Raw genomic sequence first — 55,767 nt, 5'->3', positions numbered from 1 at the left:
AAATGTTCTGTCAAAACTTTTGCTCCATTTAGACAATTAATTTTTTAATATTTACGCTTTTCTATATATTATCAAGCCCTCATATTTATTAATCAGAAAAGGCAACCACCCAATTCAGGCGAGCCTGAGTTGCTGATGATTGCCTTCATCATATTGGGTTTCATTTCTAAACCACAATATATTTACTATTCCAGATTTTTTTCATTAGAAAGTCGGTTCAATTAGACCATAATTACCGTCTTTTCTCATGTATACAACATTAACATCATCAGTATCGCCATTTAGAAAAACAAAGAAATCATGTCCCAACAATTCCATCTGAAGTGTTGCTTCGTCAACAGTCATAGGCTTTACAGCAAATTTCTTGGATCTGACCACTTTGGGCTCAAACGGCTCTTCGACATCTTCGACAATACTTTCCAGGTTGAACTTAATCGATTCTTCCTGATTTCTTTTTTGTAACTTAGTTTTGTGCTTTCTTAATTGTCCTTCAAGTTTATTGACAACTTCTTCGATGGCTGTAACCATATCTTCAGACTTTTCTTCTGCTCTTAAGATGGTTTTTCCGACTGGAATGGTGACTTCTAGCATCTGAAAGTTCTTTTCTTTACTAAAGGTCGCATATACCTCTGTGTCCTGATTAAAATAACGATCAAACTTGGTGAACTTTTTCTTCAGGGTTTCCTTTAACCCTTCAGACACGTGCATATTTTTCCCGTAAATTGTAAATTTCATAATGACAACTCCTTTCAACAGGCAAGCCTTATACGATTACAGCTAAGCAACGAGTGTTTAGCTTATATTCATTATACCCATCATAACCTTATTTAGTCAAAATATTTTGTGTCAAATTATTGTCACAAATTGTCAACAAAAACTGTCTCAGTTGACCTGGTCTTTTCCCCCACACTCGCCAGCTGGAAGTTTAGCTCAGTTTCTGCTTCACAACTCCTTCTCTCGGATAAACCGGCTGGACTTACTTCTAAGACGCACCATGATCAACAATTCGCTTTTGAATTGTCTTACGTGGATCGCTTCGCCTGCATCTGGCATCGACTTTCAACCACAAACCTGAGACATAATATTATAATTTTATTTCCTCATTTTTGTCAAGTTTATTTTTCAATCACTCTCCTATACTGATTTATGATATAATCAAGAGATTAAAAATTACCAGGAGGTTTACCATGCTATTTGGGGTTCCCGCCGTTATCTCAACACTATTTTTCATTATTAATACAATCTTAACTTTTACCATCATTTTTTTGGAACGAAAAAACCCTCAAAGTACTTACGCCTGGCTTCTGTTTCTTTGGATCATTCCTATATTGGGCTTTATTTTTTACCTTTTCTTTTCTCAGAATTTGACCAAACAAAAAATCTATAAATATAACACCCCGGAAATGATTCGCTATCATGAAGTTTTAAAGAAGCAACGCCGCTCGATCCTTAAGATGCCGGTTATTGATCCCGACAGCCCTGTCGAACGCTATCGTGAAACCATTCAATTTCATCTTAATGTCAGTGAAGCCCTCTATACAAAAAACAACTCGGTCGATATTTATATTGATGGTTATAAAAAATTTGATGCGCTATTTCATGCCATGGAATCTGCTAAAGAACATATTCATGTTGAATATTACATTATTAAAAACGATTCTCTGGCTTTGAAAATGATGGACATTCTAACCCGTAAAGCCTTAGAAGGCGTTGAGGTCCGATTATTATTTGATGCCATGGGCGGCCGATATCTATCACGTCAGGTACTCAACCGCTTTATCTCAGCCGGAGGAAAAGTTGGCGAGTTCTTTCCGTCGCGTTTTCGTATTCTCAATTTCCGAGTAAATTATCGCAACCATCGAAAAATTGTTGTCATTGACGGAACAATTGGTTTTGTTGGTGGTTTTAATGTTGGTACAGAATATCTGGGTGAAAATAAAAATATGGGATACTGGCGAGATACGCATCTTAAAATCACGGGTTCTGCCACTCACGAACTTCAACTTCGATTTTTAATGGACTGGAGAGCTTCTTCAAGTGAAGAACTTATTATTGATGACGCAAACCTAAGTCGCTATCTCCCTGCTACCACTCCCAAAAATGGATGTGGTATTCAGATTGTCTCAAGTGGGCCGGATAAAATCAATCAGCAAATCAAACAGGGTTTTGTCCGCCTGATCACAAATGCCCAAAGCTATGTTCTGATTCAAACGCCCTACTTCGTCCCTGATGAAAGTATTATGGAAGCTTTGCGTATTGCCCTTTTATCAAATATTGATGTCAGAATAATGATTCCTAACAAACCTGATCATATTTTTATCTATTGGGCAACACTGGCTTACGTTGGGGAGCTGATCAGCTATGGCGCCAAAATCTATATCTATGATAAGGGCTTCTTACACGCTAAAACCATTGTTGTCGATGATTCCGTTTGCTCAGTTGGCTCGTGCAACTTCGACATTCGGAGTTTTGGTCTAAATTTTGAAACCAACGCTTTTGTCTATGATCGTAATGTTGCTACCCAGTTAAAAAAACACTTTGTTGAAGATCTCAGGTATTGCACCTATTACGATCGCGAGAAATATAACCACCGCGGAAAGATCATCAAAATTAAGGAATCTATTTCCCGACTTTTTTCTCCCCTATTATAAATAAAAAATGCCCCTTACGGGGCATTTTTTATGAAAGTTTATGGATAAACAATCCACTTCGCAATTTAGGTTCAAACCAGGTGGATTTTGGAGGCATTATCAGATTCGCATCCGCGATATTCATCAATTCCTCAATTGAGGTTGGATACATGGAAATAGCCAGCTCCATGTCTTCACTTACCCGGCGTTCCAATTCTTTAAGACCTCTAATACCACCGACAAAGTCGATTCGCTTATCAGTGCGAATATCTCCGATCCCCAGAATAGGTACTAAAATATTATCCTGCAGAATTGCTACGTCTAATGATTTAACCGGATCTTCAGGATCATAAGCACCATCTTTTACTTTTAACAGATACCACTTATTATCAACAAATAAACCAAAAGTACCTTTACTAGGCGGTGATACTGGTTCATCTTTCATCTCAACATCAAATTTTTCAGAGAGTCTATCTAAAAGGTCTGCAACTGTCATCCCGTTCAAATCTTTAACAACTCGATTATAGTCCATAATGTACAATTGTTCATCAGGGAACAGAACAGATAGAAAATAGTTAAACTCTTCTTCTCCTGTATAGCCTGGATTAGCTTCACGACGCATCATACCCACTTTTGCAGCCGAAGCTGTACGATGATGTCCATCTGCAATATAAAGGCTGTCAACCGTTTTAAAAGCCTCTTGAAGATTTTTGATTACCGCTTCATCTTCAATAACCCAGCAACGATGGGTAACACCGTCATCGGCAACAAAATCATAAACAGGCTCCTTTTCGGCCCGCCACTGATCAATCGTTTCATTAATCTTCTGTTTTGCCCGATAAGTTAAAAAGATCGGTCCGGTATTTGCATCACAGGCGTCTACGTGGTTGATTCGATCTTTTTCTTTATCAGCTCGAGTCAGTTCGTGTTTTTTAATAGTATTATCCAGATATTCGTCTATAGATGTACAAACCACCAAACCGACCTGACTTCGGCCATTCATGATCAGTTCGTAAATATAGAGACAATCTGTTGTATCCTGAGTCAAGGCGTTACGATGAAACAGTTTTTCAAGGTTTTTTCTTGCTGTTTCATAGACAAAAGGATCATCTATTTTCATACGCTCATCTAATGTAGATTCCGGTCGATCCACTCGCAGAAATGAATCATACTTCCCACGAACCACTTCAGCTGCCTCTTTCCGGTTATATACATCGTATGGTAATGCAGCAACATCCGCTGCCTTCTCCGGAAATGGTCTGACTGCTTTAAAAGGTTTTATAGTTGCCATTTTTTCCTCCAAAATTTATCTTCTTATTTGAAAAAAGAAGTGACCAATTTCCATTAGCCACTTCGCCGAATTCTGCTATTTAATGATGCGAACGCGAGCAACGCCTTCAATGGCTTCCAGCGCTGTTTTAACATTTTCACCCAGATTGCTGTCGACATCAATCATGGTGTAAGCCCAGCTATTTCGGTGTTTATTAGTCATTACCGCAATGTTGATATTATGGTCAGCTAAAACTTTAGTAATCTGACCAATCATATTAGGAACATTTGCGTGATTAATCGTTAAGCGATTTTCAGTTTCACAAATTCCCAGATCACAGTCTGGATAATTGACTGAGTTAATAATATTGCCGTTTTCCAGATATTCCTTCATGGAATTAATTGCCATCTCAGCACAGTTTTCTTCACTTTCAGGAGTTGAGGCTCCTAGATGTGGAATATTGATAACATTTTTCATTTTCAATGTTCGTTCATCTGGGAAATCAGTAACATATTGTCCAACAATCCCATCTTCAATCGCTTTTTCCAGTGCATCTGAATTGACCAGCCCACCTCGAGCAAAGTTTAACAGGCGTAATCCCTCTTTAGTATCCTGCAATAAAGCTGTATCTACAAAATCTTTAGTTTGCTCCATAAAAGGAATATGTAAAGAAATATAATCACAGTTTTTGAATACTTCTTCCTTGCTGTTGGCACGTTTGACTTTTCGACTTAAACCCCATGCGTTATCGATAGAAATAAAAGGATCGTAACCTACAACTTTCATTCCAAAATCAACCGCCATATTGGCAACTAGAACTCCAATTGCACCCAATCCAATGATACCCATTTTTTTACCATATAACTCTGGACCAACATAGTTGCTTTTGCCCTTTTCTACCAAAGCACCAACTTCCGTCCCTTTATCTTCAAGGGTTTTAGCCCATTCGATACCATCAACTACTTTTCTTGAAGAAATGAGCATTCCAGTTGCTACCAGCTCTTTGACAGCATTTGCATTTGCTCCGGGAGAGTTGCAGACGACAATCCCCTGTTCGGCACATTTATCAAGAGGAATATTATTTACGCCAGCTCCAGCCCGACCAACAAATTTAACACTACTAGGAATTTCCATATCGTGCATTTTAAAACTTCTGACCAAAATTGCATCCGGATTTTCCGGCTGATCTGCTACTGTATAATTTTCGCCTAATAACTTTAGGCCCTTTTTAGAAATGTTATTAAGTGTTTGTACTTTATATATCACAGTGATTTCCTTTCCTGAATGCTATGCATTTTCCTGCTCGAACTTTTTCATAAATTCTATTAACGTATCAATGCCTGCCATTGGCATAGCATTGTAGATGCTGGCACGCATACCACCAACACTACGATGACCTTTAAGATTTTCCATTCCTGCTTTTTTACTCTCTTTAACAAAAAGCGCATCCAATTCATCAGAACCGGTAATAAATGGTACATTCATCAAAGAACGATCTTCTGGTACAACAGTCCCTTTGAACAATTGACTATTATCGATGAAATCATATAATTTCTGTGATTTTTCTTTATTGATCGCTTCCATTGCTGCAATCCCACCAAGGTTTTTCACCCATTCATAAACAAGCTTACAAATATAAATGCTGTAGCATGGCGGTGTATTATAGCAGGAGTTATTGTCTGCATGAACAGAATATTTTAGCATTGTTGGCGTAAAATCTTTTTCTTTGCCAATTAGATCCTTTCTAACAACAACAACGGTCACTCCGGATGGCCCCATATTCTTTTGCGCACCTGCATAGATAATACCAAATTTACTCACGTCGTAAGCTTCTGACAGAATGTTTGATGACATATCACCAACTAGTGGCACATTACCTGTTTCCGGTAAGCTGTCGGGTTTGAAACGAGTACCATAAATTGTATTATTAACACAAATATGGAAATAATCCGCATCTGCTGTAAAGTCTTTTTTGTCAACTTTGGGGATATATGAAAAAGTTTTGTCTTCAGACGAAGCAATCACCTTTGCTTCACCATAACGCTTTGCTTCAGAATAGGCTTTTTTAGCCCAGCTTCCTGTTAGAATAAAATCAGCTTTATTGGAATTGTTCAAAAGATTCAAGGGGATCATAGAAAACTGTGTCGATGCCCCTCCCTGTAAAAACAGAATCTCATAGTTGTCAGGGATATTCATCAATTCTTTAAATAAAGATTTTGCTTCCTCTAAAATATCTGTAAAGAAGGACGAACGATGGCTCATCTCCATAACGGACATTCCCGAATCTCCATATGATACCATTTCTTCCGAAGCTTTTTGTAAAACCTCGATTGGCAAGGCAGACGGCCCAGCAGAAAAATTATAAACTCTTTTCACGTAAAATTTCCTCCTTAAACTTTTGGTGTGTGCGTAATAAAAATTACTTCCTGCTATTATATGTTAAAATATTATCAAAAGCAAGAAGCAGAATAGAAATTTTCAGGAAATTTTTTACTGCCAGGAAAATGTTTCCTATTCAATCGTCACTGTTGTCGTTTCTGGTGTAATTGACTTTACAATTGCCTCTGATAGATTCGTTTGAACAGGCAGTTCATAAGTACCCGCAGCTAAACCACTGCAATCGACATATACTTCGACCTGAGAAGCAAGGATACTATTGATAACATTGTCATCTCCTTCAAGCTTAACCACTGCGTTTGTATCTCTGACTTTTGACACAATTAAGCCTGCTCCCAAATTTCTGGTCTCAATATTTTCGATGGTCAATGATTTTTCAACCGGTGTTTCAATATTGACGGTTACCCGAACCTTTCCATTACCATCCAAAAAATAGGCTCCTTCGGGTAATTCAAGATCAACCTCCTGGGTAAAAGTCTGACTCTGTCCACTTAAATCAATGGAACTAATTGAAATATTCTCAATACTATCAAGTAAATCCTGTTTTGCTCCGATCGATATTCGTGATGGTTCGACGGTTATATCTGTTGCAATATAGCCGTCAGCCGGGCTTCCTGAAGTTGCCGGAATTACGCCAACTGTTTTAGACTGGCCTAAAACGATGTCAGCCGTTACAACATCTGGAACTACCTCCACATCCTGTATGACATTGCCATCTGTGTCATACGCAGACACTTGAACATAACGGACCGCATCCTCTTCCAGACCATTTACGTTAACCGTTCCCTGTATTCTATCGATTCTAGCCAATTCTTCTTCTGGCCCTTCAACCTCGACAGTCTCTTCCACCGTTGTCGCAATCACTGAACGTTCGTTGGCCGGCTTTCCTTCAGTTTTGATAACCACTTCATGGTTCTCTTTGATAATACTGTCCACTTCAATTAAAAGTGTTGTTGGATTCATACTGCTTATAATCACCGTGTTAGGTAGCCCTTTGACCGCTATTTCCAGTTCATAGGTGCCTTTTTCAGTAATATCACTTAGATCTACCTCTGCCCGCACTTCACCGATGTCAATATTTCTTAAGTTTCGGTCTGTTCCTCTAATCTTTAAATTAAGATAGTAACTCTTATCCTCAGCCAGCACAAGATTTTTGGCAGATAGAGTATCCTGATTTGCAAGGGTAATTGGAATACTGTTGTAATCCTGAGTGATAAGCATATCAGAGTCTCCATTGACCGTAAACCATAAGGTCATTGCCAACACAATTGAAAGTATCAGTCTAACAATTCGATCATGAATCGGAATTCTTTTCTTTTCCATCAAATTTCCCCCAGATTTTACTGATTCGCCCAGTCGTTGTCTCTTCTTCACTGATCGCAAAGTTTTCTAGAATAATCTGTTCCATTACTTCCAGAATTACATCATGAAATAAAGTTCCTCTGGATGTGTACGAGATTTTTCCTGTCTCCTCAGATACGATAATAACAATAGCATCTGATTTCTCCGAAATTCCCAAACCTGCTCGATGCCGTGTTCCCAATTCACTGCCTAAATTTCGGTTCTCTGATAAAGGTAAAAGACAACCTGCAGCTCTGATTCGACGGGATGGTAAATTGATAATTACTGCGCCATCATGAAGCGGTCGATTGGGTGTGAAAATATTTTCCAGTAGCTGATCACTGATACTGGCATCAAGTTCTATACCAGTATTAATAATATTATTCAGGCCGGTATTTTTCTCCAGCACGATCAAAGCCCCAACCCTTTCCTTTGAGAGATTGTCAACTGCCTTCATTATTTTCGATACATCTTTTTCTAAATGGTCTTCAGTCGGTTTTTTAAGCACGTTCTTAAAAAAACGATTATTACCTAAATGTTCAAGCGCAGTTCGAAACTCTGACTGAAATACCACGACAACAAAAATAAATGCCCATGTAAAGGCACTTGTTATTACCAGATTCAATGTTGTAAATCCCAGCAAGGAACTGATTGGTGCCAAAATAAGTAGAATAACCAGACCTTTAAAAATCTGCTCGGCTTGTGTTCCACGTATATAGATCAACAACTGAAAAATCATAAAGGAAATAATGATAACTTCGATGATACTTGAAATTGTAATCCTTGATTGTAAATTAATTAAAAGTGCTTCCATTTCCATCACTCCGATTTGTAATAATATAATTATACACCAACATTCTTTCACAGTGAAATAGAAATGCCGATTTTTTCCAAAGATTAACAAAGATAATATAACGATTAATTTTCCATTAAGGTTTTTCGTTTACATCCATGTTAAAATTCAGTTAAATCCCGATATAAGGAGTCCCTATGAAAAATCACCTCTTTCACTTACTACCTAAAAGTAATACCGTCTTTTTAAACAGTACTGATTCCTATCAACAGGCCTATAATATGTTTGTACTGACGAATTACACTGCCTTACCAGTCATTAATAAAAAAGGACAGTATGTGGGAACCATCTGTGAAGGCGATCTTCTGCGAGTGCTTTCTCTAAGTATCACACACCCGGAAATCAACTTGGATACCTTTGAAATTAAGGATATTGAATTTAAGACTAAAACCGAAGTAGCACGAATTAATGAAAATTTTGACAGACTAGTTGCCCTTGCAGTCAGTCAAAATTTTATTCCGGTCATCGATGATCAAGGCGTATTCATCGGCATCTTAAGACGACAGGAATTGATCAAGGAGTTAATTAATGTCGTCTCCGATCAGCTCCCCGATGCAATTAACAGTTAATCCTAAATATCTTTTCTTTCCTCCGCCTTCCACTTCAAACCCAATATCAAATGTTATTAAAAAGAGCATCTTACAGCGCCTCAAAGTTTTTTGAACAGCCTACAAAATGCTCTTTTATTTTATTTTTTATTTCGCTTTATCAGATAAGAAGCTGTTTTCGGCCAAATAAAATAATGATTTTCTTCCCAGTATTTCATGACTACGTAGAAATCATCCTCTGATAATCCAAGCAAATTACTTTTGATTGCCTCTTCAAAAGTAGGTTTACCATTAACAGCCAAAAGGCATAATTCTCTAAAAAAAACTTCACCGACCTGATTTTCCTCTTCAACCCACGGTATCAACCGCTGCGTCAAGGCCAAATCAATACAATCTGCTTCAGAAAATAATTCTTCGATTCCACTGTTAATTCCAAAAGCAAGCACTTCGTTTTTCTGACGATAGCCCATTCCAGTGCGATAATCCAGTAGCAGATCTTGAATCGTTGTGAGTGAGACCATCAGCTTTTCAATAATTTCAGGCAACCTTGGAATTGGACTGTTCATTTTAAACTGCTGATTACTCCAGATCCTGTCATCTCTTATTTCACCGCCAGTGGGAAACGCGTTAATGGCCACTTCCGGCATTTCAAGCAGATTACCGCTATCTAATAGTGCTGCACTGCAACGCTGAGGATCTCTGAGTGAACCAATAATATATAAGTTATCGGGAAATATCAGGCCACCAAACTCCCGATATGCTCCGTTATCAGATAAAAAGTCATCACGCTCAAGAAGCGCTTCATCACGACCGTTTATACCTTCCAACAGTAGTCGATAACAAGTCATATCTTTGGCCTGATCCATTTCATCCAGCATTAAAAAATGTGGCATACCTGGATCATCCATGGCCTTCTTTATCATTCTTACAATTGGTGACGCAATAAAACTGCCTCGCTGGTCAAAGCTTCGGAGAATCTGCTTTTCATCCTCCCAATCTTTCGAAACAAGAACGCGCTCATATCTGCCATTGTCATAACTGGCCCCAATCGCTTCAGCAAATAATCGGGGAAAACTAGTTTTTCCTGTTCCAGCTCTGCCTCTGATAATCAAAAAAGGTTTTGCCTTTAAAGACAAATAGTAGTCCACTATAAACCGATCGGGAAAATAGAAACCACGGCCACCCATTTTATCCATCACAGTCTGGAGAAGAACCGGCATTTTAAAATTATTTTCACTTTTAGCTGAAAGTTGCAGATGGCGTACCAAATCAATTGGATCAGAAGGGATTTTCCTTTCCATCATAGGCTCCCTTCGTTTAGAAGTATTTTGATTAAACGCTGCAGGTCTTTCTTGAACGAATTTTTTTTCAGATTCTAAACCTTTATTTGAAGATAAGCCCTCTACATCTTCATTCTTGTCTTCATTGAAATTGTCTTTTTGTATCTCAGCATTTGCTTTTTCTATCTGAGCTTCTTCCATCACCAACTCTACAGGTTCTTGCACCTGGTCAGAACTATCATTTTCAGTCGAAACTTTCTTTTCCTTCCCAGAATCCAGCCTCACATCGAAATCAATATTAATACCCTTACCAACATCACTTTCTTCGCTCTCATTACGATCGTTGCTTTCATCTAAAAAGTCATTCTTATCCTCAGGTGTTTTTCCATCTGACAAATCTGATTCAAGCTCTGAGCTAATGTTTTTATCTTCATCCGGCGCATCAACCGGCAACTCAACTGGAGAGCTGTGAACCGGCTGATCCTTTCGCTCAAGGATTTCTTCATAAATCGCCAGCATATCTCGAAAATCTTTAACCAGAGCTGCGTCATCAGGTACATCATTTTCATAATCTTTATAATAGACAAAACCAGAAACAAGCAAAGGATCAGCCAAATATATTTCATTTCTCTGGCTTTTAACTCCATTTTTGGGTACTTTTTCACGTAATTCTGAAACACGTTCAGACAAACTCCCAACGCCTGCTCCATCTTCCTTGTAAAGAATAGCCAGATAAAGAATCTGACTGTCTTTTGCCAGGCAATAAACCAGACTTAAACCACTATCCAGATCACTTTCTTTTTTAACTGCGATCCATGGAATTTCAGCCCATTCACTATCACCGGCAAAACCGTGAACCTGAAAACCACCATTATAAAATTCGGGTATCGTAGTAATAATTTCTGGGATTTCTTCACTTATAACTTCTTTAAAAGAAAACCGAAAATCGCGCGGATAAAAGTTAGGATATTCATCAATCCATTCTTTCAATTTTCGACTTAAACCATTCCCCGCTGGACCAGCCGGAATATCATCACCAAGCTGATCATTGAAGTGGTCAACTTTCAGTTTTTCCTCATCTTTTACTAGTGATAAAAATATTTTATCGTCATTTTTTGCAAACAACAGTTTAGGCACATTATTATTTTCTTTCACAAAAAACGTTTCATACTCTGGAAAATCCTCAGCAAGTTTTCGAACCATAACTTTACTCAGTTTTAGCTCCATTCTCGAAGATTCTTTGCGTATATAGATTGGAAATTCTCTGCCATTAAATGAAAATTCTAAGCGATCGCCATTACCTGAAAAAAATGATTCTACATTTTCAGGGACTATCATTTCCAAATTCGTAAAATCAGTATATTCACATTTTTTTATGATCTTCGTCTCATCCAGCCATTCCCAACTCATTATTTATCCTTTCTGAATTCAAATTTAAAACTGCTCTATATGCTCTGATTCAATTTAATTCAGGATGACTTTCCCGCCATTCCCGACGCATTTCTTCGATTATTCTAGCTTCTTCCTCTTTTTTATCCTGATAAATCTGAAACTGTTCTTCAAGCATTTCTGGAACCTGGGCAACTTCATTCTCCATGAGTTCATTTCCCATACTATTTATAAAAAAGCTCCTTTTTCCCGGACCTTGAAATTCCACAAAATAGACACTCTGAACAGAATCAAGTATGAGGGTTCCATTCTCGACCATTAATGTTTCATTGACACTAAACATTGAGGATTTTACGCTCGCGGTCGTCCAGCCAGTAAATCTCATTCCATCATATTTGGGAATCAGATGATTCATTTTTTCAAAAAATTCCCGCTCCAAACGTAATTCATCATTAATAAATATCATAACCGCCGACGATTTGCCTGGTACAGTAATATGCACCAAACCTTTTTTAAGCCGTTTCTCTTCAATATATTCTTTCACCATTGGTGTAATATCCACTAGTTTTTCACTGCCATCTATCTCTAATTCATATTTCTTCATCTATGTTTTAAAACCTCCACATCCATATTTTTATATTATAGCTGATTTTATTTAAAAAAACAAAACCTGCCTATTTAAAAATAAGATTTCTATTCTTTATTTTACATATATGGTAAAATAAACATTAGAATCTATGAGCTAAACTCAAAAAACAAATCTTAACATGATCAATGAAAGGATTTTTTATGTATTATTCGTTAGCTTTATTATTTCTTTACTTTATAATTTATGCCATTATCGGCTGGATCTGTGAAGAAGTTTACTGTTCTATACTGGAAGGCCATATCGTCAATCGTGGCTTTCTAAATGGGCCTTATTGCCCAATTTATGGGGTTGGCGCAATGGTTATAATATATGTTCTTGCTCCTTATGCCAATAGTCCATTGAATATTTTTATTCTGGGCGTTTTTTTAACCAGTCTACTTGAATACATTACCAGTTGGGGGATGGAGAAAATGTTTCATGCGAAATGGTGGGATTACTCAGATCATCGTTTCAACATAAATGGCAGGGTCTGTTTGCTTAACTCTACCCTCTTTGGCTTGATGTGTCTGATTCTGATATATCTGGTTCACCCCGTCGTTGAAAACACCCTGAACTATTTTTCAAGTAATCAAGCAGTTTTAATTGCTCTCGTTCTATCGATTCTTTTTCTGATCGATCTAATCGAATCTGTACGACAAGTTGTTTCCTTCAATAAGAAATTGGATGCAATTTATGACTCAACGCGTGACTTCGCTGAGAATTTCAAGGAAAAGGGACTTAATACTGCAAATGCCATGAGTAAACGACTAATCGATTTTGCTGATAATAAGCTGGAGGATGCATCTGAACAGCTGGATGATGTCAGAAATCAGGCGCATCTTTCATTTGATACTTTTCTGATTAGACTGCGCGAAAAGCGCTTTATTGATCGTTATGCGAATAAACGTATCGTAAAAGCTTTTCCAGATATGGTCCACCTTCGACGACAAAATTCTCTAAATCTATACAAATCTATCCTTGATAAAAGAAATCAATCGCATAAAAAATGAAGCTATCATTCGATAGCCTCATTTTTTTTAGAAGATTCTTCCTGTTTTATTCTTTCAATTCGTTCGTTTGTCACTTTTCTGAAGACAGAGTAAAATACTGCAAAGCTTGGTATTCCCAGAATAATTCCCAGGAAGCCAAATAAACTACCGCCAATCAACATTCCCATCACTACCCAAATACCCGATAATCCAATTGACCCCCCCACTACTCGTGGATAAATCAAATTACTTTCTACCTGTTGTAGAACAATGATATATACAACAAAGATCAAACAATAAATGGGATCAACAATCAGGAGAATAAATCCGCTGGGAACGGCTCCCAAAAAAGCTCCAAACACTGGTATGACGCTTGTTGCTCCAACTAATACGCCGATCAGCAAGGCGTATGGAACTTGCAGTATGGCTAGTCCCAACGCACAAAGCGTTCCCAGAATAAATGCCTCTGTGATCTGACCAGCAATAAAACCATGAAAAACCTGATTTGCTGTATGGCTGACATCGTCAATAAATTCAGCCCGATCTCTTCTCACATAAGCATAGAGCAGCTTATCCTTTAATGCCAGAAGCCTCTCTTTATCTGCCAGCATATAGACTGAGAGAATTACTCCCATCAGAGCATTAAAAACTGTTACCGTTACACTTACTGTCGCATCATATATTTCTGGTAGCAGATTGAGCATATCTGTACCAAATTCCTTGACGAATTCATCCCAACGTTCTATCACCTGACTTAAAATATCATTGGGCAGATTAAAAAAAGATATCATATCATTCACCCATTGATTAAATGAGGCATAATAAGAAGGAAATTTTTCAATTAAGGTATTGGTACTGGTCACCAGCTGTGGTACAACAAAGGTGATAATGCCGCTGATCAAGCTAAACAAGATAAAAAAGGTCGTGAATATTGATAAAAAGCGTTTAAGTTTACTTCTCTCCATTTTTCTTACTTCTGGGGTTTCAGCATTTCTGTTTTTCTTGCGAAGATGAAAAGAACGTAAGTGATCTATAAACTTAAATACGTGCGTTTCTAAAAAATTCATTGGAATATTGAGGATAAACGCAAAGCCTAATCCAATTAGGATTGGTGTAATAATCCCGAAAAACACGCCTAGATACTCCAGGACGACGCTTAGGTTCATCAAGCCAACCAGCAAAACAGTCCCAAATGCGATGAGAATCAAATAACCTTTAAAACGCCGATTTTCAATTCCATACTGGTTTTCATTTTTGTTTCTTTGCATTTTACCCTCACGATCCATAGTTTATTTTATTGTAACATTTTCTTCGTGAAATTTGCCAAACATTTAAAAATTCTGAAACTATCGATTGCTACGTTTTCTATCCAGTTCAGAAAGAATTTTCTTTCGAATTCTAATATCCGTCGGTGTAATTTCAACTAACTCATCATCATTAATAAATTCAAGTGCCTGTTCTAAAGTCATTTCCCGTGGTTCAATAAGTTTTAATGCTTCATCAGAACCTGATGCCCGAACATTAGTCAGTTTTTTATTTTTTGTCGGATTAACAGTCATATCATCATTACGGCTGTTAATTCCAATAATCATGCCTTCATAAACCTTCGTGCCTGCACGGACCAATAATTCTCCTCGTTCACTGAGGTTAAACAGCGAATATGCCATAGTTTCCCCATTGAATTGTGAAATCAATACTCCGTTCTGGCGTTGCGGGATTTCTCCCTTATGATCTTCAAAGTCGTAGAAGCGGCGAACAAGGGTTCCTTCTCCGTGAGTATCATTGATAAACTCATTCTGGTATCCCAGTAAACCTCTGGTAGGTACTACGAACTCAAGTTTTGTCCACCCTTCTTCGCTGTACATCCCCTCCATTCGGCCTTTTCTCAGATTTAATTTCGATATTACTGTCCCTGAATAAGTATCGGGAACTGATACCAGAACACTTTCGACGGGCTCTAAAAGGTGACCGTTCTCATCACGATGCATAATAACCTCTGGCTTAGAAACAGCAATCTCATAACCTTCACGTCGCATATTTTCCAAAAGGATTGACAGATGTAGTTCGCCTCTTCCGGAAACTTTAAAACCATCTGTTGTATCTTCTAATTCTTCAACAGTCATCCCTACATTAACTTCCAGCTCTTTCTCAAGTCGTGCTCTTAAATGTCTGGTTGTCACAAACTTACCGACTTCACCAGCAAACGGAGATTTGTTTACCAGGAAGTTCATTGATAAAGTAGGTTCTTCTATTTCAATCAGCTCCATCGGCTGAACCTGGTTAATTTCACCAATTGTCTCACCAATAGAAATATCAGGCATTCCAGATACAACTACAATATCTCCGGCTTTAGCTTCTTTGACTTCAACCCTCGATAAACCACGATAAACAAATACCTGATTAACTTTAGCTTTTTGAAAACTGCCATCTCTTTTGCAAATTTCAATTTGTTCACCAGTATGAATTGTTCCTGAATAGATTTTACCAATCCCCAGACGACCAATATAGTCATCGTAGGCAAGTGACGATACCTGCATCTGTAAAGGTTCAAGACTTTTATCTTCCTGCAGACCGACATGTTCAACGATTGTCTCAAATAAAGGCTTAAGATCAATTTTTTCATCTTCCATATCTTTAATGGCAATTCCTTCCTTAGCAATTCCATAAAGAATCGGGAAATCGAGCTGCTCATCATTTGCTTTCAGCTCAACAAAGAGATCAAAAACCATATCAACAACTTCTTCCGCCCGCTGATCCTTCTTGTCAATTTTATTGATTAAAAGAATCGGTTTTAGTCCCTGCTCTAAAGATTTATTAAGGACAAATCGAGTCTGAGGCATCGGCCCTTCGCTGGAGTCAACCAGTAACACAACTGTATCAACTGTTTTTAGAATTCGCTCAACTTCTGAAGAAAAATCCGCATGGCCTGGTGTGTCAACGATATTAATCTTTATATCCTGATACATAATTGAACAGTTTTTGGAATAGATAGTAATCCCTCGCTCACGTTCAAGATCATTGCTGTCCATAATACAATCAACAACCTCTTGATTCTCACGGAAAACACCACTTTGGCTGAGTAATGCATCGACAAGTGTTGATTTACCGGCATCAACATGGGCTATAACAGCAATGTTAATAATGGGCTGTTTGTTATTCATAAATTCCTTCTTTCTTAATGTTTCCATTTAAAATCCTGTAACAGATAAAAATCCTGCAACAGATCTGTCGCAGGACTTGATGTAAAAGTAAATTAACGTTTTGAAAATTGAGGTGCGCGTCTCGCTTTTTTAAGACCGTATTTTTTACGTTCAACCATTCTTGAATCTCGGGTCAGGTAACCGGCACGTTTGAGTTCTGGTCTCAGGTTTATATCTGCTTCCAGTAGTGCTCGTGCAATCCCATGACGAATTGCACCAGATTGTCCTGTAAAACCACCACCATGAACATTGACAATCACATCAAATGTGTTGATTGTGTCTGTTAACGCTAATGGTTGTCTAGCCACAACTTTTAAAGTTTCTAAACCAAAATACTCGTCAATATCACGACCATTAATGGTGAACTTACCACTACCTGGTAATAATCGAACCCGGGCTACCGAGGTTTTTCTTCTGCCAGTTCCAAAATATTGTACTTTTGCCATTCTCTAATTCCTCCTTCTTAGCTCTAAAATTCGTATACTTCAGGCATCTGTGCTGCATGTGGATGTTCACTGCCAGCATAAACCTTTAATTTTGTAGCAATTTTATTTCCCAATTTGTTGTGAGGGATCATGCCTTTAACTGCTTTATAAACCAATTTTTCAGGTTTTTCAGCTAAAAATTTTCGATATGTCATCTCTTTTAATCCACCAGGATATCCAGAAAATGTTTTGTACAATTTTTGATCAAGTTTTTTACCGGTTAGTACTACCTTGTCGGCATTGATAATAACTACAAAATCGCCACAATCCATATGTGGAGAAAAAAACGGTTTGTTTTTACCTCTCAGAACATTAGCAACTTCTGTTGCCAGACGACCTAATACTTTACCTTCAGCATCAATCACATACCATTTGCGATCTATCTCATGAGATTTTGCCATAATAGTGGCGTTTGAATTCATCTCAAATTCCTCCTAATTAATTGTTTTATAGTGTTTTCTGATAAGTGGGAGCTATCAGAAAATACGTATATTATATGTATCGGGGCTAGTGATACATTAACGTCCACAGTGAATTATATAAAATTTGTCCATCTATGTCAAGTGTTTTTTAATACTTTACTTCTTTTAGATATAATCCACATGCTGGTGCTGTTGGACCTGCCTGTTTCCGTTCTCCACTTGCAAGAATTGCTGACATTTCAGCTGTCGTTTTTTTTCGATATGCTCCGTCAAGCAGCGTCCCCACCATGATGCGGACCATATTGTAGAGAAAACCATTTCCCGTAAAACTGATTTCATTAATTAAATCCTTCTCATAGAATTTAATTTCTTTAATTTCCCTGATAGTGGTCTTAACAGCACTGCCTGATGCCATGAAACCGATAAAATCATGCTTGCCAATAAATACTTCCGACAATTTCTTAACCAGATCCCAGTCAATCTGGTATGGAACCTGATAAACAAGATCATAAAGAAATGGATCTGCAATTTTTCCCTGTCGAATTTTATATGTGTAGGTTTTTTCAGTCGCTGAATAGCGACTATGAAAATCATGCGGACGTTCCAAGGCCTGTAAGACCCGTATATCATCAGGTAGTTTAGCGTTAATTGCCAGAGGGAATCGTTTCACCGGTACTTGAGAATTTGTGAAAAAGTGGGCTGATTGGCCTAAAGCATGAACTCCTGCATCTGTTCGGCCAGATGCCGTCAAATTTATCTTTTCACCTGTAATTGCGCTTATTCCCTTTTGGAGGACTTCCTGGACACCTAGGCCATTCGGCTGAGTTTGCCAGCCATTATATTTACTTCCACGATAAGCTATTATTAATTGAACATTCTTCATCATTTATCTCATACAGGAAAAACTAAAGGGATAGTTATAAATCTCGTCAAAACAAGTCCTGCAATCATCACGAACATCGTAACAAAGGCAAAATAATCGATCTTTAAAAAAATTAACTGTTTCATCCTGGTCCGATTTTCTCCCCCTCTGTAACAACGTGCTTCCATTGCCGTTGCCAATTCATCTGCCCGCCTAAATGCAGAAATAAAAAGTGGTACAAGAATCGGAATCAGATTTTTGGCCCGTGACAAAAGACTTCCTGTTTCAAAATTTGCTCCTCGCGCTTTTTGTGCTTTCATTATCCGATCGGTTTCTTCCATCAAGGTTGGAATAAAGCGCAGAGCTATCGACATCATCATCGATAATTCATGAGCATAAGTTCTGACAAGGGGAATAAAGCGAATGCACCATTCCATTCCATCTGTCAAATCAATAGGCGAAGTCGTTAAGGTCATAATACTCGTTCCTACAACTAAGAGAATTAATCTGGTAGCCATAAATGTTGCTGTTTTCAAGCCTTCCATAGTTATCGATAGGGGACCTAATGTATAAATAACTTCACCCGGTGTCATGAATAAATTAAGTATTACTGTTAACAGAATAATTAAAACAAGTCCTTTAATTCCTCTAATTATATAACCAACAGGAATCTTTGAAATAATCGTAATAGTGGAGATTAAAAGAAACGCTGCCAGGTATCCCCATAAATTGTTGATTAAAAATAGCATTACAATAAAAGCAGTAGTAAATAAAATTTTTGTTCGAGGATCCAGTTTGTGTATCAGCGAGCCTGTCGGATAATATTGTCCAATTGTCACATCTTTTAGCATCTTATGATCCTCTTATAATTCTTAGAATTTCGTCTTTGGCTGCTTCCACTGTAAAAATATCTTCTCTGATTGAGGGAAAGCAATGTTTTAAACTTTTCATCAGATAGGTTACTTCGGGAACTGCCAGCCCGATTTGTTCCAATGTCTCGATCTCAGTAAACACGTTCTTAGGAACATCATAATAAACAACCTGGCCAGCGTTCATAACTATAATACGGTTAACCAGTCTGCCAATATCTTCCATACTGTGGGAAACCAATAATACAGTAATCCCCTTTTCCTGATGCAGTTTTTTGATCTGGGCAAGAATCTCATCTCGTCCCCGGGGATCAAGTCCGGCTGTTGGTTCATCAAGAATCAAAACCGACGGTTCCATTGCCAATACTCCGGCGATTGCGACTCTTCTCATTTGTCCACCGGACAGTTCAAAGGGAGATTTACTTTTTATGAGCTCAAAATCCAAACCGACCATTTCAATCGCATTTTTAATCCGAGTATCTATTTCCTTCTCATCCAAACCCTGATTTTTAGGGCCAAATGCCACATCCTGATAAACAGTTTCCTCAAACAGTTGATGTTCCGGATATTGAAAAACAAGTCCAACGCGTTGACGCAAGCTGATCATATTTTGTTTGCTTTGCGAAAATATATCTGTGCCGTCAATAACAACAGTTCCTGATGTCGGATTAAGAATCCCATTTAGATGCTGAATAAGCGTCGATTTACCCGAGCCAGTATGACCTATAATGCCAACGAAATCACCATTTTCAATTTTCAAATCAATGTTTTTAAGGGCCTGAAATTCGAATGGTGACCCCTGCGAATAAATGTGATTTAGATTTTTTATTTCAACTGACATAAGGCTTCCACCATTTCTTCAATGTTTAATATGTTACCATCCAGTTTTATTCCAGCTTCATTTAGTTCAAAAGCAAGCTCTGTCATTTGCGGGACATCAAGGCCTATTTTTTTTAAAGCCTCCACCTGTTTAAAAATATCAGCTGGCTGACCTTCCATGACAATCTTTCCCTGGTCCATAACAATAATCCGATTTGCATCGATTATCTCACTCATATAATGGGTAACATGGATAACTGTCATCTGCTTTTCACGGTTCAACTTCTTAATAGTTTCCATTACTTCACAGCGTCCTGATGGATCTAGCATAGCTGTTGGTTCATCAAAAATAATACACTCAGGTTCCATCGCAAGAATTCCAGCAATTGCAACACGTTGCTTCTGTCCCCCTGAAAGCTGGTGGGGTTTTTGTCGAGCATAACTGTTCATCTCAACAACTGCTAAAGCCTGGTCCACCCGTTCTCTAATTTCTTTAGGTGCAATACCTAAGTTTTCAGGCCCAAATGCCACATCCTCTTCGACAATAGTTGCTACCAGCTGATTGTCTGGATTCTGGAAAACCATCCCAGCAGATTGACGAATCAACCAGACATTATTTTCTTCTTTAGTATTCATCCCATTAATTAAAACTTCGCCTTTGCCTGGGAGTATGATAGCGTTTAAGAGCTTTGAAAGTGTTGATTTTCCAGAACCGTTGTGTCCAATGATTCCGATAAATTCGCCTTTCTTTACTTCAAAGCTTACATCTTCCAGAGCATTAACAGCCTCTTCACCATTTTGAACAGGATAAGCATACGAGACATTATTTACTTTAATCATAACTTCATTACTAATGTTCATCACTTTGGCTTCCAATCGTTTTGAACTACAAGAAAGGGGATTAAGGTTTCACCTCTTAATCCCCCTGCATTTCCCGATTAAACTAATTCAATAATCGCCATTTCGGCGCCGTCACCGCGACGAGGTCCAACACGATAAATTCGTGTGTAACCACCGTTACGCTCTGTATATTTTGGTGCAATTTCATCAAAAAGCTGTTTAACAACTGCATCCTGGGTTAAATAAGCAATTGCCTGTCTTCTAGCGTGCAGATCGCCTCTTTTTCCAAGTGTTACCATTTTATCTGCTAGTCTTTTGACTTCTTTTGCTCGTGTAACTGTCGTTTCGATCCGACCATGCTCTAACAGCGCTGTTGTCAGATTTCTTAATAATGCTCTACGCTGATCAGAGGGACGACCTAGTTTACGATATCCCGCCATGTTCTCCTACTCCTTTGCCTTTTCTTCATCCTGACTTAACGATAAGCCGATTTCTGCCAGCTTATGCTTAATTTCATTCAGGGATTTTCGTCCGAGATTTCGAACTTTTATCATATCTTCTTCTGATTTCTGAGTCAGTTTTTCGACTGTATCAATATTTGCCCTTCTTAGGCAGTTGCTTGAACGAACCGATAATTCCAACTCTTCAATAGACATTTCGCGAATGCGTTCTTTTTCATTTTCTTCTTTTTCGACCATAATTTCAACGGTTGTTGCATGTTCCGTCAGGTCAATAAAAAGATTTAGATGTTCACTGAGAACTTTAGCTGCAAGCGATAGCGCCTCTTCTGGTGACGTTGTTCCATCAGTCCAGATATCAATAGTCAATTTATCGAAATCTGTAATCTGTCCTACACGCGTATTTTCGACAAGAAAATTGACTTTTTTTATTGGCGAAAAAATCGAATCCATAGGAAGCATACCTATTGGCATACCTGGAAATTTATTCTTGTCTGCAGAAACATATCCCCGCCCCTTTTCAATACGCATCTCCATATTTAGAGTTGATCCGCTCGACAAGGTCGCAATATGCATTTCTGGGTTTAGAATTTCAACATCAGCATCAGCAATTATATCACCTGCTGTAACACTTCCTTCTTCTGAAGCTTCAATATGAATTGTTTTAGGTTCATCAGAATATATTTCAGCCGCCAGTCCTTTCAGGTTCAGAAGAATTTCAATTACATCTTCTTTGACCCCTGGAATGGTTGAGAATTCGTGCAGGACGCCTTCAATTTTTACTGAAGTAACAGCTACACCTGGTAATGAAGACAACATAATTCTTCTTAAACTGTTACCTAGTGTTGTCCCATACCCTCTCTCGAGCGGCTCAATCACGAAACGGCCATACTTATCATCATCATTTTTATCAACTATCTCGATTACTGGTTTCTCGAATTCAATCATTTATCAAGACCCTCCATCTTCTTAAAAATCCAAACAATACCATGAGGGTTAACTGGTTACGAATCAGCTGATTACTTAGAGTATAACTCAACGATAAGATGTTCAGCAATTTCAACGTCCAGATCTTCTACTGCTGGTCGTCCAGTCACTTTTCCGGATAAATTTTCCAGATCACTTGACAACCATTGAGCCACCATTCGATTTTCTGTCGTTTCTACTATGTCTTTAAACTTTTGTGATTTTTTACTTTTTGGTCGCACTTCGATAATATCACCTTCTTTTACAATATAAGAAGGAATATTAACTTTTTTTCCATTAATCAGAAAATGTTCATGATCAACTAACTGTCTTGCTTCTTTACGTGACGTAGCCATTCCCAGTCGATAAACAACATTATCCAGTCTTGACTCCAAGTGAATTAACAGATTGTGACCTGTGATCCCCTTCTGTTTAGCCGCAATTTCGAAATAATCTCTAAACTGCTTTTCGAGAACACCATAAATACGTTTAGCTTTCTGTTTTTCTCGTAGCTGTAATCCATACTCAGACAATTTTGTTCGTCTTTTACCATGTTGACCTGGAGGTGTTGGACGTCTTTCGAATGCGCATTTATTAGTCGAGTAACATCGTTCACCTTTTAAATACAGTTTTGCTCCTTCACGTCGACATTGTCTGCATGACGCTTCAATATTTCTTGACATACTTTCCCCTCCTACTATACTCTTCGTCGTTTCGGTGGTCGACAACCATTATGAGGGATTGGTGTTACATCTCTGATCAATGTAATTTCTAATCCAGCCACCTGTAATGCACGAATTGCGGCTTCACGTCCTGAACCAGGACCTTTAACCATTACTTCTACACTTTTTAAACCATGTTCCATTGCTGCTTTTGCAGCTTCTTCTGCAGCCATCTGAGAAGCGTACGGTGTGCTTTTTCTTGACCCTTTAAAGCCCAATCCACCTGAACTTGCCCATGAAAGTGCGTTTCCTGCCATATCAGTAATGGTTACAATTGTATTATTAAAAGAAGATTGGATATGAGCTTGGCCACGTTCAATATTCTTTTTGACTTTTTTTACTTTTCTTCTGGTTTTTTTAACTGCCATTAATAAGCCCTCCTACTTCTTCTTGCTAACAATACGTTTTGGACCTTTTCTGGTTCTGGCATTTGTTTTGGTTTTTTGTCCACGAACCGGTAAGCCTTTTCGATGACGAAGGCCTCTATATGATCCAATTTCAATCAATCGTTTAATATTCAGATTTACTTCTCGACGCAAATCACCTTCTACTGTGTATTTTTCATCGAGAATTGTTCTCAATTCATTGACTTCTGTTTCTGTCAGATCTTTAACGCGGGTATCAGGACTAATATTTAGTGCTTTCAAAATTTGATTTGATCGCGAACGTCCAATCCCATAAATATAAGTTAATCCAATCTCTACCCGTTTATCTCTGGGTAAATCGACTCCGGCAATTCTTGCCATAGGGTGTGTACCTCCTAAAATTTTTTATGCATTCTTCAGCAATCGGTGAGATCTTGCCTGTGCTATACTTTTATATTATGAACATGACAAAATCGCCGCGGTCATGTTCGAGTTTTCTTAATGACGGTTTAACCTTGTTTCTGTTTATGTTTGGGATTTTCACAAATCACCATTACACGACCATTTCTTTTAATAATTTTACACTTTTCACAAATTGGTTTTACTGATGGTCTTACTTTCATTGGTTTTACCTCCTTTATGATTTCCCTTTTCCACGCCATACGATACGCCCACGGGTCAAATCATATGGGGATAACTCAACAACGACTTTATCTCCAGGTAGGATTCGAATATAATTCATTCGCAACTTACCTGATATATGAGCTGTAATCTGATGACCATTTTCTAATTCTACTAAAAATATTGTATTGGGTTGTGACTCAATCACTGTGCCTTCAACTTCAATTACATCCTTTTTTGCCATTGATCAAACCTCCTCACGATTCTCATCCCCCAAGCCTGCAGGCTTTTGAAAGGATTCGATTATTTTAATAATACAAGCATTCGTAATTTCCTGGTCACTAGCCATTTTATCACGAATTTCCATGGTAATGTGATTCGTTTTTGATAAGTGTTTGATCTTTTTTTTCTTAGGTTTACTAACTTTTCTAAGCTTCCCGTTGCTCACGTAAACATAATTATCATCTATGATACTTAAAACAACCATAAACTGACCCTTATCGCGCCCGGATATCGAGCGAACCACCTGACCAACCATTAAATCATTCATTGATTCACCATCTCAAATGACCGTTAAAAGTTCCGGTTCACCGGTCCCTGTAATCAGTACCGAGTGTTCAAAATGTGATGACAGTTTTCCATCTAGGGTAACAACAGTCCATTCATCATCACAGATCCGGACTTCAAAAGTGCCAGCGTTAACCATCGGTTCGATTGCCAGTGTCATACCGGCTCTTAATCGCGGTCCGTGACCCTTAGATCCATAATTAGGAATCGGTGGATCTTCATGCATCTTACTGCCAACACCATGACCGACAAAATCTCGCACAATTGAAAAACCGTTTGACTCTACATAAAGCTGAATTGCATTAGAGATATCAGACAAACGATAACCTTCACGTGCAAACTCTATACCTTTGAAGAACGATTCTCGTGTCACGTTTATCAGCTTTTTTGCCTCATCCGATATTTTTCCGACTGGATGAGTTCTTGCTGCATCTCCTACATACCCTTCGTAGGTAGCACCAATATCAACGCTGACAATATCGCCTTCAATTAGTTTTCTTGATGACGGAATCCCGTGTACAACTTCTTCATTAACGGATGTACAAATTGACTTCGGATAACCACTATAGCCTTTAAATGTTGGTATTGCTCCAGAATCACGTATCAATGTTTCAACAGCTTGATCAAGTTCTAAGGTTGTAACCCCTGGCTTAATCATTTCTTCAATAAGACGATGGGCTTTAGCAACAATGCTGCCAGCCCGCCTCATTAAAACAATTTCTTTCTGGGACTTTATGGTAATCATCCTTAATTGACTCCATCCAGAGTTTTCTTAATATCCATGAATACATCATCCATATGTTGCAGTCCATTTACATTTGCAATAACTCCAGAATTTGTATAGTAGCCAATTAAAGGTTCCGTCTCAGTTTGATAAACCTTTATTCGATTCTTCACTGTTTCTTCCTGATCATCTTCACGTTGAAACAGTTCCGCTCCATCATTGTCGCAAATTCCTTCAACTTTAGGTTTGTTGTTTTTAATATGATAAGTAGCCTGACAGACCGGACAGATTCTTCGTCCTGTTATTCTGTCAATGAGAATGTCAAAGGGTACTTCCAGATTAATCACGAAATTAAGCGCTCCACCGTTGTCATTGTTTATAGCGTCCAGCGCTTCAGCTTGTGCCACAGTTCTCGGAAAGCCATCTAGTAGATAACCATATCCGGCATTTTTAACATCATCCTGTTGGAGTCTGTCTCTGACCATATCAATAACCAGGCTATCCGGAACAAGTTGTCCATTGTTCATGTATTCTTTCGCTTTAAGTCCTAACGGCGTTTCATTTTTCATGTTTGCTCTGAATATATCACCTGTTGAAATGTGCGGAATGTTGTATGTTTCACTGATGCGTGAAGCTTGTGTACCTTTTCCTGCACCAGGAGGTCCTAATAATACTATTCTCATTTTTAACTATCTCCTGTTCGTCTAAGATTTTAAAAAACCCTGATGGTGTCTCATCATCATTTCTGCTTCAATCTGTTTTACTGACTCCATAGCAACACCAACTACAATTAATAGGCTGGTTCCGCCAAATTGTAGACTAACACCCATTATATTTCCAACAAAGATTGGAATAATGGCAATGGCAGCCAGAAAAATTCCGCCAAATAAAGTTAATCGGTTCATGATTCGAGTCAGATACTCTACAGTAGGCTTTCCCGGTCTGATACCTGGAATATAACCGCCCTGCTTTTTAATATTATCCGCAATATCAAAAGGATTAAAAGTTACTGCTGTATAGAAATAAGTAAAAGCAACAATTAATAAAATATAAATAATATTGCTTAACCAGGAACCCCAGGCAAAATAAGTTGAAATAAAATTAGCAAAACCTGAGTTCGGGAAAAAACTGGCAATAGTAGCTGGAAACAAAGTTAGTGAACTGGCAAAAATTACAGGAATAACCCCAGCCATATTAACACGCATTGGAATATGAGTGCTTTGTCCACCATACATTTTACGTCCAACAACTCTCTTGGCATATTGAACAGGAATCCTTCTCTGGCCTTCCTGAATGGCAACTACACCTACCACAACCAAGACAACAAAAACGGCAAACAAGATCAGACTAACTACTGATAAAGTTCCTACAGTAACATAATCATACATCGTCATGATTCCTGAAGGAATTCTAGATACAATACTGGTAAAGATAATCAGTGAAATACCGTTTCCGATACCACTCTCAGTGATTTGCTCACCTAAATACATCAGGAATGCCGTACCAGAAGTGATACAAAGCACCACCACAAATACATTGAAGGCAGTACGTTCAACCAGTATATCTCCAAAAGACAAACTCATACCCAGTGCCTGAATCAATGCCAATATAATCGTTAAAAACCGGGTATATTGAGCCAGTTTTTTACGTCCTTCTTCACCTTCCTTTTGCAATTTCTCTAAAGCTGGAATTGCAAAAGCCAGAAGATTCATAATAATTGATGCATTAATATAAGGAGTAATACTCATGGCAAAAATTGTAAAATTGCCAAAGTTCCCCCCAGATAAAATGTTAAAAAGGCCAAAAATACCATTATCATTGACTAAAGTCGCAAGTTGCGCAGTATCAACAAAAGGAACTGGTATAAATGAACCGAGGCGATAAACGAAGAGTAACGCCAACGTTATGATTATCTTTCTTCTTAAATCTGGAATTTTCCAGGCATCCTTCAAGGTAGAGAGCATCTTAGATCACCTCTACCTTTCCTCCTGCAGCAACAATCTTTTCTTGGGCCGATTTGCTGATTTTATTTGCTTTAACAGTCAAAGCTTTTTCAATTTCACCATTTCCAAGAATCTTCACACCATCCTGGATTTTCCTGATGAAACCATATTCTAGCAAAAGTTCTGGAGTTACTACTGTATTTTCATCAAACTTGTTCAATTCAGAAATATTTACAATTGAAAAAGTCTTTTTATATCGGGCGTTTGTAAACCCTCTTTTAGGCAGTCTTCTAGCCAGTGGCATTTGACCCCCTTCAAAACCTGGTCGAACGCCTCCGCCTGAACGTGATTTCTGTCCATCCTGACCACGTCCAGCTGTCTTTCCTAGACCTGAACCAGTACCGCGACCTTTACGTTTTTGCGTTTTTCTAGAACCAGGTGCTGGACTTAAAGTATGTAATCTCATGTTGCACCTCCTATACTTCTTTAACATCGAGCATAAAATCTGTTCGATGAATCATTCCACGAATTTGAGGTGTATCATTATGAGTAACCGTCTGGCCAATCTTTTTAAGTCCCAGCGCTTCAATCGTCTTTCGCTGCTTCTGATTACGACCAATCAGGCTTTTCTTTAGAGTTATTTCTAGTTTTTTAGCCACAATGATCCCCCTAACCCAGAATTTCTTCCGGTTTTTTACCACGCTTTGCAGCAACTTCCTCAACTGTCGTAAGTCCAGCAAGTCCCTGAATTGTAGCATTAACCATATTTCTGGCGTTATTTGAACCCAATGATTTCGTTCTGATATCTCGGATTCCTGCCAGTTCAAGTACCGCACGAACTGGACCACCAGCGATAACACCAGTACCTTCGCCAGCTGGTTTTAATAAAACATGACCTGCTCCAGCAATACCGTTAGTGCTGTGTGGAATTGTAGTGCCAACCATAGGAACTTTGATTAGCGATTTTTTTGCCGAATCAATTCCTTTACGGATTGCATCAGGAATTTCCATTGCTTTTCCTTTTCCAACTCCAACATGACCATTTTCATCTCCAACAATCACAAGACAACTGAATCTGAAGTTTCGTCCACCTTTAACTACTTTAGTTACGCGGTTAATGGCTACGACTCTTTCTTTTAAATCCAGAGTGCTTGGATCAATCTTTGTATTCTGCATCAATTGACCTCCTTCGCCTAGAATTTAAGGCCAGCTTCACGCGCGCCTTCAGCTAATTCTTTTACTCTACCATGATATTCATAGCCTCCGCGGTCAAAAACGACATTGACGATGCCTTTTTCTACAGCCTTTTTAGCAATAGCTTCGCCAACTTTTTTTGCTCCTGACTTATCTCCTCCATTTTCAATCTGAGCCTTCAGATCGGTATCTATGGAAGAAGCGGATACTAATGTGATTCCTTTTGAATCATCAATAATCTGTGCGTACATATTTTTATTGCTTCTAAAAACATTCAAACGCGGTCTTTCTTCAGTTCCGGTAATTTTGTTTCGGACCCGCACATGACGTTTTAAACGCAATTTGTTTTTATCGATTTTTTTAATCATTTAGTGTACTCCTTTCGCAAATTTACCTTTCGGCTTACTTGCCGGTTTTACCTTCTTTACGTCTGATTGTTTCATCAGTGTAACGAATTCCATGACCTTTATAAGGTTCTGGTGGTCTTTTAGCACGAATATTGGCTGCATGAGCGCCAACAGCTTCTTTACTGATTCCTTTAACCTGAACCTTTGTATTTGACTCAATTACTGTTTCAACACCTTCTGGATCAGCCATTTCAACAGGATGTGAGTAACCAAGGTTCATAACCAGATTTTTGCCTTTTTTCTCTGCACGATAACCAACACCGCTGATTTCGAGGCCTTTAGTGAATCCAGTACTGACGCCAGTTACCATATTCTGAATCAGTGCACGGGTTAAACCGTGTAATGAACGATGATCTTTACTATCCGACGGACGTGTAACAAGGACCTCGTCTGCAGTTACTTCAATCCCAATTTCTGGATGAAATGTACGAACGAGCTGACCTAAAGGACCTTTGACCGTTAATGTCTGGCCATCTTTTTTAATGTCCACTCCCTGGAGGATCGCAACAGGTGCTTTTCCTATTCTTGACATAATATTACCTCCTGCCTAACTTTGTTACCAGACGTAACAAATCACTTCGCCGCCGATACCAGCATTTCTAGCTTTTTTATCGGTCATAACACCTTTTGAAGTCGAAATAACAGCTATACCCAAGCCATTAAGAACTTTTGGCAGGTCTGCATGTCCCGCATAAACGCGTAATCCCGGTTTAGAGATTCGTTTGATTCCAGAAATTACTCGACTTTTGTTTTCACCATATTTAAGGGTTACTTTAATCATACCCTGTTTTTCGTCTTCAACATATTCAACTTTATTTATATATCCTTCTTCCATCAAAATATCTGCAATTGCTCTTTTTTCATTGGAAGCAGGGATTTCGACCATTTTATGTCCTGCATCATTTGCATTTCGGATGCGGGTTAACATATCCGCAATCGGATCAGTCATTACCATACTGGGTACCTCCTTTTATTAGCTGATATTTACCAGCTCGCTTTTTTTACACCAGGAATTTCGCCTTTATAAGCTAATTCTCGGAAACAAATACGGCAAATACCAAATTTTCTCAGGTACGCATGAGGTCGTCCACATATTCTGCATCGATTGTACTCACGTGTTGAAAACTTTTGTTTCCGCTTCTGTTTTTCTTTCATTGCTGTTTTTGCCATGAAAACTCCTCCTTACGCTTTACTGAATGGAACGCCAAGCAGCGCTAATAATTCGTGCGCTTCTTCGTCCGTTTTTGCCGTGGTTACGAAGATAATATCCATCCCTCGTACCTGTTCTACTTTATCATAATCGATCTCTGGAAAAATTAACTGCTCTTTGACTCCGAAGGCGTAATTTCCGCGTCCGTCGAATGATTTATTTGATAATCCTCTAAAATCTCGTACACGAGGAAGCGCTACATTAAATAGTTTATCAGAAAACTCATACATTTTATCACTGCGCAGTGTTACTTTTGCTCCAATGTTCATACCTTCTCTAACCTTAAAGTTAGCAACTGATTTTTTGGCTTTAGTAACTATAGCTTTTTGTCCAGCAATAATCTGTAAGTCGATCACAGCTGCTTCCATTGCCTTACTGTTATCTTTACAATCACCCAGTCCCATATTAATTACTACTTTTTCAAGTTTTGGCACTTGCATGATATTATCATATTGAAATTTTTCCATTAAGGCTGGAATTACTTCACTTTTATATTTATCTTTTAATCTAGGCATTATTATCCTCCTTTCTGCTTTTAGTTATTAAATGTTTCATTGCATTTTTTGCAGAATCTGACTTTTTTTCCATCAGCCAGAAATTTGTGGCCCGTACGAACCCCACGATTACATTTTTCACAGAAAAGCATGACTTTTGAAGCATCAATTTTACCTTCTTGTGTCACAATACCACCCTGCTGCATCTGCTGAGTTGGTTTTTTATGTTTTGTAATCATGTTAATATTCTCTACGAGTACTTTTGATTCTTTTGGGAAAGACTGAATTACTTTACCTTTTTTCCCCTTATCTTTACCAGTAATGACTACAACAATATCATCTTTTTTAACATGCATCTTTCTATCCCTCCTAATTACAGTACTTCAGGAGCCAAAGATACGATTTTCATAAATTTTTTGTCCCTTAACTCACGTGCCACAGGTCCAAAAATACGGGTACCTTTAGGGTTTTTATCATCTTTTATTAGAACCGCTGCATTTTGGTCAAATTTAATGTAAGATCCATCGTCTCTTCTGATTCCATTTTTTGTTCTAACGACAACTGCTTTCACAACATCGCCTTTTTTAACGTCACCACCTGGTGCAGCACTTTTGACAGCACACACAATGATATCACCGATATTTGCATATCGACGTCCGGAACCACCGAGAACACGGATACACAACAATTCTTTTGCACCGGTATTATCAGCTACTTTTAATCTCGTTTCCTGTTGAATCATCCGAAATACCTCCTTCCGCGCACTTGCCTATAGTGCTTTCTCTACGATTTCTACTAATCTCCAGCGTTTATCTTTACTTAACGGTCTTGTTTCCATTATTTTAACTTTATCACCAATGCTACATGTGTTTTCTTCATCATGCGCCTTGAATTTCACAGTTCTTTTGACTCGTTTGTTGTATAATGGATGTTTAACGAACGTTTCGACAGCTACGACGATGGTTTTATCCATTTTATCGCTGACTACTTTACCAATTCGAGTTTTTCTGTAATTTCTTTCTGACATCAGCTAAACCTCCTTACCTTCCGGTTATGCTTTATTAGCCATTGCACGTTCCTGAATAATGGTTTTTACTCGTGCATAGGTTTTTTTCACTTCTCTGATTCGCATCGGGTTTTCAAGCTGTCCAGTTGCATGCTGAAATCTCAGATTAAACAGTTCCTCTTTTAAATCACCCAATTTTGTTTCCAGTTCGATACTTGATAATTCTCTTAATTCACTTGGTTTCATGACTCATCACCCACTTCTTGTGCTTCCTGATCTTTTCGAGTGATAAATTTCGTTTTGATGGGTAGCTTATGCTGTGCCAGTCGCATGGCTTCACGAGCGACATCTTCCGGAATGCCCGAAATTTCAAACATTACTCTACCTGGTTTTACCACTGCAACCCAATACTCTGGGGACCCTTTACCGGAACCCATTCGAGTTTCTGCCGGTTTTTGTGTAACTGGTTTGTCAGGGAATACCTTGATCCAAACCTTACCACCTCTTTTTATATATCTGGTCATCGCAATACGGGCAGCTTCAATCTGATTGGCTGTAATCCATGCTGGTTCTAAAGCCTGGATAGCATAATCACCATAAGTGATCTTGTTACCTCTTGTAGCCTTCCCTTTCATTCGACCTCTGTGTACTCTTCTTCGTTTTACACGTTTAGGCATTAACATAATGTTGTCCTCCTCTCTCTAGTTTTCAGTTCGGTTAGTAGGAGCTTTTTTTCGTGTGTTTTTCTTTGGTTTTGCTTCTTCTTCAGTCGCAACTGCCAGAATGTCTTCACGGCCTGTTAAAATTTCTCCTTTATTTACCCAGACTTTAACACCCAACTTTCCGTAGGTAGTGTCAGCTTCGGCAAATCCATAACTGATATCTGCTCTTAGTGTCTGCATTGGCACATTCCCCTGTGCGTAATGCTCACTTCGCGCCATTTCAGCTCCGTTTAATCGTCCTGCTACAGCTGTTTTGATTCCTTTAGCGCCTGCACGCATTGTTCGCTGCATACACTGTTTCATCGCTCTTCTGAAAGAGATTCGTCTTTCCAGCTGTGAAGCAATATTTTCTGCAATTAACTGTGCATCCATATCGATGTTTTTAACTTCAACAATATTGATAAACACTGTTTTCTTTGTCATTTTTTCCAGTTCCAGTCGCAGTGCGTCGATACCAGCACCGCCCCGACCAATAATCATCCCTGGCTTAGCTGTATAAATATGAACTCGAACTTTGTTCCCAAATCGTTCAATAACAATTTTAGAAATCCCAGCCTGAAACTGGCTTTTTTTAATATATTTGCGAACCTGATTATCTTCGATCAGATAATCTGCAAAATCCTTGTCATTAGCAAACCATTTTGCATTCCAGTCCTTGATGACGCCGACTCTTAACCCATGAGCATTGACTTTTTGACCCAAAAACGTGTCCTCCTTACTCTTTTTCTTTCAATACGGCTGTAATATGAGACGTTCTTTTACGAATAACGCTGGCACGTCCCTGTGCACCCGCTCTAAATCGCTTCATTGTCGGACCCTGATTAGCAAAAATCTGATCTACATACAGATTTTCAGGGTTCATATTATGATTATTTTCAGCATTTGCCAAAGCCGACTTGACGACTTTGTCAATCACGCCCGCTGCTTTATTAGGTGTTAATGCCAAAATGCTTAATGCTTCTCCAATACTTTTTCCTCTGATTAAATCAGCCACTAACTTAGCCTTTCTGGATGAAACACGCACATATTTAGCTGTTGCTCTAGCTTCCATATCGTTACCTCCTTATGGCTATCTTAATTTCGATTTCTTTTCACCAGCATGACCGCGATAGGTTCTTGTTGGTGCAAATTCTCCCAGTTTGTGACCGACCATATCTTCTGTTACATAAACCGGCACATGTTTACGGCCATCATGAACAGCAATTGTGTGACCGACCATCTGTGGGAACAAAGTGGAACTTCTAGACCAGCTTTTAATTACATTTTTCTCGCCTTTTTCGTTCATAGCTTCTATTCTTCTAAGTAACTTTTCGTCAACAAAAGGTCCTTTTTTTAATGATCTACCCATTGTTCAACCTCCTCTCGTGTATCTATACGGTTGATTTATTTTTTACGTGATCTTACGATATATTTATCAGATTGCTTATTTTTCTTACGAGTTTTGTAACCAAGTGCAGGTTTACCCCAAGGTGTAACAGGACCTGAACGTCCAACTGGAGCTCGACCTTCACCACCACCGTGTGGATGGTCATTCGGGTTCATAACAGAACCACGAACAGTTGGTCTAATACCCATATGTCTTTTTCGACCAGCCTTACCGATTCGAACATTCTGATGATCAAGATTTCCTACCTGACCGATAGTAGCTCGACATTCCAGACGAACAAGACGCATTTCACCAGATGGCAATCGTAGTGTTGCGTAATTGCCTTCCTTCGCCATCAGCTGAGCACTTGCTCCGGCTGAGCGGACCATTTGAGCGCCTTTTCCGGCTTTTAATTCTACATTGTGGATAATTGTACCGACCGGAATATTTTTAAGTGGTAAACAGTTACCAACAGTAATATCCGCATCAGGTCCAGACATAATCATATCTCCCACTTTTAATTTCAGTGGTGCGATAATATATCTTTTTTCACCATCTAAATAATGTACTAATGCAATATTTGATGTTCGATTTGGGTCGTACTCAATACCAGCAATTTTTCCTGGTACATTATCTTTATTACGTTTGAAATCGATAATTCTGTATTTACGTTTAGCACCACCACCATGATGTCTGACAGTAATTCTACCATACACATTTCGGCCCGCATGTTTTTTTACCGGTTCAAGCAGTGATTTTTCCGGCTCTTTTTTTGTAATTTCGTCAAATGTATTGACGCTCATATTTCGACGTCCAGGGGACGTTGGTTTATATTTTTTGATACCCATATGGCTCCTCCTTGCTAATTTGGCTTTTCGGGTTAGTTACGATTAAACACCTTCGAAGAACTGGATGCCCTTGCTTTCAGGAGTCAGTTTCACGACTGCTTTTTTCCAGTCCGCTCGTTTTCCAACAAAACGGCCAGTTCGTTTTACTTTGCCCTTCATGTTCATTGTCGTCACTTTTTCAACTTTAACATCAAAAATAGCTTCAACAGCATTTCTGATTTCAATTTTATTGGCTCTTTTATCTACTTTAAAAGTGAATTTTTTGTCTTCTGCATCCATCATACTGCGCTCAGTAATGATTGGTTTAATAATAATATCGCGAGGATTTTTCATTACGCATATACCTCCTCAATTTTCTCCAAGGCTGCTTTTGTCATGATTAAATAATCATATTTAAGCATATCATATACATTTAATTCCTGTACTGTAGTTGTTGCTACATCTGGTATATTGTTCGCTGAACGAATAACATTAGCATCATTTTCCGGTAATACGATTAACGCTTTACTGATGTTTATGTTATTAAGCACTGCTACCATTTCTTTAGTTTTTGGTGCTTCCATAGCAATTGCATCCAGAACTCGTAGTTCCTGCTCCTGAGCTTTAGCTGAGAATACAGATTTCATTGCCAAATTTCTGACTTTTTTGTTGACTTTTTTACTGAAATCACGAGACTTCGGTGCAAAAATCACCCCGCCACCTTTCCATAATGGTGAACGGATTGTACCAGCTCTTGCCCGGCCTGTTCCTTTTTGTCTCCAAGGTTTACGTCCACCACCACGTACTTCCGAACGAGTTTTAGCAGAACGGGTTCCCTGTCTTCTATTTGCCAGTAAAGCCACAACCACTTCATGAACTACTGGTTCATTGGGTTCAATCCCAAATACAGCTTCACTTAATTCGACGTCTCCTACTACATTTCCTTTTACATCTAAAATGTCAATTTTAGGCATTTGTGTTCCTCCTTTCAGACTAAGTAATTATGCTTTTACGCTTGTTTCGATAGTAATCAGCGTTCCTCTAACACCTGGAACAGCGCCTTTAATGAGCATAACATTCTCTTCAGCAATAACTTTTACTACTTCCAGATTAAGTGCTGTTACATTTTTATTACCCATTTGCCCAGGTAATTTTTTCCCTTTGAAAACTCTCGAGGGATATGAAGACGCCCCCATCGAACCAGGTCTTCTGTGGTATTTAGAGCCATGTCCCATTGGTCCACGCGACTGGTTGTGTCGTTTGATAACCCCCTGGAAACCTTTCCCTTTTGATTTTCCGGAAATATCTACTCTTTCACCTGCTTCAAATACGTCTGCTGAAATAGTATCGCCAGTATTATACGTTGCATAATCATCAAGTTTGAATTCTTTTATTACTTTTTTATATTCAACACCATTTTTATCATAGTGTCCTTTGAGCGGTTTAGTCATTCGACGCTCTTTCACTTCACCAAAGGCTAATTGAACGGCTTCGTATCCGTCAGTTTCCATTGTTTTTTTCTGAACAACCAGGCAAGGGCCTGCTTCCACAACTGTTACCGGAATCGCCACACCGTTTTCTCCAAACACTTGTGTCATTCCAATTTTTCTGCCAATAATTGCTTTTTTCATTTGTTCCTCCTAAATATCATTGGATTGCCAGGCAATCATAATACCATTGGGGTCTATAGTTTGATTTCTATATCAACGCCAGCTGGTAAGTTCAATCGCATTAATGCGTCTACAGTTTTTGGTGTCGGATTTAAAATATCAATCAACCGTTTATGTGTTCGCATTTCGAATTGTTCTCTAGAATCTTTGTATTTGTGAACAGCTCGTAGAATTGTAACCACTTCTTTATCTGTAGGAAGTGGAATTGGACCAGAAACACTCGCACCTGTTCGTTTCGCTGTTTCTACAATCCGTTCTGCCGATTGATCTAAAATTTTGTGATCAAAAGCTTTTAATCTGATTCTAATCTTTTGTTTTGCCATACCTAAATTTTCCTCCTTGTATTTTGTTGCATTTAGATACGCCAATTACTGTCAACTCATCCGGGTGTTTCATTTATATTTTTTTGAAAATGGTTTCCCATTCCCGAAACAGTAATTGTCGTCCGATTCAAGATCGTGACTAACTCCTTGTGAATGACCTGTTGAAGGCAACAGCAACCTCACAATTCATTGTTATATGTCAACCTTCAATATTATACATGAAAAAAACGCTCTACGCAAGCGTTTTTTTGAATTTAACAATTTTATTTTAAAATATCTTCCGGCGATAAATCGTAAAAATAAATTCCAGTCCCTTGAACTCCAAGGTGAGCTGCTAAAACACAGCCAATCGGAACCGGTTCTATTCGTTTTATACCCATCTCAATAAGTGCTTCTCTGTACTCGTCGACCGGCTTCATTACCCCATTATAGGCAATACCAACTTTCTGTCCAAGATAGCCCGAGATATTCTCCGATACCTTTTTTAATACAAGCTGCTGGGCTTTTTTATTGCCACGGGATTTCCCAATAATTTTAAGTTCTCCATCTTCAACCGAAACAATTGGATGAATTTTTAAAAATCCACCAACAACCGCCGTCCCTCTTGATACCCGGCCACCTAGATACAACCAATTTAAATCTTCAATACTGAAATAAAAATGTGTATGGTCAATAAGTTTTTCAGCAGCTGAAACAAGTTCGTCCAGCCCATAATTTTGGTCGATAAGTTCCAGCAGTACTTCGGCAATCAATGCCACTCCGCCGCCACTTTGTCGACTATCAACGACTTCGCATTCAAAATCAGGATACTGGTTTTTTATATCCTTAAGCACTAGGTTTGCTGTTTCACAAGATCCTGACAACTTGGAGGAAAAGGCGAGATACAAGCATGATTCATTTTTTTTAGCACATTCCTCAAAATATTCATAGAAATCACCGGGATTAACCTGAGATGTCGTCGGGACAATCCCTTTTTCCATAAACCCATTCATTTCTTCCAGATTGATTTCCCGTTTATCACGATATGTTTTCCCTTCGATAATAACATTCAGAGAAACCATATCTACAAGTGGATGTTCCAGATACTCCTGAGAAAAATCACACATACTGTCTACTAATAATCTCATGGCTACTTTATCCTTTATTCATGATTTTGCGCTTTACCATTTTATCATGCCATGGCATATTTTGCAATTGCTCATCCGTTATCAATACTGGTCAACCGCAACAAAAAAAGCAGGCCTCAATAGATTCTAACTTCTATCAGCAGGCTCTGCTTTACTGTTTTAAATTCAAACGCCTCTGTACAAAGACGATCATTAAATCATTTGAAAATCTTAGTCTTCGATAATTTTAGCAACAACTCCAGATCCAACAGTACGTCCACCTTCACGAATAGCGAATCGCAGTCCTTCTTCGATAGCGATTGGTGTGATCAGGGTGATTTCCATCTGAACGTTATCTCCTGGCATTACCATTTCTACGCCTTCTGGTAATTTGATTACACCAGTTACGTCAGTTGTTCTGAAGTAGAACTGTGGTCGGTAACCATCAAAGAATGGTGTATGTCGTCCACCCTCTTCTTTTGTCAGTACATATACTTCTGACATATAGTGGGTATGTGGTTTGATTGATCCTGGTTTAGCCAGTACCTGTCCACGTTCGATCATTGTTCGGTCAATACCTCGAAGCAGGGCTCCAACATTGTCTCCCGATCGTCCTTCGTCCAGTAATTTTCTAAACATTTCGATTCCGGTTACTGTTGTTTTCTTCACTTCGTGAATACCAACGATTTCCACTTCTTCACCAACTTTTACAACCCCACGTTCGATACGTCCGGTTGCTACTGTTCCTCGTCCAGTGATTGAGAACACGTCTTCTACTGGCATCAGGAATGGTTTGTCTGTATCTCGTTCCGGTTCTGGAATCCATTCGTCTACTGCTTTCATCAGCTCAACGATTTTATCTCCCCATGGTCCGTCTGGATCTTCCAGTGCACGAAGGGCTGATCCCATGATGATTGGTGTATCATCGCCTGGGAATTCATATTCATCCAACAGTTCCCGAACTTCCATTTCTACCAGTTCAAGCAGTTCTTCGTCATCTACCATATCTACTTTGTTTAAGAATACGATGATATAAGGAACCCCTACCTGACGGCTTAACAGGATATGTTCACGCGTCTGAGGCATTGGACCATCAGCTGCACTTACTACCAGGATTGCTCCATCCATCTGAGCAGCACCAGTGATCATGTTTTTTACGTAATCGGCATGGCCTGGGCAGTCTACATGGGCATAGTGACGGGCATCTGTTTCATATTCAACGTGGGCTGTTGAAATAGTGATTCCTCGTTCTCTTTCCTCAGGTGCTTTATCAATGTTTTCAAAAGCAACTGATTCACCTGTGCCGTATCGTTTGTTTAATACGGTTGTGATTGCTGCTGTTAATGTTGTTTTACCGTGGTCTACGTGACCGATTGTTCCAATGTTAACATGGGGCTTGGTTCTTTCAAATTTTGATTTTGCCATTTGTTCTTCTCCTTATAACATATAATAACCGCTTTATGTAAATAATTTAATTGATGATATAAAAATGGAGCCCTCATCCGGATTTGAACCGGAGACCCCCACCTTACCATGGTGGTGCTCTACCTACTGAGCTATGAGGGCTTATAATTAATGGTGGGAGAAGATGGATTCGAACCATCGTAGACGTCGTCAACGGATTTACAGTCCGCCCCCTTTAGCCACTCGGGCATTCTCCCATCGCGATTAATTCAGCCTCTCTATAATAATTGGTTTCAGGTTATTTGTCAATACTTTTTTATAGATGACTACCGATTTTTTTGCGAATTCTTTGTAAAGCATTATCAACTGACTTAGTATTACAATTTAAAAGCTCCGCAATCTTAATATAAGATTCTCCATTGATATAGAGAAGCAATATTTTTTTTTCAAACTCCGACAATTCCTTTTTAACCATCTCTACAAGTGTAAGTAATGCCTCATCATTTACCAGGCTTGTTACAGGGTCAGTGTTACTGTCAGCCTGCAGAAATTCTATGATTTCATCACCATCCTCTTTCGAGAGTGTTGAATAAATTGAAACTGATTGATTCAAAATCTGATGTTTTAATCTATTGGCCGACGTCACGGCTGTCTGAATCTGACGTTCAATGCAAAGACCGGCAAAAGTATCAAACTTGACGTTGCGATTCGGTTGATAATCCCAGATTGCCTTTAATAAACCAATCATCCCTTCCTGAATCAGATCTTCGTAATCACTTCCTATCAGATAATATGAACGGGAACGAATTGAAACGAGTTTCCGGTATTTTTTCAGGAGAAACTGTGCTGCATCTTTATCACCGTCCTGAGCTTTACTGATAATTTCATCATCTGTACACCGGTCAAATTCACTCACCTTCATATTCTACCCTTCTAGTCATCACTTCGCATTACATTAAATTTTTCCAGAGTTTCCTCATCCATAAAATCTTGGAGTCGATGTCGTTCCGTAGCCTTTTTCTCATGCTTCTTTATGCTCGATAAAGTTTCTGACATTTTATTTATATCTTCCATCAGTTCCCTGGAAGGAATTCTTGTCGCACCACCCGCCAGCACCATTCTCTGCAAAGTAAAATCTGATGTTACAACCTGCACATCCAAAACTTTAGGCAGTTCATATACCAGTTTTTCAATATAGGCGTCAGCAGTCTTATTCTTATCCGTATAGACCACTTTAACTAGGCCCCACTTTTCCTCACGAGATGAAAGATTCTGCTGCTGATAAGCATCGAAAACCAGAATGATATCATATCCCTTTACCCCAGCATAACCATTCAACAAATGTATCAGCTTCTCACGAGCCTCTTCCAGTTTTATTTCTGAAAGTTTCTGAAGCATCTCATCCCCATGAATCACATTATATCCATCGATAATCAGGACACACTTCATCGATTCCGCTGCTTTGCCGCCTCCGAGAAAATAATAGCAGCCGCTGCAGAAGCGTTAAATGATTCAATCTCGCCATAAATAGGAATCGATACAGAAAAATCACAAAGTTTCTTCACATTCTGGCTGATTCCTGAGCCCTCATTGCCAATTACTACCGCTAAAGCACCTTTAAAGTCCGCATTATAGTATGCCTGACCATCCATATCAGCAGCAGCCACCCAAACCCCATTTTTTTTAAGCGATTCAATAACTTGACTTAAATTATTTACTTTGGCAATCAGCGTGTGAGCGACTGCACCTGAAGACGCTTTTACTGAAGTTGCAGTGAGTGTTGCCGAACGTCTCTTAGGTATAATTACACCATCAACACCGCAGAGGTTAGCACTTCTAATAATGGCGCCCAAATTATGTGGATCTGTTAAATGGTCAAGAATAACAATAAACGGATCTCGGTCATGTTTTTTCGCTTTATTTAAGATATCATCAACACTACAGTAGGGAAATGGCGCCATCATTGCAACAATTCCCTGATGCACCTGGCCATCTGCCAAAGATTCAAGTTTAGCTTTTTCCGTCGACTGAACGATGATATTTTTCTTTTTTGCCTGATCTGCAATTTTCTTTAAAACATGATCTGTATTATCTTTAAGAATTAAAAGTTTATCAATTGCCTGTTCAGAACGCAGCGCTTCAAGCACTGGGTTTTTTCCAACAATTATAAAAGTTTCCTCTTCCAGTTCATCTTTTAATTCATCAGTTCTCTGTGAACCGCCTGAAGAAACTTTTTTTCCACTGCCTTTTTTGCCAAATTGCCCGCTTCTTTTATCGGCAAATTTTCGGCCGAACGATTTTTTATCATTGCTCTTTTCTTTTTTCATACTTCTTCTTCCTGTGCTTCCTGCACTTTTTTCCTTGGCGGTAATGGACCATAATATTGGTAAAAGTAAGTCTTAATATCGCCATTGTAAAGTTTTCGATTCTTGGTCGCCACCTTGCCAAACGCCTTTTCAAACTTCTCATATCCGGTGATGATAAAATAAGACCAGTCATCTAATGACTCAAAAACCCGACCCATATCAGCATAGAGTTTCTTAATTTCTTTTTCATCCCCTATTCGTTCGCCATATGGAGGATTGGTAATTATCACACCATACTTCTTTTTTGTCTGAACCGACTGTACCGGTAAATTCTGAAAAGCCACATAATCAGAAACCCCAGCCAGTTCTGCATTGATTCTTGCCTGTTTCAGCGCCTTGCTGTCAATATCTGAGCCCAAGACGCGAAATGCTTTGTCATTAATTTTCTTTTTTGCTTCTTCACGCGCATCTTGAAATGTTTCTGGAGGAATAAAATCCCACTCTTCTGAAACGAAACTTCTTTTTAAACCCGGTGCAATATTCTTACCCATTAATGCTGCTTCTATCACAATCGTTCCGGAGCCACAAAGAGGATCTAAAAAATAGCGGTGCGGTTTCCAGTTTGACAAATAGACAAGCGCAGCCGCAATGGTTTCTTTGATTGGCGCTTCATTACCATACTGCCTGTATCCCCGCCGATTCAGACCTGAACCACTGGTATCAATAGCTAGAGTAACCTCATCTTTTAAGATTTGGATATGAATAGGATACTTCCCACGATTTTCTGAAAACCAGTCAACATGGTAGACAGATTTGAGCCGTTCAACTACTGCCTTTTTAACAATCCTCTGACCGTCTGACTTGCTAAACAAAGCCGATTTCACACTGGTAATTTTTGCTGCCGGAAATTCTCCGTCTACTGGTATATATTCTTCCCATGGTAATGCTTTAGTCAGTTCAAAAAGTGCTTCAAAACTGGTTGCTTTAAAACTCCCCACTTCCAGTAAAACCCGATCGGCACAACGAAGCCATAGATTTGATTGAGCAATCGCCTCCAAAGGGCCGGAAAAATGAACTTTACCATTTTCAACCCGCTTAATCTCATAGCCCAGTTGGGTAATTTCTCTTTTGACTACAGCTTCCAGACCAAATGCCACTGTAGCAATTAAATTTATCTGATTTATCATTTTACTTCCTTTATTTTTGATGTTTAATTATAGCATATCTTATCCTAAACTTTACATAAATTATTGATTAATTGCGTGATTCGGCGGTCATCAAAAGAGCCGATCATGAACTTTGGCTATAAGCTGTTCAAATCGGCTCACTTGTAAATCAAATTATAATTCAGATGATTTTAGAATGCTTTCAAAGTATCATCGCGTCCATAAACAATAAATCCCTCATATTCTCTATCTGTATAAGCAGCAATCTGTTTCCCGAATTTTTTCTTCATAGCAACCAGATTGACCGAATATCCTTGGTCACGCCACGCTTCACCAGCGGAAATAACCTCTTCAAAAGAAACTTGAGCTGAGTCATCGTAAAAAATAATCATTTTTTTCAGGCACTGTGTCAGTTGATTTTTTTCTTCCTGAAGAATCCCAACTATGCGCTCAAATCCAATGGAAAATCCAACTGCCGGTACCGATGTTTTGCAGTACTTGCCAATCATATTGTCATAGCGGCCACCACCAGCTATAGAATATCCATAAGGACCATAACTGACTTCAAAAATCAATCCGGTATAGTAGCCCATTCCGCGGATTAGTGAAAAATCAAACTCAATTGAATAGTGGTCCTTTGTCATTATTTTAACCGTATCAATCACCTCTGTCAGGTCATCAATCACAGTCAAATCATCTACCCAATCTGTAAGATTCTCGGTCGAAATATCTGCCACAGCCTTGAGCAGCCCACTAACCATTTCTTGTGAATAGGATTTTTCCAGCAATTCTTTTTCGACCCCTTCTAATCCGATTTTATCAAGTTTATCAAGAGTAATACAGACCGTCCCAATTGCTTCTTCCGAAAAACCAACCTTTTTAATAACCTGACTCAAAAGCTTGCGATGATTGATTTTAACCGTAAAATCTGAAAAGCCAATATCCATCAGCGCTTTTGCAGTGGTATCTATCAGTTCAATTTCAGCATTGACTGAAGAATCTCCAATTATATCGATATCACATTGTTTGAATGACCGAAAGCGACCTTTTTGAGGCCGTTCGGCACGAAAAACATTTCCTATTTGAATCGCTTTAAATGGCATTTCCAGGTTTGCCTGATTATTCGCATAAAACCGGCTTAATGGCAGGGTTAGATCAAATCGCAGTCCCAAATCGCATAAATCATTAATCGCTGCATCCGGTGTCAAATTTAATTTTTCACCGCGTTTTATGATACTGAATAGCATTTTTAAGTTCTCACCACCGTCGCTGCCCAGAAGTAAATCCAGATTCTCCATAACTGGAGTCTCAATCCGATTAAAGCCATGACTACGGTAGCGTTTTAAAATCGTCGCTTCTAACTGGTCTCTAAGGACCATTTCCTGTGGCAAGATATCTCTTGTCCCTCTAACAGGGTTTGAATTGATCATTTTGCACCACCTACACTAAATTAACTTGTTTAAAGGCTTTTTTGCCTTTCTTCAGGATTAAACTGCCATCCTTAAAATCCGCTTCGGTAAAGTTAGCCTTAATGTCTAATACTTTTTCGCCATTAACTAATACACCACCCTGTTGAATCAGACGTCGGCCTTCACTTTTACTGGGAATTAATTGAGCTACCTCAAGAAGCGCAATAATATCTATTCCCTCACCCAGTTTACTTCTCTTTAAATCAACCGCCGGAATTAAAGCTTCGTCCGATCCACCAACAAATAATCGTCGGGCAGCTTCCTGAGCCTTGCTGGCCTCTTCTTTTCCATGAATCAGTGCTGTCACTTCGTAAGCCAATACCTCTTTTGCGCGATTAATCTCAGCACCTTCGAGACGTCCTAAACGTCTTACCTCTTCCATCGGTAAAAATGTCAGCAAAGCCAGACATTTTTCCACATCTGCATCGGCAACATTTCTCCAATACTGATAAAAGTCATAGGGCGTGGTTTTTAACGGATCAAGCCACAAAGCGCCTTTTGCAGTTTTTCCCATTTTAATGCCTTCACTTGTTGTTAACAGTGAGAAGGTCATTCCATAAGCCTGCTCGCTGTCTTTTTTACGAATCAGCTCAATACCGGCTATAATATTTGACCACTGGTCATTTCCGCCAAACTGCATTTTACAACCATATTCTTTATGCAAAACATAAAAATCATATGCCTGCAATAACATATAATTGAATTCCAGAAAAGTTAGTCCCTTTTCCAAACGAGATTTATAACAATCAGCAGTCAACATTTTATTAACTGAAAAATGCGCACCGATTTCCCGCAAGAATTCAATATAATTTAAATCAAGCAGCCAGTCTGCATTATTTACCATCATTGCCTGATCATCTTCAAAACTTAAAAACTTTTCAAAAATTGTTTTAAATTTCTCACTATTTTCACTAATTCGCTCTGGTGTCATAACCTGCCGCATATCCGTCCGTCCAGAAGGATCTCCAATCATAGTTGTCCCTCCGCCAATGATGGCAATTGGACGATGCCCAAATTTCTGCATATGTGCCATAACCATAATCTGAATAAAATGCCCGATATGCAGACTATCAGCTGTTGGGTCAAAGCCAATATAAAAAGATACCGACTCTGTCGCCAGCAGTTCTTCTATCTCCGCCTCATGTGTACACTGTTCAAGAAATCCTCGCTCCTTTAAAACGTCAAAAACATTTTCCATTTTTAATTCCTTTCTATGTTAAAACTATTTATTCGTTCAATAATTCACGTTCTTTTTTCTCTTCAAACCGCTGTAACCATTTTTCCAGAAAGACCTTTATGACGGCAAACATCGGAATGGCAATAAACATTCCCAGCAGTCCAAAAAGACTCCCCCCGACAACGACACTGACCAATACCCAAAACGGATTTAATTCAACAATTTTCCCCAATACGCTTGGCGCCAAAACATTTCCATCGAACTGCTGAACTATCAGAATCAGGACGCCAACCCACAAGGCTTTGACCGGATCATCAATTAAGGTAATCAGGATCGCCGGGATAGCTCCCAGAATTGGACCAAAATAAGGGATCATATTTAAAACCCCAACTATTACGGCAAACAGTGGTGCATACTGAACATCAATGACCAATAAGCCCAAATAGAAGAGTAATCCAATCAATAGAGAGGTGAACAATTTCCCTGAAAAATATTTATAAAATATACTGTCAATGGTCGTAACAGCCCATTCGCAAGAATTATAAACTTTTCTGCTCATTAGGGCCCTAAAAAATCTTCCAACCTGTTCAAGGATTTTTTCTTTATCAAGCATAGTGTAAAGACCTATGAAAAAGACAATAAAGAAGGATGCTACAAAACCAAATGTCCCTTTAATGACAAGAAAAGCAGCATTTCCGATTGCCTGAAATGAATAAGACGTTATCCCCAATGAAGTCGTCAAAAAATTCAACATATCATAGGTATCCATATTCTGCAGATAATAAACTGCATCTTGTAAGTTTTCAAAAAGTTCCTGAGTTACGCCTCCTTGAGAGATACTATCACCTAAAAAGTTATTGATTATTTCAAGGAACTCTGGCATCTGAATAATCAGATTCGATAAACTTTCAACAATCGATGGGATAACTGCACTAAAAAACAGTACAAACAAAATCAATGTAATTGCATAAACTACAAAAATAGCCAGAAGCCGTACAAGTTTAGGTTTCTTTTCAGTCTTTTCAAAACGCTTAAAAACAAATTTTTCAATCCCGTGCATTGGTTTAAATAAAAGATAAGCTACGACCACACCAATTATAATCGGCATCAGTACTTCCAGTGTACTACTAAAAAACCCGTTTATGCCCTCAACAACAAAACTCACGTTATCGAGGAATTTATAAATGAGCATCAATCCCACTGCACCTAAAAATAATGGCAGGTATTTCCTAAACAGTTCACTTTCCTGAAAAAATTTCACTGGCTCCTCCTCATTCCAAATCTGTTTTATATCTTAACACTATCCTTAAGAAAATAAAAGAAATTTTAATCATTCTCTTCTTAATTTACCCTAATCACTCTTTTTAAAGACTTTCTTAATTTTTTTCTTGTATTTTCCCGTATTATCCATTATATTTTGATTGTATAATAAATTCGATTGGAGAAAAAATGATCTACCTAGCCATCATTCTTTTTACCATTTTCCTTGATCAGTATTCGAAATATCTGGTTCTAAGATATTTAAAACCAGTAGATACTTATCCACTTATAGAAAATGTATTTCACCTGACATATGTAGAGAACCGGGGTGCTGCATTCAGTTTGTTTACAAACATGCAGCCTTTTCTTATCTTTGTAACATCAATTTTTGCCGGAATTCTCATTTATATACTTATTAAAACCCCAAAAACACGGGCAAACCTATGGGTTAATCTATCTGTATCCTGCATTATTGGTGGTGCTGTTGGTAATCTGGTCGATCGAATCAGACTAAACTATGTCATTGATTTTCTGGACTTCAGGTTTATTCAGTTTGCAATTTTTAACTTTGCTGATATCTTTGTAGTTTGCGGCAGTATCTCTCTCTTACTGGCCCTTCTGGCCAACAAGGATATTCTAACCGAAGACCCTTTTAAATTTCTCAAATAAGCGTAATAAATCACCCTGAATCACAGCTGTGATTCAGGGTGATTTTAGAGTTTTTTTAGCATATCATCACCAGTGGAGTGAATATGTTCACAAGCTGCGAGTCGTGCTCGCTCACACTGTTTCTGATGAATCTTTTCAATGATTTCCATATGCTGATTGACCAGATGTTTTTTATCTTCTATCCGATGAACGTATTCAGCTCTGAAGCGCTGCATCTGTTCCCTTAAAGAGTGAATCATCTGAATCAGTTTGACATTTCCTGACGCCTTATATATGATTTCGTGGATATCCATATCGTATTTTATGATACCCTCCTCATCATTTTTCACCGCTGCCTTTCCGAACATTTCATTTGCTTGAAATAAAGCCTCCACGTCCTCTTCGGTTGCATTCATCGCTGCGAGTTCCGCTGCAAGACCTTCCAATGCACGTCGGATCTCCATCATTTCCCGCAAGTCATCCACTGACATTGGTGTTACATAAGCGCCTTTTCTGGGAATCATTTTAACAAGACCTTCCAGCTCCAATTTTCTAATTGATTCCCGAACCGGTGTCCGACTAACACCCATCTGCTCAGCCAGCTGCACTTCCATCAACCTTTGTCCCGGCTTTAGTTCCCCAGTTATTATTGCACTCCGGATAGTATCAAAAACAATCTCCCGAAGCGGTTTGCATGAGCTTGCATCTAAACTCAGTCCTTTAATTTCTGTTTGCATAGTATCCCTCTTTAACACGTTTTAGTTAGAAAACAACATTTATTATTTAATAAAAGCTTCTGATAGCCCCTTCGAGCCAACCCTTCATCAGCAAAATAACCAACAATTGTCGATCCGCTACCTGTCATATTAGCTGCGAGGGCACCATATTCCAGTAACGTTTCTTTTAGCTTTTTTAGTTCTGGATGAATTGAAAATATCGGTCCCTCAAAAACATTCCCTACCACTTCAAAAACCTTAAGATAATCCTTTTTATCTAGATGGAAAAGTGCCGCGTCCAGATCTGGATGGTCAAGTTTGTTCAGATCTCCAAGCTGGGAAAATGCCCAGCTCGTTTTTATTCCAATCTCTGGCTTTATCAGCACTACCGGCCAGCTGCCAATCGATACAAGGGGGGTAATCTTCTCACCGATTCCCTCAACCAGAGCAGTTTCCTGATGCAAACAATAAGGAACATCAGCGCCGATTGTAAGACCAATCTGAGCCAATGTTTCAATTGATAGTCCCAGATCAAATAGTTGGTTTAATCCTAACAGTGTTGCTGCAGCATCCGAACTGCCTCCCGCCAGACCAGCTTCATGGGGAATTTTTTTTTCTAATATAATTTCCACTCCTTCTTCTAACTCACAAAATTCTAATAATCGTTTTGCAGCCTTAAAAGAAAGATTGCGCTCATCCACTGGTATCTGTGCTGAATCTGCTTTCAAACTAATTCCTGCCCCTGTTTTTTTGCATTGAATCATATCCGATAACTCTAACCGGTGATTGATCATCCGCATTTCGTGATAGCCGTCAGCGCGTTTTCCAACGACATCTAACAGCAGATTTACTTTTGCATTTGCATTAATCGCTATATTATCCATTTAGAGCTCACTTTGAATTTATAATATTGTATACATTATATTATAACACAATCTTTTTTTTTATACATCAATTTCCTGTTCTTAAAATTGTTTTTTGGTGTATAATCTTAAGTAGTACTATTCCAAGGAGGTATAAATGGCTATTCATTTTGAAAACGACTGGGAAAAACCTTTACAAAGGCAATTCGACGAAGAATATTACCAGCAACTGAAAATTTTCTTAATCAAAGAATATAAAACTCAAACTATATACCCGGCAATGCATGATATATTCAATGCTTTTCACTATACATCTCTTACCAATACGAAAGTCTGTATCCTTGGACAAGACCCATACCATGGTGAACATCAGGCCCATGGGCTGGCTTTTTCAGTCCAAAAGGATGTGGGCATCCCTCCCTCTCTTTTAAACATTTTTAAAGAACTTCAATCAGATCTGGGCTATCCAATTCCTCATCATGGCTACCTAAAAAAATGGGCTGATGAAGGCGTCCTATTATTAAATGCAGTTCTGACCGTTCGTGCCGGTCAAGCAGGATCTCATCGAAATATGGGGTGGGAGGCGTTTACTGGTGAGGTTATCAAAACTCTTAATGCTCAAACATCCCCCATCATTTTTATTTTATGGGGCCGGGATGCACAAAACAAGAAAGGTATTATTACAAATCCCATCCACCAAATTATTGCTTCGCCCCATCCCAGCCCACTTTCTGCTCACCGCGGTTTCTTTGGCAGCAGACCATTTTCAAAAGCCAACGAGCTTTTGCTTGCCGCCGGTCGCTCTCCAGTAGATTGGAAAATTAAGTAAATGAAGTGAACATTTTTAAATACTGATTCTAGTCCTATGGAGTCTGAATACTAAAAGAGTATCGCCGCTAAAAATCCCTTAAAAACCTAATGCTTGTCTCAGCTTCAGGATCTCAGCAATCGTCAGCTGTCCTGGAGCTGTTTTTTTAAGGCCTGCAGCAAAAGTAAGCGAACCACCAAAAATTTCTGGAACAACTCTAGACATCACTCCTAATGGCCCCATTCCAATAACAATTAATGGCTTTTGACTTTCATCACATAGTGCAGTTCTTAAAATTCTGTGCAGATCATTTTTATCAACTGTTTTTACCGCCATTTTTTTTACATCAGCACCTTTTTCGTCCATTTGTTTAAAAAAACCTTTTATTTCTTCTTCTGAAGGCGTTTTATCAAAATCATGACTGGAAAGAATCATTCCAGTCTCACTTTTTAAAAGTTCTCTACTAATCTGCTGATGAAATTCTTCTTCATTATCCAGTTCAGTGTCAATATAATCCACTACACCTGATTTCAATGCAAAACAGATCCCACTTAACCGTTCAGTATCCGGCCAATGATTAACGCCACCTTCGTGTTCTCCTCGAAATGTATAAATTAGTCCTTTATAGCCTATCATTTCTCTAATTCTTAAAAGATCTTCAATTTCATTTATTTCTAAAACTTTATCATCAATCCTATAATAATCCCGACGCCATTCAAAATAATCGCATTCCTGCTTTAAACCTGCATCGATTTCAACGCTGATTTCATCAATAGTCGCACCTGTCAGGGGAATACAGGATAAAAACATATCTTTATTAATTTTATTCATTCGATATACTCCATTTCGATATAAAAAAAATCACCATTAAAATGGTGATCGCGTCCAGATTTCTCTGGTTGTAGATATAAATGGTACGCCCTGAGGGGCTCGAACCCCCAACCTACTGGTTCGAAGCCAGGCACTCTATCCAATTGAGCTAAGGGCGCACAGTAGGTTCTTTGACCGGATCATCCAGTCATTCATTTAAAATTGGAGCGGAAGACGGGATTTGAACCCGCGACCCTCGCCTTGGCAAGGCGATGCTCTACCACTGAGCCACTTCCGCAATGGTGCGGATGAAGGGAGTCGAACCCCCACATCAATTGATACTAGATCCTAAGTCTAGCGCGTCTGCCAATTCCGCCACATCCGCATGCACGTATTATCTGTAACGTGCTCGATTATAATAACAAATTCTACAATCAATGTCAATACTTTTTCAACCAATTTGTTTATTTTTTTGAAGATGTTCTTTTAATTCTCTCGGCGTATTTAAATTACAGAACATATCCCAGTTAGGACTAAACGATCTTGCCGTATTTTCGGGAATAAAATACAAATCCAAAGGTTCCAGACACCTATGAATACTTTTTCTCCCTGTCATTAAAAATTCTTCAATATTTTCCAATAGGTCTGTGCTATAAAATGCATTAAATGGTTCTATCCATTCTTTATAGCGAGTCACACAACCTTTTTTTCTTGAGTTTAAAGCAATTTGACTCTTCATATAAGCTATATATTTACGGTTATAAATGGGCATATCACAAGCAATTACATATAAAAACTGTGACTGTGAATGTTGAAGGCCAGTATAGATCCCTGCTAAAGATGCCGAAACCTCAACTTCATCAGGAAAAATATCTCTTATCCCCTTAAGATCAGGCAAGTCTTCCGGCGTTGATCCAACAATAATAATATCTTCAAAATCCTCGGAAAGTTGTTTAATGATCCGATTCAAAATCCGTTCGCCATTAATTTTTAGAAATTTCTTATCGAAACCCATTCTCCGGCTTAAACCGCCAGTTAAGATAGCGGCTGTTTTAAACTTCTCCATTTTGCCTCCCACTATTGTTGTAAAATACCCTCATCATTGAAAACCTTGTCAATTATTAATCCTTAGCCCGCCGCATTGGCATATTGCCATTACGACGGGCCAGATTAGTCAAATTATTTACTGATTTGAACCTTTACAACTTTAAAAGGCGGAATTTTAGCGATCGGATCAAGTTCACCACCAGTTAAGTGATTAGCTCCACTATTTCCATAATGGAAAGGCATAAAGAGGTTTTGTTCCATTACCCCTTTATTAAACTTAGTCTTAGCGGAAACCTTGCCACGAGGGGATTTAACCGTAATCACATCACCTTCATCAATCCCATGCGCTTTCGCCGTTACCGGATTAATTTCAACAAAGGGATCTCCTGCAATTTCCTGAATTCCAGGGCTTCGCATAGTCATTGTTCGGGTATGATAGTGTTGTAGAATTCGTCCTGTCATTAAAATCATCGGATATTCATCGTCCACCTGATCTTCAGGTGGAATATAATCAGCAATATTAAATGCCCCAAGACCTCTGGAAAATTTCCCCTTATGCAGGAATTTAGTTCCTTCTGAATCTTTACTTAAACAAGGCCACTGAATACGGTCTCCATTTCTCAACCGCTCATGGGATACCCCTGTATAACTTGGTGTCACTGATGCAATTTCTTCCATAATTTCCTCAGATGATTGGTAATCAAAACCTTTTTCACCCAGTTCTTTAGCGATCATACCAATAATCTCCCAATCATTTTTAGCCTGTCCCGGCGCTTCAACTGCTTTTCTCAGAAGCTGGATTCGGCGTTCGGTATTGGTAAAAGTTCCGTCTTTTTCAGCATATACAAAAGCTGGCAGTACAACATCCGCATATTCTGTCGTTTCAGTCGGGAAAATATCCTGAACGACGATAAAATTAGCTTTTGCCAGTGCTTCTTTGACATGATTAGAGTCAGGATCCGATACTACTGGATTTTCTCCCATCACGTAAAGAAATTTTATCGTTCCATTCCCTACTCCAGACACAACTTCAGTTACAGTTTTACCAGTGTTTTGTGGCAATTTATAGCCCCATGCCTTTTCGAATTTTTCAATTACTTCCGGATTGGCTGTTTTCTGATATCCTGGCAGATCTCCAGGTAGTGCACCCATATCACAGGCTCCTTGAACATTATTCTGTCCACGGAGAGGATTAACGCCACAGCCTTCACGCCCAATTTTACCTGTTAACATAGCCAGGTTTGCGGTAGACATAACCCCATCGGTTCCAGTCTTGTGCTGAGTTACACCCATTGAATAAAAAATTCCGCCTTTATCTTTTGTCGCATATAGACGCGCTGCTTTTCTCATTTCATCTGGATCAACTTCACAAATTCCAGCCCATTCTTCAACTGTTCTGGTATCCATGAATTCTTTAAAAGCCTGATACCCCTCTGTACGTTCGTCAATAAAACTCTGGTCCTGTAAATTTTCATCAAGGATAGCTCGCATTAAACCATTAAACAAAGCAACATTTGTACCTGGTTTAATTTGCAGAAAAACGTCTGCATATTTTGCCAGTTCAATTTTACGAGGTTCTGCAACAATTAAAGCGGCTCCCTTTTGCTGCTGTTGTTTAATTTTAGCACCAATAACCGGATGGGTTTCTGTTGTATTCGATCCACTAACAAGCATGACATCCATTAACTCGACTTCATCAATGCTGTTAGTCATCGCACCACTACCGAAGGATTTAGCCAGTCCAGCAACGGTAGAAGCATGGCATAAACGGGCACAATGATCAACATTATTTGTCTGACCAACAGCTCGGATAAACTTTTGGAAAACATAATTATCTTCATTTGTACAACGCGCCGAGGAGAATCCGGCTACGCCGTCAGGGCCTTCTTTTCTTGCCTCATCAAGCTTTTGAGCAACCAAAGCAATAGCTTCCTCCCAGGAGGCTTCTTCAAGTTTTCCATCTTTTCTGATTAACGGCGTGGTTAAACGGTCTTTGTTTGCCACAAAGTCGTAGGCAAAACGTCCCTTAACACATAAAAGATTATCATTTACATTACCATCTGAGCTATAAATATCTGTAATCTTATTGTCTTTTATTTTTAGGTTCAACGTACATCCAACCCCGCAATATGGACATACCGTCTGAACTGTTTTGGTATAAGCAAATGGTTCAAACTGTTTTGGTGCCAAAGCGCCCGTCGGGCAAACCGCTATACAATTACCACAGCTGACACATTCAGATTCACCTCTAGACTGTTCAAATACCGGATTAACATTTGTTTCATATCCACGATCACACTGGGCCAGGATATGGTTACACTGAAGGTGCTCACAGACCTTAATACATCGATTACATAAAACACATTTATTAGGATCGTAGGTATAAAATGGATTAGAGTCATCAATCGGTTTTGACATAACTCTTTCGGTTCCAAATTCTTTCAATTCATCATATTCCACACAATTAGCATTAAAATCAACAAATTCACAACAACCATATTTATAACAGGACATACAGTCAAAAGTATGATCAGACATTAGCATCTTAAGAACAAAACGTCTGGCCTCCCGAACTTTCGAATTATTTGTATATACTACCATCCCCTCTGCCGCTGGAGTTGAACAGGCTGTTTCAAGCCGTCTTGCACCGACAACTTCAACCAGACACATCCGACAGCTTCCTTCAGGGGTAAAATCTTTAAAATTACACAATGTAGGAATATCAATCCCCACTGCTCTAGCCGCTTTGAGAATTGTCGTACCATTCTCAACACTTACGGCTTGCCCATCAATTGTTAAATTAACCATATTTTATTTCTCCCTTCATTTAGACTTTCATTATATGTCAAATTAAATGATTTGTCATTGATGTTTTTTTGCGTTTCAAATTTTTGTAGAAACAGAAAGTTCTGAAATTTCATGACAAAATTTTATTGTTTACTATATAAACTCCAAAAATCAAATTATTTTTAACTGCTAAAAGGCTCTCGTCAGTCTGTATACAGATTCATTCTCTTGCCTCGTACAAATCCAATTAAAGTTAAATCATATTCTTTAGCCAATTCCACCGCTTTTCCAGTTGGTGCCGAATGAGAAGCAATCACCGGAATTCCACCACGAATTACTTTGAACACCATATCAAGTGGTATTCTTCCACTGCTGAAGATAATACATTTAGATAGATCGATCCCTTCTATTAGTGCTTTCCCAATTAGTTTATCGATTGCATTATGCCGACCAATATCTTCACAAAACAAAACTTCTCTGTTTCCTGTCATCATCGAGCAGGAGTGTGTTCCACCTGTTTCCTTAAAAAGTTCTGCTTGCCTGTTGCAAGCATCTGACAAAAGAAAAATAAAATCCGGCTCAACTCTAATTTTTGAGACTTTTTTAATTTTTTGTTTTCTTCCAACTTCCAACATAATATTATTATTGCCACAAGCAGTTGCATCACTTTTTGAAATATGCATCATTTCTCTTAAATCTATTTTTTCTTTCATCTGTACTTTGACACGTTCACCAAGTTCACAAATATATATGTACTCTATTTCCTCAATCGACTTAATATAGCCCTGAGAAAACAAAAATCCCAAAACAAGGTGTTCCAGATTTTGAGGTGTACAAACCATATTAAAAGCTAATTGTTCATTAATAAATACATTCATATGATGTTCTTCAATAACCTGATCTTCTATTGATACTGTTTTAAAACCATCTTTTTCTTTTGTAATCCGTTTTACATGATGTATATTCACTAACTCAAGTTTCTCAGCCTCATTTATTATTCTCATATTTTCACCCCTTTAAAATTGGATATAAAAAAAAGACCGCAATCACCATAACAGTCTCTAAATTATTTACAATGTTTCAACTGATTAAAACCAGTATTTTGACTTTTTAACTTTTATTTATTATATCTCTTAAATAAACTACAAGAAATCTAGACCTATTAAATGGTTATATTCTGGAGCGGAAGACGGGATTCGAACCCGCGACCCCCGGCTTGGGAAGCCAGTGCTCCACCACTGAGCCACTTCCGCAATGCTGTCATTATACGCCTTTTAGCAACCAAATTCAAGTTTTTTTATTTACAAAAAACTTCATCAATTACATAAATTTAGTCGACAAAACATTTCGTGGCTTTTCAGCTGCCGTTTTTTCATCCCAGGGTAAAACATCACCATCTTCTTTTAAATAATCTAAAATTTCCCATATGCCTTCACCAGTATATGAAGAAACTTTAAAAATAGTGTCACATCCAGCTAGTTGCAACCAGTCAACAGCTTGGTCAACATCTGCATCTGGCATATCAATTTGAGTAACTACACCGATGCATGGTCGATTTACAACAGGTGTAACGTTCGGGGGATAAAGCGAAAAAGGTTCAGTGGCATTAATTAATAATGCTACTACGTCTGCTTCAAATGCATACAAAGCCAAAGCTCGACCTAAACCTTTTGTTTCTGCATATTCACCGGGCGTGTCAATGACTACATCAAAATGATTAACATATTGAGTTTTTTCATATTTGATTTCTTTACCCTTAAGCGCTTGTCTTAGAGTCGTTTTTCCACATTCAC

Annotated in this window: 69 protein-coding genes and 6 tRNA genes (1 of these 75 cut by a window edge); 5 read left to right on the top strand and 70 right to left on the bottom strand. The window is 38.6% G+C overall.

Translation table 11 applies throughout. The features are described 5' to 3' along the window. Nucleotides 1-204: 204 nt before the first annotated feature. Nucleotides 205-735: a ribosome-associated translation inhibitor RaiA gene (gene raiA, locus Q5O24_03985; GenBank protein ID WKY48482.1), complete on the bottom strand. Its 531-nt coding sequence runs from the start codon at nucleotides 733-735 to the stop codon at nucleotides 205-207. A 452-nt stretch (nucleotides 736-1,187) separates the two neighbouring features. Here raiA and cls point away from each other — a divergent pair, with 452 nt between their 5' ends. Next, the gene (cls, locus tag Q5O24_03980; GenBank protein WKY48481.1) at nucleotides 1,188-2,651 is read left to right on the top strand and encodes a cardiolipin synthase; all 1,464 of its coding nucleotides are present in this window, start codon (nucleotides 1,188-1,190) and stop codon (nucleotides 2,649-2,651) included. Between the two features lie 28 nt (nucleotides 2,652-2,679). On the opposite strand, the gene Q5O24_03975 is transcribed toward cls, so the two are convergent. The 5 genes from Q5O24_03975 to cdaA form a co-directional block, all read right to left on the bottom strand. Continuing rightward, nucleotides 2,680-3,921, bottom strand: a complete 1,242-nt coding sequence (locus Q5O24_03975; GenBank protein WKY48480.1) for a DUF1015 family protein — start codon at nucleotides 3,919-3,921, stop codon at nucleotides 2,680-2,682. 75 nt (nucleotides 3,922-3,996) lie between these two features. Further along, nucleotides 3,997-5,166 (bottom strand): phosphoglycerate dehydrogenase, encoded by a 1,170-nt coding sequence (locus Q5O24_03970; GenBank protein WKY48479.1) that lies wholly within the window; start codon nucleotides 5,164-5,166, stop codon nucleotides 3,997-3,999. A gap of 21 nt (nucleotides 5,167-5,187) precedes the next feature. Further along, a complete protein-coding gene (gene serC / locus Q5O24_03965) occupies nucleotides 5,188-6,276 on the bottom strand; it encodes a 3-phosphoserine/phosphohydroxythreonine transaminase (protein WKY48478.1) in 1,089 nt (362 codons plus the stop codon). Between the two features lie 135 nt (nucleotides 6,277-6,411). After that, on the bottom strand, nucleotides 6,412-7,620 hold the full coding sequence (locus Q5O24_03960) for a CdaR family protein (GenBank protein WKY48477.1): 1,209 nt from the start codon (nucleotides 7,618-7,620) through the stop codon (nucleotides 6,412-6,414). Next, a complete protein-coding gene (gene cdaA, locus Q5O24_03955; GenBank protein ID WKY48476.1) occupies nucleotides 7,592-8,452 on the bottom strand; it encodes a diadenylate cyclase CdaA in 861 nt (286 codons plus the stop codon). The genes Q5O24_03960 and cdaA overlap by 29 nt, the downstream gene beginning before the upstream one ends. Before the next feature lie 176 nt (nucleotides 8,453-8,628). On the opposite strand from cdaA, the gene Q5O24_03950 reads away from it, so the two are divergent. After that, nucleotides 8,629-9,060, top strand: a complete 432-nt coding sequence (locus Q5O24_03950) for a CBS domain-containing protein (GenBank protein ID WKY48475.1) — start codon at nucleotides 8,629-8,631, stop codon at nucleotides 9,058-9,060. 119 nt (nucleotides 9,061-9,179) lie between these two features. Here the strand turns inward: Q5O24_03950 and Q5O24_03945 are convergent, their stop codons facing one another. Both Q5O24_03945 and Q5O24_03940 read right to left on the bottom strand, forming a co-directional pair. Further along, entirely contained in the window at nucleotides 9,180-11,729 is a 2,550-nt protein-coding gene (locus Q5O24_03945) for a DUF3578 domain-containing protein (GenBank protein ID WKY48474.1), read from the bottom strand. A gap of 49 nt (nucleotides 11,730-11,778) precedes the next feature. Then, nucleotides 11,779-12,312: a secondary thiamine-phosphate synthase enzyme YjbQ gene (locus tag Q5O24_03940; GenBank protein WKY48473.1), complete on the bottom strand. Its 534-nt coding sequence runs from the start codon at nucleotides 12,310-12,312 to the stop codon at nucleotides 11,779-11,781. A 185-nt stretch (nucleotides 12,313-12,497) separates the two neighbouring features. Here Q5O24_03940 and Q5O24_03935 point away from each other — a divergent pair, with 185 nt between their 5' ends. Beyond that, nucleotides 12,498-13,346 (top strand): putative ABC transporter permease, encoded by an 849-nt coding sequence (locus tag Q5O24_03935; GenBank protein ID WKY48472.1) that lies wholly within the window; start codon nucleotides 12,498-12,500, stop codon nucleotides 13,344-13,346. A 5-nt stretch (nucleotides 13,347-13,351) separates the two neighbouring features. Here the strand turns inward: Q5O24_03935 and Q5O24_03930 are convergent, their stop codons facing one another. The 51 genes from Q5O24_03930 to Q5O24_03680 form a co-directional block, all read right to left on the bottom strand. Continuing rightward, nucleotides 13,352-14,593, bottom strand: coding sequence for an AI-2E family transporter (locus tag Q5O24_03930; protein WKY48471.1), 1,242 nt, complete (start codon nucleotides 14,591-14,593; stop codon nucleotides 13,352-13,354). Nucleotides 14,594-14,671: 78 nt separating this feature from the next. Next, nucleotides 14,672-16,486 carry a translational GTPase TypA gene (gene typA, locus Q5O24_03925; protein WKY48470.1) on the bottom strand — a complete coding sequence of 605 codons (1,815 nt, stop codon included), beginning with the start codon at nucleotides 16,484-16,486 and terminating at the stop codon, nucleotides 14,672-14,674. A 92-nt stretch (nucleotides 16,487-16,578) separates the two neighbouring features. Further along, nucleotides 16,579-16,971: a 30S ribosomal protein S9 gene (gene rpsI, locus Q5O24_03920; GenBank protein ID WKY48469.1), complete on the bottom strand. Its 393-nt coding sequence runs from the start codon at nucleotides 16,969-16,971 to the stop codon at nucleotides 16,579-16,581. Nucleotides 16,972-16,994: 23 nt separating this feature from the next. Beyond that, nucleotides 16,995-17,432, bottom strand: a complete 438-nt coding sequence (rplM, locus tag Q5O24_03915) for a 50S ribosomal protein L13 (protein ID WKY48468.1) — start codon at nucleotides 17,430-17,432, stop codon at nucleotides 16,995-16,997. Between the two features lie 148 nt (nucleotides 17,433-17,580). Continuing rightward, on the bottom strand, nucleotides 17,581-18,315 hold the full coding sequence (truA, locus tag Q5O24_03910; GenBank protein WKY48467.1) for a tRNA pseudouridine(38-40) synthase TruA: 735 nt from the start codon (nucleotides 18,313-18,315) through the stop codon (nucleotides 17,581-17,583). Between the two features lie 8 nt (nucleotides 18,316-18,323). Continuing rightward, entirely contained in the window at nucleotides 18,324-19,145 is an 822-nt protein-coding gene (locus Q5O24_03905) for an energy-coupling factor transporter transmembrane component T (GenBank protein WKY48466.1), read from the bottom strand. A gap of 1 nt (nucleotide 19,146) precedes the next feature. Continuing rightward, nucleotides 19,147-20,004: an energy-coupling factor transporter ATPase gene (locus Q5O24_03900; GenBank protein ID WKY48465.1), complete on the bottom strand. Its 858-nt coding sequence runs from the start codon at nucleotides 20,002-20,004 to the stop codon at nucleotides 19,147-19,149. Beyond that, nucleotides 19,989-20,843 (bottom strand): energy-coupling factor transporter ATPase, encoded by an 855-nt coding sequence (locus Q5O24_03895; protein ID WKY48464.1) that lies wholly within the window; start codon nucleotides 20,841-20,843, stop codon nucleotides 19,989-19,991. Before Q5O24_03895 ends, Q5O24_03900 begins: the two co-directional genes overlap by 16 nt. Before the next feature lie 77 nt (nucleotides 20,844-20,920). Further along, nucleotides 20,921-21,262, bottom strand: coding sequence for a 50S ribosomal protein L17 (gene rplQ / locus Q5O24_03890; GenBank protein ID WKY48463.1), 342 nt, complete (start codon nucleotides 21,260-21,262; stop codon nucleotides 20,921-20,923). A gap of 6 nt (nucleotides 21,263-21,268) precedes the next feature. Next, nucleotides 21,269-22,228 carry a DNA-directed RNA polymerase subunit alpha gene (locus Q5O24_03885; protein ID WKY48462.1) on the bottom strand — a complete coding sequence of 320 codons (960 nt, stop codon included), beginning with the start codon at nucleotides 22,226-22,228 and terminating at the stop codon, nucleotides 21,269-21,271. A 71-nt stretch (nucleotides 22,229-22,299) separates the two neighbouring features. Next, a complete protein-coding gene (gene rpsD, locus Q5O24_03880) occupies nucleotides 22,300-22,929 on the bottom strand; it encodes a 30S ribosomal protein S4 (GenBank protein WKY48461.1) in 630 nt (209 codons plus the stop codon). Nucleotides 22,930-22,943: 14 nt separating this feature from the next. Then, nucleotides 22,944-23,336 carry a 30S ribosomal protein S11 gene (gene rpsK / locus Q5O24_03875; protein WKY48460.1) on the bottom strand — a complete coding sequence of 131 codons (393 nt, stop codon included), beginning with the start codon at nucleotides 23,334-23,336 and terminating at the stop codon, nucleotides 22,944-22,946. 12 nt (nucleotides 23,337-23,348) lie between these two features. After that, the gene (rpsM, locus tag Q5O24_03870; protein ID WKY48459.1) at nucleotides 23,349-23,714 is read right to left on the bottom strand and encodes a 30S ribosomal protein S13; all 366 of its coding nucleotides are present in this window, start codon (nucleotides 23,712-23,714) and stop codon (nucleotides 23,349-23,351) included. Between the two features lie 128 nt (nucleotides 23,715-23,842). Beyond that, nucleotides 23,843-23,956: a 50S ribosomal protein L36 gene (gene rpmJ / locus Q5O24_03865; protein WKY48458.1), complete on the bottom strand. Its 114-nt coding sequence runs from the start codon at nucleotides 23,954-23,956 to the stop codon at nucleotides 23,843-23,845. 14 nt (nucleotides 23,957-23,970) lie between these two features. Next, entirely contained in the window at nucleotides 23,971-24,198 is a 228-nt protein-coding gene (infA, locus tag Q5O24_03860) for a translation initiation factor IF-1 (GenBank protein ID WKY48457.1), read from the bottom strand. A gap of 3 nt (nucleotides 24,199-24,201) precedes the next feature. Beyond that, nucleotides 24,202-24,504, bottom strand: a complete 303-nt coding sequence (locus Q5O24_03855; GenBank protein ID WKY48456.1) for a KOW domain-containing RNA-binding protein — start codon at nucleotides 24,502-24,504, stop codon at nucleotides 24,202-24,204. A gap of 12 nt (nucleotides 24,505-24,516) precedes the next feature. Next, entirely contained in the window at nucleotides 24,517-25,266 is a 750-nt protein-coding gene (gene map, locus Q5O24_03850) for a type I methionyl aminopeptidase (GenBank protein WKY48455.1), read from the bottom strand. 2 nt (nucleotides 25,267-25,268) lie between these two features. Beyond that, entirely contained in the window at nucleotides 25,269-25,928 is a 660-nt protein-coding gene (locus Q5O24_03845) for an adenylate kinase (protein ID WKY48454.1), read from the bottom strand. A gap of 21 nt (nucleotides 25,929-25,949) precedes the next feature. Further along, nucleotides 25,950-27,209: a preprotein translocase subunit SecY gene (gene secY / locus Q5O24_03840; protein ID WKY48453.1), complete on the bottom strand. Its 1,260-nt coding sequence runs from the start codon at nucleotides 27,207-27,209 to the stop codon at nucleotides 25,950-25,952. Nucleotide 27,210: 1 nt separating this feature from the next. After that, nucleotides 27,211-27,654 (bottom strand): 50S ribosomal protein L15, encoded by a 444-nt coding sequence (gene rplO, locus Q5O24_03835; protein ID WKY48452.1) that lies wholly within the window; start codon nucleotides 27,652-27,654, stop codon nucleotides 27,211-27,213. Between the two features lie 10 nt (nucleotides 27,655-27,664). Beyond that, complete coding sequence (gene rpmD, locus Q5O24_03830; protein ID WKY48451.1) at nucleotides 27,665-27,847, bottom strand: 50S ribosomal protein L30; 183 nt, start codon at nucleotides 27,845-27,847, stop codon at nucleotides 27,665-27,667. A 10-nt stretch (nucleotides 27,848-27,857) separates the two neighbouring features. Continuing rightward, entirely contained in the window at nucleotides 27,858-28,364 is a 507-nt protein-coding gene (rpsE, locus tag Q5O24_03825; protein WKY48450.1) for a 30S ribosomal protein S5, read from the bottom strand. Between the two features lie 17 nt (nucleotides 28,365-28,381). Next, complete coding sequence (rplR, locus tag Q5O24_03820; GenBank protein WKY48449.1) at nucleotides 28,382-28,750, bottom strand: 50S ribosomal protein L18; 369 nt, start codon at nucleotides 28,748-28,750, stop codon at nucleotides 28,382-28,384. 34 nt (nucleotides 28,751-28,784) lie between these two features. Next, a complete protein-coding gene (gene rplF, locus Q5O24_03815; GenBank protein WKY48448.1) occupies nucleotides 28,785-29,321 on the bottom strand; it encodes a 50S ribosomal protein L6 in 537 nt (178 codons plus the stop codon). A 24-nt stretch (nucleotides 29,322-29,345) separates the two neighbouring features. After that, nucleotides 29,346-29,744 (bottom strand): 30S ribosomal protein S8, encoded by a 399-nt coding sequence (rpsH, locus tag Q5O24_03810; protein WKY48447.1) that lies wholly within the window; start codon nucleotides 29,742-29,744, stop codon nucleotides 29,346-29,348. A 29-nt stretch (nucleotides 29,745-29,773) separates the two neighbouring features. Next, nucleotides 29,774-29,959, bottom strand: coding sequence for a type Z 30S ribosomal protein S14 (locus Q5O24_03805; GenBank protein WKY48446.1), 186 nt, complete (start codon nucleotides 29,957-29,959; stop codon nucleotides 29,774-29,776). Between the two features lie 12 nt (nucleotides 29,960-29,971). Then, nucleotides 29,972-30,517, bottom strand: coding sequence for a 50S ribosomal protein L5 (gene rplE / locus Q5O24_03800; protein WKY49205.1), 546 nt, complete (start codon nucleotides 30,515-30,517; stop codon nucleotides 29,972-29,974). A 17-nt stretch (nucleotides 30,518-30,534) separates the two neighbouring features. Further along, complete coding sequence (gene rplX, locus Q5O24_03795) at nucleotides 30,535-30,849, bottom strand: 50S ribosomal protein L24 (protein WKY48445.1); 315 nt, start codon at nucleotides 30,847-30,849, stop codon at nucleotides 30,535-30,537. Nucleotides 30,850-30,866: 17 nt separating this feature from the next. After that, nucleotides 30,867-31,235, bottom strand: a complete 369-nt coding sequence (gene rplN, locus Q5O24_03790) for a 50S ribosomal protein L14 (GenBank protein ID WKY48444.1) — start codon at nucleotides 31,233-31,235, stop codon at nucleotides 30,867-30,869. Between the two features lie 27 nt (nucleotides 31,236-31,262). Next, the gene (gene rpsQ, locus Q5O24_03785; protein ID WKY48443.1) at nucleotides 31,263-31,520 is read right to left on the bottom strand and encodes a 30S ribosomal protein S17; all 258 of its coding nucleotides are present in this window, start codon (nucleotides 31,518-31,520) and stop codon (nucleotides 31,263-31,265) included. A gap of 24 nt (nucleotides 31,521-31,544) precedes the next feature. Continuing rightward, nucleotides 31,545-31,745, bottom strand: coding sequence for a 50S ribosomal protein L29 (rpmC, locus tag Q5O24_03780; protein WKY48442.1), 201 nt, complete (start codon nucleotides 31,743-31,745; stop codon nucleotides 31,545-31,547). Then, entirely contained in the window at nucleotides 31,742-32,182 is a 441-nt protein-coding gene (rplP, locus tag Q5O24_03775) for a 50S ribosomal protein L16 (GenBank protein ID WKY48441.1), read from the bottom strand. Before rplP ends, rpmC begins: the two co-directional genes overlap by 4 nt. 18 nt (nucleotides 32,183-32,200) lie before the next feature. After that, nucleotides 32,201-32,923, bottom strand: coding sequence for a 30S ribosomal protein S3 (gene rpsC, locus Q5O24_03770; protein WKY48440.1), 723 nt, complete (start codon nucleotides 32,921-32,923; stop codon nucleotides 32,201-32,203). A 13-nt stretch (nucleotides 32,924-32,936) separates the two neighbouring features. Next, nucleotides 32,937-33,272 carry a 50S ribosomal protein L22 gene (gene rplV / locus Q5O24_03765; protein ID WKY48439.1) on the bottom strand — a complete coding sequence of 112 codons (336 nt, stop codon included), beginning with the start codon at nucleotides 33,270-33,272 and terminating at the stop codon, nucleotides 32,937-32,939. 18 nt (nucleotides 33,273-33,290) lie between these two features. Then, nucleotides 33,291-33,569: a 30S ribosomal protein S19 gene (rpsS, locus tag Q5O24_03760; GenBank protein WKY48438.1), complete on the bottom strand. Its 279-nt coding sequence runs from the start codon at nucleotides 33,567-33,569 to the stop codon at nucleotides 33,291-33,293. Nucleotides 33,570-33,604: 35 nt separating this feature from the next. After that, nucleotides 33,605-34,435, bottom strand: coding sequence for a 50S ribosomal protein L2 (gene rplB / locus Q5O24_03755; GenBank protein ID WKY48437.1), 831 nt, complete (start codon nucleotides 34,433-34,435; stop codon nucleotides 33,605-33,607). Between the two features lie 42 nt (nucleotides 34,436-34,477). After that, entirely contained in the window at nucleotides 34,478-34,768 is a 291-nt protein-coding gene (gene rplW, locus Q5O24_03750) for a 50S ribosomal protein L23 (GenBank protein ID WKY48436.1), read from the bottom strand. Continuing rightward, nucleotides 34,768-35,388, bottom strand: a complete 621-nt coding sequence (gene rplD, locus Q5O24_03745; GenBank protein WKY48435.1) for a 50S ribosomal protein L4 — start codon at nucleotides 35,386-35,388, stop codon at nucleotides 34,768-34,770. Before rplD ends, rplW begins: the two co-directional genes overlap by 1 nt. 27 nt (nucleotides 35,389-35,415) lie before the next feature. Next, on the bottom strand, nucleotides 35,416-36,045 hold the full coding sequence (gene rplC / locus Q5O24_03740; GenBank protein WKY48434.1) for a 50S ribosomal protein L3: 630 nt from the start codon (nucleotides 36,043-36,045) through the stop codon (nucleotides 35,416-35,418). Between the two features lie 53 nt (nucleotides 36,046-36,098). Further along, a complete protein-coding gene (gene rpsJ, locus Q5O24_03735; GenBank protein ID WKY48433.1) occupies nucleotides 36,099-36,407 on the bottom strand; it encodes a 30S ribosomal protein S10 in 309 nt (102 codons plus the stop codon). A gap of 263 nt (nucleotides 36,408-36,670) precedes the next feature. Then, entirely contained in the window at nucleotides 36,671-37,534 is an 864-nt protein-coding gene (locus Q5O24_03730; protein WKY48432.1) for a DegV family protein, read from the bottom strand. Between the two features lie 210 nt (nucleotides 37,535-37,744). Then, on the bottom strand, nucleotides 37,745-38,938 hold the full coding sequence (gene tuf, locus Q5O24_03725) for an elongation factor Tu (GenBank protein WKY48431.1): 1,194 nt from the start codon (nucleotides 38,936-38,938) through the stop codon (nucleotides 37,745-37,747). Nucleotides 38,939-39,003: 65 nt separating this feature from the next. Continuing rightward, nucleotides 39,004-39,079: transfer RNA gene (locus Q5O24_03720), tRNA-Thr, on the bottom strand. Nucleotides 39,080-39,089: 10 nt separating this feature from the next. Beyond that, nucleotides 39,090-39,174: transfer RNA gene (locus Q5O24_03715), tRNA-Tyr, on the bottom strand. 59 nt (nucleotides 39,175-39,233) lie between these two features. Beyond that, on the bottom strand, nucleotides 39,234-39,839 hold the full coding sequence (locus Q5O24_03710; protein WKY48430.1) for a sigma-70 family RNA polymerase sigma factor: 606 nt from the start codon (nucleotides 39,837-39,839) through the stop codon (nucleotides 39,234-39,236). Between the two features lie 11 nt (nucleotides 39,840-39,850). Continuing rightward, entirely contained in the window at nucleotides 39,851-40,366 is a 516-nt protein-coding gene (locus Q5O24_03705) for an NYN domain-containing protein (GenBank protein ID WKY48429.1), read from the bottom strand. Beyond that, nucleotides 40,363-41,244, bottom strand: a complete 882-nt coding sequence (rlmB, locus tag Q5O24_03700) for a 23S rRNA (guanosine(2251)-2'-O)-methyltransferase RlmB (GenBank protein ID WKY48428.1) — start codon at nucleotides 41,242-41,244, stop codon at nucleotides 40,363-40,365. The genes Q5O24_03705 and rlmB overlap by 4 nt, the downstream gene beginning before the upstream one ends. After that, entirely contained in the window at nucleotides 41,241-42,410 is a 1,170-nt protein-coding gene (locus Q5O24_03695; protein WKY48427.1) for a class I SAM-dependent RNA methyltransferase, read from the bottom strand. The genes rlmB and Q5O24_03695 overlap by 4 nt, the downstream gene beginning before the upstream one ends. Nucleotides 42,411-42,580: 170 nt before the next feature. Further along, a complete protein-coding gene (hisS, locus tag Q5O24_03690) occupies nucleotides 42,581-43,819 on the bottom strand; it encodes a histidine--tRNA ligase (protein ID WKY48426.1) in 1,239 nt (412 codons plus the stop codon). 10 nt (nucleotides 43,820-43,829) lie between these two features. After that, on the bottom strand, nucleotides 43,830-45,056 hold the full coding sequence (gene tyrS, locus Q5O24_03685) for a tyrosine--tRNA ligase (protein ID WKY48425.1): 1,227 nt from the start codon (nucleotides 45,054-45,056) through the stop codon (nucleotides 43,830-43,832). A gap of 28 nt (nucleotides 45,057-45,084) precedes the next feature. After that, a complete protein-coding gene (locus Q5O24_03680) occupies nucleotides 45,085-46,296 on the bottom strand; it encodes an AI-2E family transporter (GenBank protein WKY48424.1) in 1,212 nt (403 codons plus the stop codon). Nucleotides 46,297-46,484: 188 nt separating this feature from the next. Here Q5O24_03680 and lspA point away from each other — a divergent pair, with 188 nt between their 5' ends. Continuing rightward, the gene (lspA, locus tag Q5O24_03675; protein WKY48423.1) at nucleotides 46,485-46,964 is read left to right on the top strand and encodes a signal peptidase II; all 480 of its coding nucleotides are present in this window, start codon (nucleotides 46,485-46,487) and stop codon (nucleotides 46,962-46,964) included. Between the two features lie 44 nt (nucleotides 46,965-47,008). On the opposite strand, the gene Q5O24_03670 is transcribed toward lspA, so the two are convergent. Both Q5O24_03670 and ispE read right to left on the bottom strand, forming a co-directional pair. Further along, nucleotides 47,009-47,680 carry a GntR family transcriptional regulator gene (locus tag Q5O24_03670; GenBank protein ID WKY48422.1) on the bottom strand — a complete coding sequence of 224 codons (672 nt, stop codon included), beginning with the start codon at nucleotides 47,678-47,680 and terminating at the stop codon, nucleotides 47,009-47,011. Between the two features lie 11 nt (nucleotides 47,681-47,691). Beyond that, nucleotides 47,692-48,543: a 4-(cytidine 5'-diphospho)-2-C-methyl-D-erythritol kinase gene (gene ispE, locus Q5O24_03665; GenBank protein WKY48421.1), complete on the bottom strand. Its 852-nt coding sequence runs from the start codon at nucleotides 48,541-48,543 to the stop codon at nucleotides 47,692-47,694. A gap of 136 nt (nucleotides 48,544-48,679) precedes the next feature. Between ispE and Q5O24_03660 the strand changes: the two genes are divergently transcribed. Further along, nucleotides 48,680-49,351, top strand: coding sequence for a uracil-DNA glycosylase (locus Q5O24_03660; protein WKY48420.1), 672 nt, complete (start codon nucleotides 48,680-48,682; stop codon nucleotides 49,349-49,351). A gap of 78 nt (nucleotides 49,352-49,429) precedes the next feature. Here Q5O24_03660 and aroD read toward each other — a convergent pair whose 3' ends face one another. From aroD to eutP, 9 genes are all read right to left on the bottom strand, one after another. Next, entirely contained in the window at nucleotides 49,430-50,161 is a 732-nt protein-coding gene (gene aroD, locus Q5O24_03655; protein ID WKY48419.1) for a type I 3-dehydroquinate dehydratase, read from the bottom strand. An 81-nt stretch (nucleotides 50,162-50,242) separates the two neighbouring features. Beyond that, a tRNA-Arg gene (locus tag Q5O24_03650) sits at nucleotides 50,243-50,319 on the bottom strand. Between the two features lie 44 nt (nucleotides 50,320-50,363). Beyond that, a tRNA-Gly gene (locus Q5O24_03645) sits at nucleotides 50,364-50,438 on the bottom strand. 2 nt (nucleotides 50,439-50,440) lie between these two features. Further along, nucleotides 50,441-50,525 (bottom strand) — tRNA-Leu (locus tag Q5O24_03640). Between the two features lie 66 nt (nucleotides 50,526-50,591). Continuing rightward, on the bottom strand, nucleotides 50,592-51,206 hold the full coding sequence (locus Q5O24_03635; protein ID WKY48418.1) for a molybdenum cofactor guanylyltransferase: 615 nt from the start codon (nucleotides 51,204-51,206) through the stop codon (nucleotides 50,592-50,594). 113 nt (nucleotides 51,207-51,319) lie between these two features. Then, complete coding sequence (gene fdhF / locus Q5O24_03630; protein ID WKY48417.1) at nucleotides 51,320-53,995, bottom strand: formate dehydrogenase subunit alpha; 2,676 nt, start codon at nucleotides 53,993-53,995, stop codon at nucleotides 51,320-51,322. Between the two features lie 182 nt (nucleotides 53,996-54,177). Beyond that, nucleotides 54,178-54,978, bottom strand: a complete 801-nt coding sequence (fdhD, locus tag Q5O24_03625) for a formate dehydrogenase accessory sulfurtransferase FdhD (protein WKY48416.1) — start codon at nucleotides 54,976-54,978, stop codon at nucleotides 54,178-54,180. A 174-nt stretch (nucleotides 54,979-55,152) separates the two neighbouring features. Next, nucleotides 55,153-55,227, bottom strand: a tRNA-Gly gene (locus tag Q5O24_03620). Nucleotides 55,228-55,294: 67 nt separating this feature from the next. Then, nucleotides 55,295-55,767, bottom strand: partial view of a EutP/PduV family microcompartment system protein gene (gene eutP / locus Q5O24_03615; GenBank protein ID WKY48415.1) — the 3' portion only. It continues 28 nt past the right edge of the window; only the last 473 of its 501 coding nucleotides appear in the window; its start codon lies beyond the right edge, outside the window; its stop codon occupies nucleotides 55,295-55,297.

Source organism: Eubacteriaceae bacterium ES3 (assembly GCA_030586155.1).
Taxonomy (GTDB): Bacteria; Bacillota; Clostridia; order Eubacteriales; family Eubacteriaceae; genus Acetobacterium.
The sequence above is the reverse complement of the archived record's forward strand: the minus strand, read 5'-3'. Positions and strand labels throughout refer to the sequence as shown.

What these genes read in the sequence shown, in the direction of transcription:
- raiA (WKY48482.1), bottom strand. Translation starts at nt 735, where the DNA reads ATGAAATTTACAATTTACGGGAAAAATATGCACGTGTCTGAAGGGTTA.
- cls (WKY48481.1), top strand. Translation starts at nt 1,188, where the DNA reads ATGCTATTTGGGGTTCCCGCCGTTATCTCAACACTATTTTTCATTATT.
- Q5O24_03975 (WKY48480.1), bottom strand. Translation starts at nt 3,921, where the DNA reads ATGGCAACTATAAAACCTTTTAAAGCAGTCAGACCATTTCCGGAGAAG.
- Q5O24_03960 (WKY48477.1), bottom strand. Translation starts at nt 7,620, where the DNA reads ATGGAAAAGAAAAGAATTCCGATTCATGATCGAATTGTTAGACTGATA.
- cdaA (WKY48476.1), bottom strand. Translation starts at nt 8,452, where the DNA reads ATGGAAGCACTTTTAATTAATTTACAATCAAGGATTACAATTTCAAGT.
- Q5O24_03950 (WKY48475.1), top strand. Translation starts at nt 8,629, where the DNA reads ATGAAAAATCACCTCTTTCACTTACTACCTAAAAGTAATACCGTCTTT.
- Q5O24_03945 (WKY48474.1), bottom strand. Translation starts at nt 11,729, where the DNA reads ATGAGTTGGGAATGGCTGGATGAGACGAAGATCATAAAAAAATGTGAA.
- Q5O24_03940 (WKY48473.1), bottom strand. Translation starts at nt 12,312, where the DNA reads ATGAAGAAATATGAATTAGAGATAGATGGCAGTGAAAAACTAGTGGAT.
- Q5O24_03935 (WKY48472.1), top strand. Translation starts at nt 12,498, where the DNA reads ATGTATTATTCGTTAGCTTTATTATTTCTTTACTTTATAATTTATGCC.
- Q5O24_03930 (WKY48471.1), bottom strand. Translation starts at nt 14,593, where the DNA reads ATGCAAAGAAACAAAAATGAAAACCAGTATGGAATTGAAAATCGGCGT.
- typA (WKY48470.1), bottom strand. Translation starts at nt 16,486, where the DNA reads ATGAATAACAAACAGCCCATTATTAACATTGCTGTTATAGCCCATGTT.
- rpsI (WKY48469.1), bottom strand. Translation starts at nt 16,971, where the DNA reads ATGGCAAAAGTACAATATTTTGGAACTGGCAGAAGAAAAACCTCGGTA.
- rplM (WKY48468.1), bottom strand. Translation starts at nt 17,432, where the DNA reads ATGAATTCAAACGCCACTATTATGGCAAAATCTCATGAGATAGATCGC.
- truA (WKY48467.1), bottom strand. Translation starts at nt 18,315, where the DNA reads ATGAAGAATGTTCAATTAATAATAGCTTATCGTGGAAGTAAATATAAT.
- Q5O24_03905 (WKY48466.1), bottom strand. Translation starts at nt 19,145, where the DNA reads ATGCTAAAAGATGTGACAATTGGACAATATTATCCGACAGGCTCGCTG.
- Q5O24_03900 (WKY48465.1), bottom strand. Translation starts at nt 20,004, where the DNA reads ATGTCAGTTGAAATAAAAAATCTAAATCACATTTATTCGCAGGGGTCA.
- Q5O24_03895 (WKY48464.1), bottom strand. Translation starts at nt 20,843, where the DNA reads ATGAACATTAGTAATGAAGTTATGATTAAAGTAAATAATGTCTCGTAT.
- rplQ (WKY48463.1), bottom strand. Translation starts at nt 21,262, where the DNA reads ATGGCGGGATATCGTAAACTAGGTCGTCCCTCTGATCAGCGTAGAGCA.
- Q5O24_03885 (WKY48462.1), bottom strand. Translation starts at nt 22,228, where the DNA reads ATGATTGAATTCGAGAAACCAGTAATCGAGATAGTTGATAAAAATGAT.
- rpsD (WKY48461.1), bottom strand. Translation starts at nt 22,929, where the DNA reads ATGTCAAGAAATATTGAAGCGTCATGCAGACAATGTCGACGTGAAGGA.
- rpsK (WKY48460.1), bottom strand. Translation starts at nt 23,336, where the DNA reads ATGGCAGTTAAAAAAACCAGAAGAAAAGTAAAAAAAGTCAAAAAGAAT.
- rpsM (WKY48459.1), bottom strand. Translation starts at nt 23,714, where the DNA reads ATGGCAAGAATTGCCGGAGTCGATTTACCCAGAGATAAACGGGTAGAG.
- rpmJ (WKY48458.1), bottom strand. Translation starts at nt 23,956, where the DNA reads ATGAAAGTAAGACCATCAGTAAAACCAATTTGTGAAAAGTGTAAAATT.
- infA (WKY48457.1), bottom strand. Translation starts at nt 24,198, where the DNA reads ATGGCAAAAAAGGATGTAATTGAAGTTGAAGGCACAGTGATTGAGTCA.
- Q5O24_03855 (WKY48456.1), bottom strand. Translation starts at nt 24,504, where the DNA reads ATGAATGATTTAATGGTTGGTCAGGTGGTTCGCTCGATATCCGGGCGC.
- map (WKY48455.1), bottom strand. Translation starts at nt 25,266, where the DNA reads ATGATTACCATAAAGTCCCAGAAAGAAATTGTTTTAATGAGGCGGGCT.
- Q5O24_03845 (WKY48454.1), bottom strand. Translation starts at nt 25,928, where the DNA reads ATGAGAATAGTATTATTAGGACCTCCTGGTGCAGGAAAAGGTACACAA.
- secY (WKY48453.1), bottom strand. Translation starts at nt 27,209, where the DNA reads ATGCTCTCTACCTTGAAGGATGCCTGGAAAATTCCAGATTTAAGAAGA.
- rplO (WKY48452.1), bottom strand. Translation starts at nt 27,654, where the DNA reads ATGAGATTACATACTTTAAGTCCAGCACCTGGTTCTAGAAAAACGCAA.
- rpsE (WKY48450.1), bottom strand. Translation starts at nt 28,364, where the DNA reads ATGCAGAATACAAAGATTGATCCAAGCACTCTGGATTTAAAAGAAAGA.
- rplR (WKY48449.1), bottom strand. Translation starts at nt 28,750, where the DNA reads ATGATTAAAAAAATCGATAAAAACAAATTGCGTTTAAAACGTCATGTG.
- rplF (WKY48448.1), bottom strand. Translation starts at nt 29,321, where the DNA reads ATGTCAAGAATAGGAAAAGCACCTGTTGCGATCCTCCAGGGAGTGGAC.
- rpsH (WKY48447.1), bottom strand. Translation starts at nt 29,744, where the DNA reads ATGGTAATGACTGATCCGATTGCGGATATGTTAACCCGCATCCGAAAT.
- Q5O24_03805 (WKY48446.1), bottom strand. Translation starts at nt 29,959, where the DNA reads ATGGCAAAAACAGCAATGAAAGAAAAACAGAAGCGGAAACAAAAGTTT.
- rplX (WKY48445.1), bottom strand. Translation starts at nt 30,849, where the DNA reads ATGCATGTTAAAAAAGATGATATTGTTGTAGTCATTACTGGTAAAGAT.
- rplN (WKY48444.1), bottom strand. Translation starts at nt 31,235, where the DNA reads ATGATTCAACAGGAAACGAGATTAAAAGTAGCTGATAATACCGGTGCA.
- rpsQ (WKY48443.1), bottom strand. Translation starts at nt 31,520, where the DNA reads ATGTCAGAAAGAAATTACAGAAAAACTCGAATTGGTAAAGTAGTCAGC.
- rpmC (WKY48442.1), bottom strand. Translation starts at nt 31,745, where the DNA reads ATGAAACCAAGTGAATTAAGAGAATTATCAAGTATCGAACTGGAAACA.
- rplP (WKY48441.1), bottom strand. Translation starts at nt 32,182, where the DNA reads ATGTTAATGCCTAAACGTGTAAAACGAAGAAGAGTACACAGAGGTCGA.
- rplV (WKY48439.1), bottom strand. Translation starts at nt 33,272, where the DNA reads ATGGAAGCTAGAGCAACAGCTAAATATGTGCGTGTTTCATCCAGAAAG.
- rpsS (WKY48438.1), bottom strand. Translation starts at nt 33,569, where the DNA reads ATGGGTAGATCATTAAAAAAAGGACCTTTTGTTGACGAAAAGTTACTT.
- rplB (WKY48437.1), bottom strand. Translation starts at nt 34,435, where the DNA reads ATGGGTATCAAAAAATATAAACCAACGTCCCCTGGACGTCGAAATATG.
- rplW (WKY48436.1), bottom strand. Translation starts at nt 34,768, where the DNA reads ATGAAAAATCCTCGCGATATTATTATTAAACCAATCATTACTGAGCGC.
- rplD (WKY48435.1), bottom strand. Translation starts at nt 35,388, where the DNA reads ATGCCTAAAATTGACATTTTAGATGTAAAAGGAAATGTAGTAGGAGAC.
- rplC (WKY48434.1), bottom strand. Translation starts at nt 36,045, where the DNA reads ATGAAAAAAGCAATTATTGGCAGAAAAATTGGAATGACACAAGTGTTT.
- rpsJ (WKY48433.1), bottom strand. Translation starts at nt 36,407, where the DNA reads ATGGCAAAACAAAAGATTAGAATCAGATTAAAAGCTTTTGATCACAAA.
- Q5O24_03730 (WKY48432.1), bottom strand. Translation starts at nt 37,534, where the DNA reads ATGAGATTATTAGTAGACAGTATGTGTGATTTTTCTCAGGAGTATCTG.
- tuf (WKY48431.1), bottom strand. Translation starts at nt 38,938, where the DNA reads ATGGCAAAATCAAAATTTGAAAGAACCAAGCCCCATGTTAACATTGGA.
- Q5O24_03710 (WKY48430.1), bottom strand. Translation starts at nt 39,839, where the DNA reads ATGAAGGTGAGTGAATTTGACCGGTGTACAGATGATGAAATTATCAGT.
- Q5O24_03705 (WKY48429.1), bottom strand. Translation starts at nt 40,366, where the DNA reads ATGAAGTGTGTCCTGATTATCGATGGATATAATGTGATTCATGGGGAT.
- rlmB (WKY48428.1), bottom strand. Translation starts at nt 41,244, where the DNA reads ATGAAAAAAGAAAAGAGCAATGATAAAAAATCGTTCGGCCGAAAATTT.
- Q5O24_03695 (WKY48427.1), bottom strand. Translation starts at nt 42,410, where the DNA reads ATGATAAATCAGATAAATTTAATTGCTACAGTGGCATTTGGTCTGGAA.
- hisS (WKY48426.1), bottom strand. Translation starts at nt 43,819, where the DNA reads ATGATCAATTCAAACCCTGTTAGAGGGACAAGAGATATCTTGCCACAG.
- tyrS (WKY48425.1), bottom strand. Translation starts at nt 45,056, where the DNA reads ATGGAAAATGTTTTTGACGTTTTAAAGGAGCGAGGATTTCTTGAACAG.
- lspA (WKY48423.1), top strand. Translation starts at nt 46,485, where the DNA reads ATGATCTACCTAGCCATCATTCTTTTTACCATTTTCCTTGATCAGTAT.
- Q5O24_03670 (WKY48422.1), bottom strand. Translation starts at nt 47,680, where the DNA reads ATGCAAACAGAAATTAAAGGACTGAGTTTAGATGCAAGCTCATGCAAA.
- ispE (WKY48421.1), bottom strand. Translation starts at nt 48,543, where the DNA reads ATGGATAATATAGCGATTAATGCAAATGCAAAAGTAAATCTGCTGTTA.
- Q5O24_03660 (WKY48420.1), top strand. Translation starts at nt 48,680, where the DNA reads ATGGCTATTCATTTTGAAAACGACTGGGAAAAACCTTTACAAAGGCAA.
- aroD (WKY48419.1), bottom strand. Translation starts at nt 50,161, where the DNA reads ATGAATAAAATTAATAAAGATATGTTTTTATCCTGTATTCCCCTGACA.
- Q5O24_03635 (WKY48418.1), bottom strand. Translation starts at nt 51,206, where the DNA reads ATGGAGAAGTTTAAAACAGCCGCTATCTTAACTGGCGGTTTAAGCCGG.
- fdhF (WKY48417.1), bottom strand. Translation starts at nt 53,995, where the DNA reads ATGGTTAATTTAACAATTGATGGGCAAGCCGTAAGTGTTGAGAATGGT.
- fdhD (WKY48416.1), bottom strand. Translation starts at nt 54,978, where the DNA reads ATGAGAATAATAAATGAGGCTGAGAAACTTGAGTTAGTGAATATACAT.